Annotated in this window: 51 protein-coding genes, 2 pseudogenes and 3 riboswitches (1 of these 56 only partly in view); of the genes and pseudogenes, 42 read left to right on the top strand and 11 right to left on the bottom strand. The window is 41.6% G+C overall.

The window, feature by feature from the left end:
* The 9 genes from E2R31_RS01505 to E2R31_RS01465 all read left to right on the top strand — a co-directional run.
* Positions 1-176, top strand: partial view of an alpha-galactosidase gene (locus E2R31_RS01505; protein WP_125450591.1) — the end only. The gene continues 1,987 nt to the left of window position 1, outside the view; only the last 176 of its 2,163 coding nucleotides appear in the window; its start codon lies off the left edge, out of view; its stop codon occupies positions 174-176.
* 34 nt (positions 177-210) lie between these two features.
* Positions 211-1,461 carry an extracellular solute-binding protein gene (locus E2R31_RS01500; protein WP_132972492.1) on the top strand — a complete coding sequence of 417 codons (1,251 nt, stop codon included), beginning with the start codon at positions 211-213 and terminating at the stop codon, positions 1,459-1,461.
* A gap of 18 nt (positions 1,462-1,479) precedes the next feature.
* A complete protein-coding gene (locus E2R31_RS01495) occupies positions 1,480-2,352 on the top strand; it encodes a carbohydrate ABC transporter permease (protein ID WP_132972490.1) in 873 nt (290 codons plus the stop codon).
* A gap of 16 nt (positions 2,353-2,368) precedes the next feature.
* Positions 2,369-3,202: a carbohydrate ABC transporter permease gene (locus E2R31_RS01490; protein WP_132972488.1), complete on the top strand. Its 834-nt coding sequence runs from the start codon at positions 2,369-2,371 to the stop codon at positions 3,200-3,202.
* A 201-nt stretch (positions 3,203-3,403) separates the two neighbouring features.
* On the top strand, positions 3,404-4,846 hold the full coding sequence (gene gtfA / locus E2R31_RS01485) for a sucrose phosphorylase (RefSeq protein ID WP_132972486.1): 1,443 nt from the start codon (positions 3,404-3,406) through the stop codon (positions 4,844-4,846).
* A gap of 132 nt (positions 4,847-4,978) precedes the next feature.
* The gene (locus tag E2R31_RS01480; RefSeq protein WP_008289123.1) at positions 4,979-6,172 is read left to right on the top strand and encodes an O-antigen ligase family protein; all 1,194 of its coding nucleotides are present in this window, start codon (positions 4,979-4,981) and stop codon (positions 6,170-6,172) included.
* 144 nt (positions 6,173-6,316) lie between these two features.
* Entirely contained in the window at positions 6,317-6,760 is a 444-nt protein-coding gene (locus E2R31_RS01475; protein WP_132972484.1) for a MarR family winged helix-turn-helix transcriptional regulator, read from the top strand.
* Positions 6,761-6,833: 73 nt separating this feature from the next.
* On the top strand, positions 6,834-7,562 hold the full coding sequence (locus E2R31_RS01470; RefSeq protein ID WP_132972482.1) for an ATP-binding cassette domain-containing protein: 729 nt from the start codon (positions 6,834-6,836) through the stop codon (positions 7,560-7,562).
* Positions 7,555-9,075 (top strand): ABC transporter permease/substrate-binding protein, encoded by a 1,521-nt coding sequence (locus tag E2R31_RS01465; protein ID WP_132972480.1) that lies wholly within the window; start codon positions 7,555-7,557, stop codon positions 9,073-9,075. The genes E2R31_RS01470 and E2R31_RS01465 overlap by 8 nt, the downstream gene beginning before the upstream one ends.
* Before the next feature lie 83 nt (positions 9,076-9,158).
* On the opposite strand, the gene E2R31_RS01460 is transcribed toward E2R31_RS01465, so the two are convergent.
* Together E2R31_RS01460 and E2R31_RS01455 are read right to left on the bottom strand one after the other, a co-directional pair.
* Complete coding sequence (locus E2R31_RS01460) at positions 9,159-9,491, bottom strand: glucuronide permease (protein WP_125399085.1); 333 nt, start codon at positions 9,489-9,491, stop codon at positions 9,159-9,161.
* A 26-nt stretch (positions 9,492-9,517) separates the two neighbouring features.
* Complete coding sequence (locus tag E2R31_RS01455) at positions 9,518-10,072, bottom strand: TetR/AcrR family transcriptional regulator (protein WP_084947193.1); 555 nt, start codon at positions 10,070-10,072, stop codon at positions 9,518-9,520.
* A 130-nt stretch (positions 10,073-10,202) separates the two neighbouring features.
* Here E2R31_RS01455 and E2R31_RS01450 point away from each other — a divergent pair, with 130 nt between their 5' ends.
* The 3 genes from E2R31_RS01450 (at position 10,203) to E2R31_RS01440 (ending at position 15,012) form a co-directional block, all read left to right on the top strand.
* Positions 10,203-11,102, top strand: a complete 900-nt coding sequence (locus E2R31_RS01450) for a cation diffusion facilitator family transporter (RefSeq protein WP_132972478.1) — start codon at positions 10,203-10,205, stop codon at positions 11,100-11,102.
* 109 nt (positions 11,103-11,211) lie between these two features.
* Entirely contained in the window at positions 11,212-13,737 is a 2,526-nt protein-coding gene (locus tag E2R31_RS01445) for an ABC transporter ATP-binding protein/permease (RefSeq protein WP_132972476.1), read from the top strand.
* A 237-nt stretch (positions 13,738-13,974) separates the two neighbouring features.
* A complete protein-coding gene (locus E2R31_RS01440; RefSeq protein WP_132972474.1) occupies positions 13,975-15,012 on the top strand; it encodes a zinc-binding dehydrogenase in 1,038 nt (345 codons plus the stop codon).
* Between the two features lie 67 nt (positions 15,013-15,079).
* Here the strand turns inward: E2R31_RS01440 and galR are convergent, their stop codons facing one another.
* Positions 15,080-16,081 (bottom strand): DNA-binding transcriptional regulator GalR, encoded by a 1,002-nt coding sequence (gene galR / locus E2R31_RS01435; RefSeq protein WP_132972472.1) that lies wholly within the window; start codon positions 16,079-16,081, stop codon positions 15,080-15,082.
* Between the two features lie 164 nt (positions 16,082-16,245).
* Between galR and E2R31_RS01430 the strand changes: the two genes are divergently transcribed.
* From E2R31_RS01430 to pyrE, 10 genes and pseudogenes are all read left to right on the top strand, one after another.
* The gene (locus E2R31_RS01430) at positions 16,246-17,424 is read left to right on the top strand and encodes a galactokinase (RefSeq protein WP_132972470.1); all 1,179 of its coding nucleotides are present in this window, start codon (positions 16,246-16,248) and stop codon (positions 17,422-17,424) included.
* Positions 17,425-17,435: 11 nt separating this feature from the next.
* Positions 17,436-18,095 carry an HAD family hydrolase gene (locus tag E2R31_RS01425; RefSeq protein ID WP_132972468.1) on the top strand — a complete coding sequence of 220 codons (660 nt, stop codon included), beginning with the start codon at positions 17,436-17,438 and terminating at the stop codon, positions 18,093-18,095.
* Complete coding sequence (locus tag E2R31_RS01420) at positions 18,092-19,579, top strand: UDP-glucose--hexose-1-phosphate uridylyltransferase (RefSeq protein ID WP_132972466.1); 1,488 nt, start codon at positions 18,092-18,094, stop codon at positions 19,577-19,579. Before E2R31_RS01425 ends, E2R31_RS01420 begins: the two co-directional genes overlap by 4 nt.
* Positions 19,580-19,648: 69 nt before the next feature.
* Positions 19,649-20,053: a PaaI family thioesterase gene (locus tag E2R31_RS01415; RefSeq protein WP_000651199.1), complete on the top strand. Its 405-nt coding sequence runs from the start codon at positions 19,649-19,651 to the stop codon at positions 20,051-20,053.
* Positions 20,054-20,122: 69 nt separating this feature from the next.
* Positions 20,123-20,296 (top strand): annotated as a pseudogene (locus E2R31_RS01410) (AAA family ATPase); the annotation flags it as partial.
* A 106-nt stretch (positions 20,297-20,402) separates the two neighbouring features.
* A complete protein-coding gene (murD, locus tag E2R31_RS01405) occupies positions 20,403-21,755 on the top strand; it encodes a UDP-N-acetylmuramoyl-L-alanine--D-glutamate ligase (protein WP_132972464.1) in 1,353 nt (450 codons plus the stop codon).
* A 1-nt stretch (position 21,756) separates the two neighbouring features.
* Complete coding sequence (locus tag E2R31_RS01400; protein WP_132972462.1) at positions 21,757-22,815, top strand: UDP-N-acetylglucosamine--N-acetylmuramyl-(pentapeptide) pyrophosphoryl-undecaprenol N-acetylglucosamine transferase; 1,059 nt, start codon at positions 21,757-21,759, stop codon at positions 22,813-22,815.
* 9 nt (positions 22,816-22,824) lie between these two features.
* Complete coding sequence (locus tag E2R31_RS01395; RefSeq protein ID WP_132972460.1) at positions 22,825-23,943, top strand: cell division protein FtsQ/DivIB; 1,119 nt, start codon at positions 22,825-22,827, stop codon at positions 23,941-23,943.
* 190 nt (positions 23,944-24,133) lie between these two features.
* The gene (gene pyrF / locus E2R31_RS01390; RefSeq protein WP_132972458.1) at positions 24,134-24,835 is read left to right on the top strand and encodes an orotidine-5'-phosphate decarboxylase; all 702 of its coding nucleotides are present in this window, start codon (positions 24,134-24,136) and stop codon (positions 24,833-24,835) included.
* A gap of 42 nt (positions 24,836-24,877) precedes the next feature.
* Positions 24,878-25,510, top strand: coding sequence for an orotate phosphoribosyltransferase (pyrE, locus tag E2R31_RS01385; protein WP_132972456.1), 633 nt, complete (start codon positions 24,878-24,880; stop codon positions 25,508-25,510).
* 61 nt (positions 25,511-25,571) lie between these two features.
* Here pyrE and E2R31_RS01380 read toward each other — a convergent pair whose 3' ends face one another.
* Genes E2R31_RS01380 through E2R31_RS01365 form a run of 4 tightly spaced genes read right to left on the bottom strand, consistent with a single transcriptional unit; the run spans position 25,572 to position 28,526 of the window.
* Complete coding sequence (locus tag E2R31_RS01380) at positions 25,572-26,438, bottom strand: cysteine ABC transporter substrate-binding protein (RefSeq protein WP_132972454.1); 867 nt, start codon at positions 26,436-26,438, stop codon at positions 25,572-25,574.
* An 11-nt stretch (positions 26,439-26,449) separates the two neighbouring features.
* Positions 26,450-27,208, bottom strand: coding sequence for an amino acid ABC transporter ATP-binding protein (locus tag E2R31_RS01375; protein WP_132972452.1), 759 nt, complete (start codon positions 27,206-27,208; stop codon positions 26,450-26,452).
* A complete protein-coding gene (locus E2R31_RS01370) occupies positions 27,209-27,886 on the bottom strand; it encodes an amino acid ABC transporter permease (protein ID WP_038805713.1) in 678 nt (225 codons plus the stop codon).
* Entirely contained in the window at positions 27,846-28,526 is a 681-nt protein-coding gene (locus E2R31_RS01365) for an amino acid ABC transporter permease (protein WP_132972450.1), read from the bottom strand. Before E2R31_RS01365 ends, E2R31_RS01370 begins: the two co-directional genes overlap by 41 nt.
* A gap of 209 nt (positions 28,527-28,735) precedes the next feature.
* Between E2R31_RS01365 and lctO the strand changes: the two genes are divergently transcribed.
* From lctO to thiE, 9 genes are all read left to right on the top strand, one after another.
* Complete coding sequence (lctO, locus tag E2R31_RS01360; RefSeq protein ID WP_000120738.1) at positions 28,736-29,872, top strand: L-lactate oxidase; 1,137 nt, start codon at positions 28,736-28,738, stop codon at positions 29,870-29,872.
* A 148-nt stretch (positions 29,873-30,020) separates the two neighbouring features.
* A riboswitch (TPP riboswitch) is annotated at positions 30,021-30,109 on the top strand.
* Between the two features lie 219 nt (positions 30,110-30,328).
* The gene (locus E2R31_RS01355) at positions 30,329-30,997 is read left to right on the top strand and encodes a TenA family protein (RefSeq protein WP_132972448.1); all 669 of its coding nucleotides are present in this window, start codon (positions 30,329-30,331) and stop codon (positions 30,995-30,997) included.
* A 123-nt stretch (positions 30,998-31,120) separates the two neighbouring features.
* Positions 31,121-31,209, top strand: a riboswitch (TPP riboswitch).
* Between the two features lie 159 nt (positions 31,210-31,368).
* A complete protein-coding gene (locus tag E2R31_RS01350; RefSeq protein ID WP_000915267.1) occupies positions 31,369-31,929 on the top strand; it encodes an ECF transporter S component in 561 nt (186 codons plus the stop codon).
* A complete protein-coding gene (locus tag E2R31_RS01345; RefSeq protein WP_132972446.1) occupies positions 31,930-33,315 on the top strand; it encodes an ATP-binding cassette domain-containing protein in 1,386 nt (461 codons plus the stop codon).
* Position 33,316: 1 nt separating this feature from the next.
* On the top strand, positions 33,317-33,967 hold the full coding sequence (locus E2R31_RS01340; RefSeq protein WP_132972444.1) for an energy-coupling factor transporter transmembrane component T: 651 nt from the start codon (positions 33,317-33,319) through the stop codon (positions 33,965-33,967).
* 10 nt (positions 33,968-33,977) lie between these two features.
* The gene (tenA, locus tag E2R31_RS01335; protein WP_132972442.1) at positions 33,978-34,670 is read left to right on the top strand and encodes a thiaminase II; all 693 of its coding nucleotides are present in this window, start codon (positions 33,978-33,980) and stop codon (positions 34,668-34,670) included.
* A gap of 3 nt (positions 34,671-34,673) precedes the next feature.
* Positions 34,674-35,198 (top strand): energy coupling factor transporter S component ThiW, encoded by a 525-nt coding sequence (gene thiW, locus E2R31_RS01330; RefSeq protein ID WP_132972440.1) that lies wholly within the window; start codon positions 34,674-34,676, stop codon positions 35,196-35,198.
* A complete protein-coding gene (gene thiM, locus E2R31_RS01325) occupies positions 35,198-36,001 on the top strand; it encodes a hydroxyethylthiazole kinase (RefSeq protein WP_132972438.1) in 804 nt (267 codons plus the stop codon). The genes thiW and thiM overlap by 1 nt, the downstream gene beginning before the upstream one ends.
* Positions 35,994-36,626: a thiamine phosphate synthase gene (thiE, locus tag E2R31_RS01320; protein WP_132972436.1), complete on the top strand. Its 633-nt coding sequence runs from the start codon at positions 35,994-35,996 to the stop codon at positions 36,624-36,626. Before thiM ends, thiE begins: the two co-directional genes overlap by 8 nt.
* 44 nt (positions 36,627-36,670) lie before the next feature.
* Here the strand turns inward: thiE and thiD are convergent, their stop codons facing one another.
* Complete coding sequence (gene thiD, locus E2R31_RS01315; RefSeq protein ID WP_000221726.1) at positions 36,671-37,462, bottom strand: bifunctional hydroxymethylpyrimidine kinase/phosphomethylpyrimidine kinase; 792 nt, start codon at positions 37,460-37,462, stop codon at positions 36,671-36,673.
* Between the two features lie 84 nt (positions 37,463-37,546).
* A riboswitch (TPP riboswitch) is annotated at positions 37,547-37,645 on the bottom strand.
* Positions 37,646-37,828: 183 nt separating this feature from the next.
* Here thiD and E2R31_RS01310 point away from each other — a divergent pair.
* The 5 genes and pseudogenes from E2R31_RS01310 to E2R31_RS01290 all read left to right on the top strand — a co-directional run bounded on the left by E2R31_RS01310 (position 37,829) and on the right by E2R31_RS01290 (position 43,250).
* Positions 37,829-38,224 carry a CopY/TcrY family copper transport repressor gene (locus tag E2R31_RS01310; RefSeq protein ID WP_038804416.1) on the top strand — a complete coding sequence of 132 codons (396 nt, stop codon included), beginning with the start codon at positions 37,829-37,831 and terminating at the stop codon, positions 38,222-38,224.
* A gap of 10 nt (positions 38,225-38,234) precedes the next feature.
* Positions 38,235-38,606 (top strand): cupredoxin domain-containing protein, encoded by a 372-nt coding sequence (locus E2R31_RS01305; protein WP_038804415.1) that lies wholly within the window; start codon positions 38,235-38,237, stop codon positions 38,604-38,606.
* A 9-nt stretch (positions 38,607-38,615) separates the two neighbouring features.
* Positions 38,616-40,859 (top strand): heavy metal translocating P-type ATPase, encoded by a 2,244-nt coding sequence (locus E2R31_RS01300; protein WP_132972434.1) that lies wholly within the window; start codon positions 38,616-38,618, stop codon positions 40,857-40,859.
* 210 nt (positions 40,860-41,069) lie between these two features.
* Positions 41,070-42,844, top strand: a pseudogene (spxB, locus tag E2R31_RS01295) (pyruvate oxidase).
* A 58-nt stretch (positions 42,845-42,902) separates the two neighbouring features.
* A complete protein-coding gene (locus E2R31_RS01290; RefSeq protein WP_132972432.1) occupies positions 42,903-43,250 on the top strand; it encodes a VOC family protein in 348 nt (115 codons plus the stop codon).
* A 165-nt stretch (positions 43,251-43,415) separates the two neighbouring features.
* On the opposite strand, the gene E2R31_RS01285 is transcribed toward E2R31_RS01290, so the two are convergent.
* Positions 43,416-43,760, bottom strand: a complete 345-nt coding sequence (locus tag E2R31_RS01285; RefSeq protein WP_000913393.1) for a lipopolysaccharide assembly protein LapA domain-containing protein — start codon at positions 43,758-43,760, stop codon at positions 43,416-43,418.
* A 326-nt stretch (positions 43,761-44,086) separates the two neighbouring features.
* Here E2R31_RS01285 and E2R31_RS01280 point away from each other — a divergent pair, with 326 nt between their 5' ends.
* On the top strand, positions 44,087-44,347 hold the full coding sequence (locus tag E2R31_RS01280) for a SemiSWEET family transporter (RefSeq protein WP_001291473.1): 261 nt from the start codon (positions 44,087-44,089) through the stop codon (positions 44,345-44,347).
* A 256-nt stretch (positions 44,348-44,603) separates the two neighbouring features.
* Positions 44,604-45,548, top strand: a complete 945-nt coding sequence (gene manA / locus E2R31_RS01275; protein ID WP_001294306.1) for a mannose-6-phosphate isomerase, class I — start codon at positions 44,604-44,606, stop codon at positions 45,546-45,548.
* Positions 45,549-45,590: 42 nt separating this feature from the next.
* Here manA and E2R31_RS01270 read toward each other — a convergent pair whose 3' ends face one another.
* Complete coding sequence (locus E2R31_RS01270; protein ID WP_132972430.1) at positions 45,591-46,931, bottom strand: sodium-dependent transporter; 1,341 nt, start codon at positions 46,929-46,931, stop codon at positions 45,591-45,593.
* Positions 46,932-47,182: 251 nt separating this feature from the next.
* Here E2R31_RS01270 and E2R31_RS01265 point away from each other — a divergent pair, with 251 nt between their 5' ends.
* From E2R31_RS01265 to pabB, 4 genes are all read left to right on the top strand, one after another.
* The gene (locus E2R31_RS01265) at positions 47,183-47,923 is read left to right on the top strand and encodes a MerR family transcriptional regulator (protein WP_132972429.1); all 741 of its coding nucleotides are present in this window, start codon (positions 47,183-47,185) and stop codon (positions 47,921-47,923) included.
* 242 nt (positions 47,924-48,165) lie between these two features.
* A complete protein-coding gene (locus tag E2R31_RS01260) occupies positions 48,166-48,729 on the top strand; it encodes a TIGR01440 family protein (protein ID WP_162284859.1) in 564 nt (187 codons plus the stop codon).
* Between the two features lie 2 nt (positions 48,730-48,731).
* On the top strand, positions 48,732-54,896 hold the full coding sequence (locus E2R31_RS01255; RefSeq protein ID WP_132972427.1) for a ZmpA/ZmpB/ZmpC family metallo-endopeptidase: 6,165 nt from the start codon (positions 48,732-48,734) through the stop codon (positions 54,894-54,896).
* A gap of 66 nt (positions 54,897-54,962) precedes the next feature.
* Entirely contained in the window at positions 54,963-56,678 is a 1,716-nt protein-coding gene (gene pabB / locus E2R31_RS01250; RefSeq protein ID WP_132972425.1) for an aminodeoxychorismate synthase component I, read from the top strand.
* A 248-nt stretch (positions 56,679-56,926) separates the two neighbouring features.
* Here pabB and E2R31_RS10130 read toward each other — a convergent pair.
* On the bottom strand, positions 56,927-57,671 hold a 745-nt coding region (locus E2R31_RS10130), incomplete at its 5' end, for a hypothetical protein (protein WP_425086043.1).

Genomic DNA, 57,671 nt, shown 5'->3' with positions numbered 1-57,671 from the left:
TTGTGGAAACAATGGAAACCACCTTGAAACTGAAAGACTTAGAAGTGGAAGGGCTTTATGAGCTGGAAGGGACAAACATTGTTTACTCGGGTGCAGAGCTCATGTATGCAGGTTTAACTGTTACCTTATCACCAGGAGATTTTTTGAGTAGACAGTATAAATTCAAGAGACTATAATAAAAGCGTATAAATTTATCAAGGAGGCATTCCAATGAAATGGTATAAGAAAGCAGGTTTTCTTTTAGTAGCTGGGGCAAGTTTACTAGGCCTAGTGGCTTGTAGTCAGAACAATCAATCAACTGATGGCAAGGTAACGATTGAGTTTTTTAATCAGAAGACCGAGATGGCGGATACCTTGCAAAGGATAGTGGATGATTTTGAAAAGGATCACCCTACTATTGATGTAAAACTGACGACTGTTCCCGCAGCTGGAATTGTTCTGAAGACTCGGATTTTATCAGGAGATGTTCCAGATATTATTAATATCTATCCTCAAAATATGGATTTTCAGGAGTGGGCAAAAGCAGGTTATTTTGCAGATATGACAGGGAAATCTTATCTTGAGAACATCAAGAACGACTATGCCGAAAAGTATGCAATCAATAACAAGGTTTATAGTGTGCCCTTAACAGCCAACCTTTATGGAATCTATTACAATAAAACGAAGTTTAAAGAATTAGGACTTGAGGAACCGAAGACTTTTAAAGAGTTTCAAGAGATTGTTAAAAAGATAAAAGATAGGGGGAATTCTCCATTTGCAGTTGCAGGCAATGAAGGCTGGACATTAAATGGTTACCACCAACTTTCTCTCATTACTATTACAGGTAGTGGAGATGCGGCTAATAACTATCTTCGCTTTTCAAAACCAAACGCTATCTCTGCAGATGATGCTATTTTAAAAGCCGATGCAGAACGACTCGATTTATTAGCAGATAATGCTCAAGATGGTTGGCGTGGTGCTTCTTATAATGATGCGGTGGTAGCATTTTCGAGTGAAACAGCTTTGATGATGCCACAAGGATCATGGGCATTAGCGGCAATTAATCAACAGGATCCAAAATTTGAGGTGGGGATGTTTGCCTTCCCAGGAGAAGAAGTAGGAAAAGAAGTTACTGTTGGTGCAGGGGACATGGCATTATCAACTTCGGCTACTACTAAACATCCGAAAGAAACCGAAGAATTTATCAGCTATATGACTAGTCCAAAAGCTATGCAGTCATATTATGATGTAGATGGATCACCAGTTGCTGTAAAAGGCATACAGGAAAAAGAAGACTCAGCGCTTGCAGATATTTCTAAACTGGCCTTTACTGACAAACATTATGTTTGGTTGGGCCAACACTGGAATTCTGAAGAAGATTTTTTTAATCTAAGTGCAGGTTACTTGATGGATAAAAATCTGAAAAATATGGCAAACAATCTCAATGCTTTCTTTAATCCAATGAAGGCAGATTTGGACTAGAATAGGAGTTAAGATGATATGGCTATTCGAAAATTTTTAAATAAATACTGGGGTTGGACTTTTTTGCTCATCCCGCTTGCTTTACAAGCTGTCTTCTTTTACTTTCCGATGGTGCAAGGTGCTTTCTATAGTTTGACTAACTGGACTGGATTGACCTATAATTATAAATTTGTTGGTTTGAATAACTACAAATTGCTTATGATTGATGGAAAATTCTTCACAGCGATTGCTTTTACTTTGATTTTAACTCTGGCATTGATTATTGGAGAGATTACGATTGGGATGGTTGTGGCACGAGCCTTAAATTCTAAGATGAAGGGACAGACCTTCTTTAGAGCTTGGTTCTTTTTCCCGGCTGTTTTGTCTGGTTTGACAGTTTCCTTGATTTTTAAACAATTCTTCAACTATGGTCTTCCAACGATTGGAAGAATTTTAGGGATTGGTTTTTTACAAGAGAGTCTATTGGGGACACCTGTCGGAGCGGTAGTGGCAACTATTTTTGTTCTTCTATGGCAAGGAGTAGCAATGCCAATCATTCTCTTTCTTGCGGGTCTTCAGAGTATCCCAACTGATATTTTAGAGGCGGCATCAATTGATGGTGCAACAAGCAAACAAACCTTTTGGAAGATTGAATTACCATATTTGCTACCAACGATTTCTATGGTTTTTATTCTGGCTCTTAAGTCCGGTTTGACAGCCTTTGACCAAATTTTTGCCTTGACGAGTGGTGGTCCAAATAATGCTACAACGTCTCTTGGACTTTTAGTCTACAACTATGCTTTCAAGAGTAATCAATATGGATATGCGAATGCAATTGCCTTGATTTTATTCTTAATTATTGGAATTGTTTCTCTTATCCAAATCAAGCTATCAAAGAAATTTGAAATCTAATAGAGGAGTCCTACACATGAAAAAAGAAGAAAAATTGAATCAGTTTTGGAAATATGTCCTCTTGATAGTCGGTGGTATTCTTATACTTGTTCCTTTATTGGTAACAGTATTTAGTTCTTTCAAAACAACTAAGGATATCATGAATCATTTCTTTAGTTTGCCCAATCCTTTTACCTTAAGTAATTACGAACGCTTAGTTTCGGATGGGATTGGAGGCTATTTCTGGAATTCAGCTGTTATTACGGTGTTATCATTGATTGTAGTAGCTTTCTTTATACCAGCTGCAGCTTATTCCATTGCTCGAAATATGTCCAAGAAAAAAGCCTTTGCAATTATGTATTCGCTCTTGATTTTAGGTATATTTGTTCCATTTCAGGTGATTATGATTCCTATCACAGTTATGATGAGTAAGCTCGGCCTGGCAAATATGTGGGGGCTAGTAATACTCTACCTAACTTATGCTATTCCACAGACTCTCTTCTTGTATGTTGGTTATATAAAAATCAGTGTACCAGATAGTTTGGATGAAGCTGCGGAAATCGATGGGGCTGATCGTTTTACAATTTATCGTCGAATCATTTTTCCAATGCTGAAACCCATGCATGCGACAACCTTGATTATCAATGCACTATGGTTCTGGAATGACTTTATGTTGCCACTGTTGATTCTGAATAAGGATTCCAAGATGTGGACTTTGCCTCTCTTCCAATACAACTACCAAGGTCAGTACTTCAATGACTATGGCCCAAGTTTTGCATCTTATATTGTGGGAATTGTAACGATAACCATTGTCTACCTCATCTTCCAAAAACATATCATTTCAGGAATGAGTAACGGAGCAGTGAAGTAAGAAAGTGCTTAGGGAATCTATAATTCCATACATAGACGAACGGTTCAGCTTGTTGACAATTCTATGTAGAAAACAAGAAAGTCGTACTTAGTTGCTTGCAGTTTAGTACGAGTTCAATGTGAACAAAAATCTAAAAATATCTTTCATTTACGAAGCCAGGTCATATGAGACTTGGCTTTCATCAGAAAAAGGAGAACATTTATGACCATTCAAAATAAAACTATGTTGATTACTTACTCAGATAGTCTTGGAAATAACCTTAAAGACTTGTATGAGAATTTGGAAGAACATTTTGGAGATGCTATTGGGGGAGTTCACCTTCTACCATTTTTCCCATCAACAGGTGATCGTGGATTTGCGCCAGTTGACTATGATGAAGTGGATTCAGCTTTTGGTGATTGGGAGGACGTTAAGCGTTTAGGCGAGAAATATTATCTTATGTTTGACTTTATGATTAACCATATTTCTCGTCAATCTAAGTACTATAAGGACTATCAAGAAAAACATGAAGCCAGTGAATTTAAAGATCTCTTTTTAAACTGGGATAAGTTTTGGCCAGAAAATCGTCCGACACAAGCTGATGTAGATTTAATTTACAAGCGTAAGGATCGTGCACCAAAGCAAGAGATTCTTTTTGCAGATGGTTCAGTAGAACATTTGTGGAATACTTTTGGTGAGGAGCAGATTGATCTTGATGTGACCAAAGAAGTAACGATGGCATTCATCCGTAAGACGATTCAACATCTAGCAAGTAACGGGTGTGATTTGATTCGTCTAGATGCCTTTGCTTATGCAGTGAAGAAATTGGATACCAATGATTTCTTTGTGGAACCAGATATTTGGAATTTATTGGACAAAGTTCGAGATATCGCTGCTGAGTATGGGACAGAGCTCTTACCTGAGATTCATGAACACTATTCGATTCAGTTTAAAATAGCGGACCATGATTACTATGTTTATGATTTTGCCCTTCCAATGGTGACCCTTTATACTCTTTACAGTTCCAGAACAGAGCGTTTGGCTAAGTGGTTAAAGATGAGCCCGATGAAGCAATTTACGACACTAGATACCCATGATGGAATTGGAGTGGTGGATGTCAAAGATATCCTGACCGATGAGGAAATTGACTATGCTTCAAATGAGCTCTATAAGGTTGGAGCGAATGTCAAACGGAAGTACTCTAGTGCCGAGTATAACAATTTAGATATCTACCAAATCAATTCAACCTACTATTCTGCGCTTGGAGATGATGATGTCAAGTATTTCCTAGCTCGTCTGATTCAAGCTTTTGCTCCAGGCATTCCTCAGGTTTACTATGTGGGTCTATTAGCAGGAAAAAATGACTTGAAATTGTTAGAAGAAACCAAAGAAGGTCGAAATATTAATCGTCATTACTATAGCAATGAGGAAATAGCAGAAGAAGTTCAACGTCCTGTGGTGAAGGCCCTTCTCAATCTATTTTCTTTCCGTAATCGGTCAGAGGCCTTTGATCTAGAAGGGACTATTGACGTTGAAACACCAACAGCTCACAGCATTGTAATCAAACGTCAAAATAAAGACAAGTCCGTAACAGCAGTAGCAGAAATTGATTTACAAAGTCAGACCTATCAAGTAGTGGAAAACGGCAGAAAAATTCAGTTCTAGTGCTATATTAATGAAAGAGTTTTTTTGTTGTGAAAACGTGTTCATTGTTCCCAAATGACGGAAAAAATGGTAGAATATAAAGATAGTTTAGCATTTATCTTCTGGAGAAATCCAGAACAGAAAGGATCCGTTTTGAAATCAATTGGATTACTGGATAAGATAAGAGGGCTTTCGAAAAAAGATTTCTTTTTGTATTTGATGATCATAAGTATCTTTTTACCTTTTTATTTGTTCTTAGCCCTCTTTGCTTTATATTTGATAGGTTTACTTGTTACTGGGGAGATGAAGGGAATTATCAAAGGATTAGCCAAACATCCTGTACTTCTCTTTTTTATTGCCTACAGTAGTATCATCTCTATCGTCGCTAAGAACTGGCTTGGATTGGTTGCATCTTTACTGATGTTTCTCTTCCTCATTTTCTTTAGTTTCTACCAGAAACGTCTGACACATGCTTTCTTTCGACTGATACTGCAGACAATCTTGTTTGGTAGTGTGCTCTCTGCGGCTTTTGCTACTTTGGAGCATTTCCAAATTGTAAAGAAATTTAACTATGCCTTTCTTTCGCCCAATATGCAGGTATGGCATCAGAATCGGGCAGAAGTGACCTTTTTTAATCCTAATTACTATGGAATTATTTGTTGTTTCTGTATCATGATTGCCTTCTATCTCTTTACAACGACCAAGTTGAATTGGTTGAAGGTATTCTGTGTGATTGCAGGCTTTGTTAATCTCTTTGGATTGAACTTTACTCAAAATCGAACTGCCTTTCCTGCTATTATCGCTGGAGCCATCATTTATCTCTTTACAACCATTAAAAACTGGAAGGCCTTTTGGCTTAGTATCGGGGTCTTTGCGATTGGCTTGAGTTTCCTTTTTTCTAGTGATTTGGGAGTTCGGATGGGGACTTTAGATTCCTCTATGGAAGAACGCATTTCTATCTGGGATGCTGGGATGGCCTTGTTTAAGCAAAATCCTTTTTGGGGGGAGGGGCCATTGACCTATATGCACTCTTATCCTCGGATAAATGCTCCTTATCATGAACATGCTCACAGCCTTTATATTGATACGATTCTGAGTTACGGAATTGTGGGAACCATTTTATTAGCTTTGTCTTCTGTTGCTCCTGTTCGTTTGATGATGGATATGAGTCAGGAGTCGGGGAAACGTCCAATTATCGGTCTTTATCTATCTTTCCTTACAGTGGTTGCTGTGCATGGAATCTTTGACTTGGCCCTTTTCTGGATTCAGTCAGGTTTCATTTTCTTGTTAGTTATGTGCAGTATTCCATTGGAGCGTCGAACCTTGGTATCAGACATGACGGATTAAGTTTATAAGATTGAAATCTTCTACCTTGAGTAGGAGATTTTTTACTGAGAAAAATTAGTTCTAAATCGAAATAGTTGACAATTGGAATAATAAGTATTATAATGTTTTTTATTCGTATCGATATAGAAATAAATTGGAGGTTTCATGAAATATTGTCATTTGGTAGCCCATCATATTCGTTTGTTGAATGGGCGGCTTTTTCAAAAGTTACTGAATCAGGATCCTGAGGCTCTTTATCGGAGTGAACAGGGCAAGATTCTCACTGTTTTATGGAATAGTGAGACAGGATGTGCTACGGCAACAGATATTGCACTTGCGACAGGTTTGGCCAATAATACGCTCACAACCATGATTAAGAAACTTGAGGAGCAAAACCTGATCATCATCAGTCCATGTGGAATAGATAAGAGAAAGAAATATGTCAAGTTGACAGAGCAGGGTTGGTCTCAGAAAGAAGTTGGCCATCGTGTCAGTCAGAAATTAGATGCGATTTTCTATAAAGGCTTCTCAGAGGAAGAAATTCGGCAGTTTGAAGCCTTTCAAGAAAGAATTTTGGCTAATCTGAAAGAGAATGGAAATGAGGCTTAGAATGGGGTAAATTAGTTATTAAAAGTTTGGTAACTTGACCAAACCGAGGAAAGTTTTAAAATGAGGACTGAGAATGATTGAATACAAAAATGTGGCGCTACGCTATACAGATAAAGATGTTTTGAGAGATGTCAATTTACGGATTGAGAATGGGGAATTTATGGTTTTAGTTGGGCCTTCTGGGTCAGGTAAGACGACCATGATTAAGATGATTAACCGTCTCTTGGAACCAACTGATGGAAATATTTATATGGATGGCAAGCGCATCAAGGACTATGATGAACGCCAACTCCGCCTTTCTACTGGCTATGTCTTACAAGCTATTGCCCTCTTTCCCAATCTAACTGTGGCGGAAAATATTGCCCTAATTCCTGAGATGAAGGGCTGGACTAAGGAAGAAATTGCTCAGAAAACAGAAGAGCTTTTGGCTAAAGTTGGCTTGCCAGCAGCTGACTATGGGCATCGACTTCCAAGTGAATTATCTGGTGGGGAGCAGCAACGGGTGGGCATTGTCCGAGCTATGATTGGTCAACCTAAGATTCTACTCATGGATGAGCCTTTTTCAGCCTTGGATGCTATTTCGAGAAAACAGTTGCAGGTTTTGACTAAAGAATTGCATAAAGAGTTTGGGATGACAACGATTTTTGTGACCCATGATACGGATGAAGCTTTGAAATTGGCGGACCGTATTGCTGTTCTGCAGGACGGAGAGATTCGTCAGGTGGCAGTTCCTGAAATGATACTGAATGCGCCTGCCACAGACTTCGTAGCAGATTTATTTGGAGGCGTTCAACATGGCTAATTTGTTTTCTACTTTTCAGGAGCGTTTTGGTGATTGGTTGACAGCCCTATCTCAACATTTGCAGTTATCACTTTTGACCTTGTTACTAGCTATTTTTATTGCGATTCCCTTGGCTGTTTATCTTCGCTATCATGAAAAGTTGGCGGATTGGGTCTTGCAGATTGCTGGAATTTTCCAGACCATTCCGTCTCTGGCTTTATTGGGACTTTTTATCCCCTTGATGGGAATTGGGACCTTACCGGCCTTGACAGCTCTAGTGATTTATGCGATTTTCCCGATTTTGCAAAATACCATCACTGGGCTGAAGGGAATTGATCCGAGTCTGCAAGAGGCTGGGATTGCCTTTGGGATGACCAGATGGGAACGTCTCAAGAAATTCGAAATTCCCCTTGCCATGCCTGTTATGATGTCTGGGATTCGGACGGCAGCGGTCTTGATTATCGGTACGGCGACCTTGGCGGCCTTGATTGGTGCAGGGGGGCTGGGTTCCTTTATTCTTCTAGGAATCGACCGTAATAATACCAGTCTGATTTTGATTGGGGCACTTTCTTCTGCAGTGCTGGCTATTGCCTTTAACTTCCTACTAAAAGTGATGGAAAAAGCAAAATTGAGAACGATTTTCTCTGGTTTTGCCTTGGTGACCATATTGCTCGGTCTGTCTTATAGTCCAGCCCTCTTAGCTCAAAAAGAGAAAGAAAACTTGGTGATTGCTGGGAAATTGGGGCCTGAACCAGAAATCTTAGCTAATATGTATAAATTGTTGATTGAAGAAAATACCAGTATGACTGCGACTGTTAAGCCGAATTTTGGGAAAACAAGCTTCCTCTATGAAGCTCTGAAAAAAGGGGATATTGACATCTATCCTGAATTTACTGGTACGGTGACTGAAAGTTTACTTCAACCATCACCTAAAGTAGGTCATGAGCCAGATCAGGTTTATCAAGTGGCGCGTGATGGCATTGCCAAACAGGATCATCTGGCTTATCTCAAACCTATGTCTTATCAAAATACCTACGCTGTAGCTGTTCCGAAAAGGATTGCTCAAGAATATGGCTTGAAGACCATTTCGGACTTGAAAAAAGTGGAAGGACAGTTGAAGGCCGGCTTTACTCTTGAATTTAATGACCGAGAGGATGGAAATAAGGGCTTGCAATCAATGTATGGTCTCAAGCTTAATGTAGCAACCATGGAGCCAGCCCTTCGCTATCAGGCGATTCAGTCGGGCGATATTCAAATTACGGATGCCTATTCGACAGATGCAGAATTGGCGCGTTATGATTTGCAGGTCTTGGAAGATGACAAGCAACTCTTCCCCCCTTATCAAGGGGCACCACTTATGAAAGAAGCTCTTCTCAAGAAACATCCTGAGTTGGAGACAGTTCTCAATAAATTGGCTGGTAAAATCACGGAAAGCCAGATGAGCCAGCTCAACTACCAAGTGGGTGTCGAAGGCAAGTCAGCAGAACAAGTAGCCAAGGAGTTTCTACAAGAACAAGGTTTGTTGAAGAAATAAATGGAGAGGAAAGTCAGGAGGAGCCACTTTCTTCAGTAAACAAAATCCCATCTCGTCTAAAGTTCGAGATGGGATTTTTAGTGTTAGAGTAAGATAAACAAGAGAGCAATCAAAGCTGCTAGTGTGCCCCTTATAATGTGGTGCGATATATGTTGACTTTCTTGCTGTCGCCCATTCCAGTAAGCACCGTAGCAGATGATGCTAGAGCCCACTATCCATAAGATGATCGTTGCTAGTGGAACGAAGAAAAAGATAGCAAGAGCTAGTGAAGTGAGACAACTGCCGACCAAGATGCACGTGTTTCCCAGACTGTAGTTCTTTTCTTTCATGGCTGCGAAAGCTGCCGCGAGATGAAGGAGGGAGAAAATAAGAGCCAATACAATCGTTAGAATTCCTAGGATAATAGAATTTAACATAGTTGATTCCTTTCTTCGTGATAGGATTAAATTTCGAGTGATTTTGTAGAAGTCATCTCAATCACATCTAAGTAAAATTTCACTACTTGGTCTTCAGTATAAGATTTTCCTTTTTTTAGCCACCAGGTCAGTGTTTCGATAAAGTTTGTTACTACAAAATGTTTGAGGTAGGAAGCCGGAATGTTTGGATAGGACTCTTGCAAATCATCCGCCACCATGGGATAGACGTGGTGTTCGAGCTCCTTGTGTAGTTGGCGGAGGAAGTAGTCGTTTTTGGAAAAAAGAAGACTGGTGACATGGTCTTGATTTTTTTGAAAATGCAAAAAAATATGTGCGAGGTAGTCCTCGGTAGTAAAGTGTCCTTCCCTTTCAAAGAGATGATGAAAGAGGTAGCGACAGAGTTCATCTAAAAGCAGTTCCTTGCTTTCATAGTGACAGTAAAAAGTAGAACGCCCAACATCTGCCAAGTCAATGATATCTTGGACAGTAGTAGCATCATAGCCCTTGTCGTTCAAAACTTGTAGAAAAGCTTGATAGATGGCTCTTTTAGTCTTACTGACTCGACGGTCTCTTTTTGGCATATAGACACTTGAGACAAACTGTTCAGAACTGAACATGGCTGACAGTTTGCTTCTATCCTTTCTTTGGATTTTATTAGATAATACAAATGAAAGAAGTATATATACCTATTATACCAAAGGAGGGAGAGAAATGAGTTCTAAAACATCTATCTGGCTAGCCTTTTTCTTGAATCTATCATTTTCTGTTGTCGAATTTATTTTTGGAGGCATCTTCAATTCAAGTGCTGTATTAGCGGATGCGGTTCATGATTTGGGCGATGCCCTTGCCATAGGCTTATCAGCTTGTTTGGAAACTATTTCCAATCGTCAGGAAGACAAACGTTACACTCTTGGCTACAAACGCTTCAGTTTGCTAGGTGCCATGCTGACTGCTTTGATCCTTTTGACAGGATCTTTCATGGTGCTCTTGGAGAATATCCCTCGTCTCCTATCCCCTCAGCCTGTCAACTACCAAGGGATGCTGTGGTTGGGAGTTATTGCGATTCTTATCAATCTCTTGGCTAGTCTAATCGTTCGTAAGGGTCAGACCAAGAACGAAGCTATCCTGACCTTGCATTTTCTAGAAGATATTCTAGGTTGGATAGCGGTCATTCTGGTTGCTGGTGTTTTGTATGTGACTGACTGGTACTTTCTCGATCCACTCTTGTCTCTTTTAATTTCTAGTTTTATCCTCTGGAAAGCCATTCCTCGTTTTTGGTCAACACTCAAGATTTTCTTAGATGCTGTGCCTGAAGGGATCGAGACTGCTAAGCTAGAGAAAGAGTTAGCAGCGCTAGATAATGTTAAAAGTGTTAATCAACTCAGTATTTGGTCCATGGATGGTCTGGAAAATGACGCCATTGTTCATGTTTGCCTAGAAGAGATTGAACATATGGAGTATTGTAAAGAATCCATTCGTAATTTACTCAAAGATTATGGTTTTCAAAATGTTACCATTGAAGTTGATGCAAACCTAGCAAGTCACCAAACCCATAAGCGAAAAATTGAGGAGTTGGAAGTAGGTCAAAGTCATGGACATTATCATTCATAAGAAGTCGATTTTCTATTTGTTGATTATTTTTGATGAATTGTAAATGTAACATATTTACTCCATTATGAAATTGTGATAGACTACATATATCACTGAAAGGAGATAGACGATGTTACAGCTACAACACATTTCAAAAGTCTATCATACGGGCGATCAAGAGTTCCACGCGCTAAAGGATATCTCGATTCGCTTCCGTGAGAATGAGTTTGTCTCCATTCTTGGGCAATCGGGTTCTGGGAAAACCACTCTATTAAATATCATCGGGGGACTCGACCAATACACATCTGGTGATTTACTCATCCAAGGAAAATCAACAAAGCAATTTAAAGACCGCGATTGGGATAGCTACAGAAACCACACCATCGGTTTCATCTTTCAGTCTTATAATCTCATCGGGCACCAAACTGCACTCTCTAACGTAGAAATTGCAATGACTCTTTCGGGTGTTTCAAAAGCAGAACGTAAGAAACGTGCTATCGAAGTGCTCGAACGCGTAGGCCTAAAAGACCATTTATATAAGAAACCAAGTCAAATGTCTGGGGGACAAATGCAACGAATCGCGATTGCGCGTGCTCTTGTTAATGATCCAAAAGTCGTTTTAGCCGACGAACCGACAGGAGCGCTCGATTCTGAGACTTCTGTTCAAATCATGAATTTATTAAAAGACATTGCCAAGGAACGTTTGGTTATCATGGTGACGCATAACCCAGAGCTGGCACAGAAGTACTCCACACGTATCGTACAAGTATTAGATGGAAACATCTTGAGCGACTCAAACCCATGCGAACCAACAGAGGAGACAAAGCAAGTCGACATCCAGTTCACGAAGACGAAGATGAGCTTTATAACCGCCCTTGTACTTTCCTTTAATAACCTATTGACAAAGAAAGGTCGTACCTTACTAACAGCTTTTGCGGGTTCTATCGGGATTATCGGGATTGCTCTTATCTTAGCCCTTTCCAATGGTGTGAGTGACTACGTTAAAAAGGTGCAGGAAGATACCCTCGTCTCTCTTCCACTGACGATTAGCGAGCAGAACCAGAGCAACTTGTTGGCGACCTCTCCAGATTTGAGCGAGAAGCCTTACAAGGATAATCATGAGCTCGGTATCAATACGGTTTTAACGAATTTATTGAAAAAACAAATCGGAAAGAACGACCTAGCTTCCTTCAAGACTTACTTGGAGGAACACGCTTCGAAGGTCGAATCTCTCACAAAAGACATTCGTTACCGATACAATTTACAACCGTTTATCTATGCAAGTGATACTTCCAACGGACCCAAAAGTATTCTACCTTCAACCTTAGCTGATGAAGTAGAAACAGCGAACCAAACGATGAAGGGATACTTACAAAACCTCAACTACTGGAGTGAACTTTCTAGTGATTCTTCAATGCTAGAAAGCAAGTACGACGTGTTGGAAGGACGCTTCCCACAAGATAAGTCCGAGCTCGTCCTTATCGTAGATGAAAACAATCAAATTAGCGATTTGTTGCTCTATAGTTTGCGTTTCAAAGATCCCAGTGAATTGAACGATACGAAGAAGCTCGACGAACTCTCTTCTCAAACGTATCAATATAGTGATTTTATCGGAAAAACTTTCAAAGCAGTTGTCAATACAAACCGTTTTGTGAAAGAAAATAACTTATGGCTCAATAAGATTGATAATGCTTCTTATATGAAAACTCAAATCGAGAATGGGCTCCAACTTAAAATTGTGGGTGTCCTTCGCCAAAAAGACGGCACAAGTTCAGGCGTGAATACTCCTTCAGGAGGAATCGCCTACACAAGCGCCCTTATTGATTACACTTCCGAATACATTCAAAATAGTGATATCGTTAAGGAACAGGAAGCCAATCAAAATCTAAATGTATTTACGGGTAAAGACTTTGCCAAAGATCCTAAACCATTCAGTTCGGAGAATTTAACCGAAGAAGAAAAAATTCAGTTGGCTAAAATGACGCCTGAAGAACAGGCGCAGTATGTCCAACAATATAACGACAATTCGGCTTCAACTTACGAGGAAAACCTCGCAAAAATGGGCGTCATCAACAAATCCAAACCAGCTGCCATTGAGCTCTACACCTCTTCGTTCCAACAAAAACAAGACTTAAAAGAGTTCATAAACGCCTATAACACAGCGAAAAAAGAAGCTGGAGAAGACGATAAAGTACTCGCTTATTCAGATGATATCCAATCTATCATGTCTTCAATTACGACATTGGTTGGCGTAGTGACAACAGTACTCGTTGGCTTTGTGGCCATCTCACTCATTGTATCTTCTATAATGATTTCGATTATCACGTACATTTCAGTTCTCGAACGTACAAAAGAAATCGGAATCCTACGTGCAATGGGGGCTTCGAAGAAAGATATTCGTCGTATCTTCACTGCTGAAACAGCCATTGAAGGATTGATCTCTGGGGTGCTCGGTATCACGATTACCTTTCTTGCGACATTCCCAATCAATGCGATTGTTGCGAAAATGACAAATGTGGGAAATGTAGCGCAATTACCAATAGAAGTAGCTCTAATCCTTATCGGTATTTCGATTGTCCTTACCATGTTAGCTGGTCTAATCCCTTCACGCATCGCTGCTAAGAAAGACCCAGTCGAATCGCTTCGTAGCGAATAACAACTAAACCACAAAAAGGTGGATAAAGGAATATTTCTTTATTCACTTTTTCTATTGGCTGGAAACTATTAAAAACGTAATCGAAAAATCTCTCCTTATAAAACTTAAATCTCAAGAAGAAAAGACTATATTGGACTAAACTAGTGCCTTATCGCCGTTAATAATGATTGATACGAGCGAAAGCTTGACAAAAAGTGTATAATGAAAGTAAGAAACCAATAGAAAAGGAGTGGTTCTATGAAGAAAACAGTTTATATAAAAGCTGGTCAGGTTGGTCTTATTGAAGTGGAGCATCCGCAAATCATTGAGGCAGATGATGCCATTATTCGGATCGTTCGGACCTGTGTTTGTGGCTCTGATCTGTGGAGCTATCGCAATCCAGATATTGAAACGGGCCATCAGAATAGCGGGCACGAAGCGATTGGTATCGTTGAGGCAATTGGTGATGCAGTGACGACTGTTAAACCTGGCGATTTTGTTATTGCACCTTTCACCCATGGCTGTGGGGAGTGTGATGCCTGTAGCGCTGGCTATGATGGGACTTGTGACCGCCATATTGGCACCAATTGGTCTAATGGGGTGCAAGCGGAGTACATTCGCTTCGAATATGCCAACTGGGCTCTTGTCAAAATTCCGGGTCAGCCCTCTGATTATACAGAAGGCATGCTCAAATCCCTCTTGACACTGGCTGATGTCATGCCGACCGGCTATCATGCTGCGCGTGTTGCTAATGTTCAAAAAGGGGATAAGGTTGTCGTTATCGGTGACGGGGCTGTTGGTCAATGTGCTGTTATCGCAGCTAAAATGCGTGGGGCATCTCAAATTGTTCTCATGAGTCATCACGAAGACCGTCAACAAATGGCTTTGGAGTCAGGGGCGACAGCTGTTGTGGCTGAACGTGGCGAAGAAGGAATTGCCAAGGTGCGAGAAATTCTTGGTGGAGGAGCAGATGCAGCACTTGAGTGTGTCGGTACTGAGGCAGCGGTTGATCAAGCCCTTGGGGTGCTTCACAATGGTGGACGTTTAGGCTTCGTTGGTGTTCCTCATTATAATAACCGTGCCCTTGGTTCAACTTTTGCTCAAAATATTACGGTAGCAGGCGGAGCAGCCTCTGTAACGACTTACAACAAACAGTTCTTACTGAAGGCTGTCCTTGATGGTGATATCAATCCAGGCCGTGTCTTTACTTCAAGTTATAAATTAGAAGAGATTGACCAAGCATACAAAGACATGGATGATCGCAAAACTATTAAGTCTATGATTGTGATGGATTAACAATGAAAATCCTAATGGAGATTTGAGAATTTCTATTAGGATTTTTTGCGTTGGTATATTTGTTGAGTTATGGCAGCGTACTCTCTCTCAAAGTCAGTCTGGTGCCCAGCATGGTTAGGCTAGGGATCTTGCGACCATGGAGAACTTCCTTATTAAGAATATCCATACCGACTCGGCCCATCTCCTCAGTATAGACTGTGATACTAGATAGGGGAGGATAGACCTGCTTGGTCAGGCTAGTATCGTTAAAAGAAATGAGACTAACACGGTCTGGCAAGCTAATTCCAGCTTCTTGAAGGGCACGGAGGGCACCGATGGCTAAACTATCGCTGGCTGCGAAAAATGCTGGAGGGAGCTGATCCCCCAACTTGTGAATAGACTCCTTCATCAAGTCATATCCAGACTGGGCAGTAAAACTACCTTGAAAGACCAGTTTATCATTGTAGATACCTTTTGATAGAGAGTAGTTTTTAAAATGTTCTAGACGTTTATCCTGGATGATTTCTTCTTGGTCGGTTGTTTCCTCAAGACCTGTGAGAATTCCGATACGGTTCATACCTTGACTGAGGAAATGGTCTACAACTTGTTTTACAGCAGTGTAAAAGTCAGTGATAATACAGGTATGACCTAGTGAGAGGGTGTCACTGTCTATAAAGACTAAAGGTTTTTGGTATTCTTCAAAGGCAGAAATCTGAGCTCGGCTGAACTTTCCGATGCAGAGAATGCCAATCACTTCCTCGCTCAGTGTAAAAGGATGGTCATTAAAATAGCGCAAGATGTCATAGTCCAACTCTTGGGCTCTTTTTTCAATACCGAGACGAATCTGATAGTAGTAGAGGTCGTCCAGCTCCCCTTGTTCGCTGACCCATTGGATAATGGCAATCTTTTGCTTGGGTTTGTGGGATTCGCCTGTCTTGAGGTGCTTAGTATAGCCCAGCTCTTCAGCAACGGTTAATATACGGTGTCTGGTTTCTTCTGTAACAGATAGACTCTGGTCGCGATTGAGGACACGAGATACGGTCGCGATAGAGACAGAGGCTAGCTGTGCGATGTCTTTTAAGGTAGCCATAAATCCTCCTTCTTTTAGGTTAGTATATCATATTTTTCTGTTTTTTACTGATAGTTTAGTAAAAGTTTAGTAAAAAGGATTGACCTTGGTAAATCCCTTGGATACAATAGAAGAAAACGATTACACGTTAAGGTGACTTAACGGACAGTCAAAGGAGAATTTATATGACACAAGATCTTACTACTGAAGCCCTTCGCAAAGACTTTCTTGCCGTTTTTGGTCAAGAAGCAGACCAAACTTTCTTTTCACCAGGCCGCATCAATTTGATTGGTGAACACACGGACTACAATGGCGGGCACGTTTTTCCAGCTGCTATTTCTTTGGGAACTTATGGTGCAGCTCGCAAGCGTGACGACCAAGTCTTGCGTTTCTACTCAGCCAACTTTGAGGACAATGGTATCATCGAAGTGCCTCTTGCTGACCTCAAATTTGAAAAAGAGCACAGCTGGACCAACTATCCAAAAGGGGTTCTTCATTTCTTGCAAGAAGCTGGACATGTGATTGACAAAGGGTTTGATTTTTATGTTTATGGGAATATCCCAAATGGTGCTGGCTTGTCATCATCAGCATCCTTGGAACTTTTGACGGGGGTTGTGGTAGAGCATCTCTTTGGTTTAAAACTAGACCGTTTGGATTTGGTTAAAATCGGAAAACAAACAGAAAATAACTTTATCGGAGTCAACTCTGGTATTATGGACCAGTTTGCTATCGGTATGGGAGCTGACCAACGGGCCATTTACCTAGATACCAACACCTTGGAGTATGACTTGGTGCCACTTGACTTGAAGGACAATGTTGTTGTCATCATGAACACCAACAAACGCCGTGAACTTGCGGACTCTAAGTACAATGAACGCCGTGCTGAGTGTGAGAAAGCTGTGGAAGAATTGCAAGCTGCCATAGATATTCAGACCTTGGGTGAATTGGATGAGTGGACCTTTGACCAATATAGCTATCTGATTAAAGACGAAAATCGTTTAAAACGTGCTCGTCATGCTGTGCTTGAAAACCAACGTACTCTTAAAGCTCAAGCAGCCCTTCAAGCAGGTGATTTGGAAACCTTTGGTCGTTTGATGAATGCTTCTCACGTTTCTCTAGAGCATGACTACGAAGTAACTGGCTTGGAATTGGATACCCTAGTTCACACAGCTTGGGCTCAAGCAGGTGTTCTGGGTGCTCGTATGACAGGGGCAGGATTTGGTGGCTGTGCCATTGCCTTGGTGCAAAAAGATGCTGTTGAGACCTTTAAAGCAGCTGTTGGCAAACACTACGAGGAAGTCGTTGGATATGCTCCAAGCTTCTATATCGCTGAAGTTGCAGGCGGCACTCGAGTTTTAGACTAGGAGAGAAGTAAATGGAAGCTGTAATATTTGATTTAGATGGCTTATTAGCTGATACTGAGATCATTTCTCTAAAAGTTTATCAAGAATTGCTTGAAGATTTTGGAATTCCTTTCACAGAAGAAACATATTCTAGAGAATACAGTGGACATAGGGAAGAGGAGAATGTTCAACGATTTTTGGATACCTATGATTTACCTTGGAACTTTGATCAAACCTTGGAAAAAGTTTATGAACTGGAAGCTCGAATATTAACCAAAGGTGTAAATTTAAAAAAAGGTGCTAAAAATTTGCTTGCTTTTTTGCAAAGAGAAGGTATTCCAATCGCTCTAGCAACTTCAAGTGTTGAATCTAGAGCTAGAATGATTTTGGATAGTAATGGGATACTGTCCCTATTTGACCATCTAGTTTTTGCAAAAGATGTAAAGCGAAGCAAACCTTACCCTGATATATTTTTAAAGGCCTGTAGTGATTTGAATGTTTTACCAGAGAATTGCTTAGTATTAGAGGATAGTGAAGCAGGGATTGAAGCAGCGTATAGAGCTGGGATACCAGTTATTTGTATTCCAGACTTGAAAATGCCAGCACAGTCTTTCTTAAATAAAACAGAACAAGTTTTTCAGGATTTAGATGATGTCAGAGACTATTTAGAAAGTAAGAAGGAGAATCAATGAGTCAGGGAGTTCTAGATGCATTCATCACGGAAGTCATTGCTGAAAGTTCATTTGAGGAAATGGATCGAATCTACCTAACCAATCGTGTCTTGGCACGAGTGGGGGAAGGTGTTTTGGAAGTTGAGACGGATCAGGATGACTTGATTGACCTCAAGGACCAGCTTGTCGAGGAGGCCGTTCGATTAGAGACGATTGAGGATAGTCAGACTGCGCGTGAAATCCTTGGTGCTGAACTGATGGACTTGGTAACCCCTTGTCCAAGTCAGGTCAATCGTGACTTCTGGGCAACCTATGCCCAATCTCCTGAGCAGGCAATTGCGGACTTCTATCAACTTAGCCAGAAAAACGACTACATCAAGCTCAAGGCTATTGCTAAAAATATTGCTTATCGTGTACCATCTAACTACGGTGAACTGGAGATTACTATCAATCTGTCTAAACCTGAAAAGGATCCAAAGGAGATTGCGGCGGCCAAGTTGGTGCAAGCTAGCAATTATCCCCAGTGTCAGCTTTGTCTAGAGAACGAAGGTTACCATGGTCGAGTTAACCACCCAGCTCGCAGCAATCACCGCATTATCCGTTTCGAAATGGCGGGTCAGGAGTGGGGCTTCCAGTATTCGCCCTATGCTTATTTTAATGAGCACTGTATTTTCTTAGACGGCCAGCACCGTCCCATGGCCATTAGTCGTCAGAGTTTTGAGCGCCTGCTGGCGATTGTAGAGCAATTTCCAGGCTATTTTGCAGGTTCGAATGCCGACCTTCCAATCGTGGGAGGCTCTATTCTGACTCATGATCACTATCAGGGAGGCCGTCATGTATTTCCTATGGAATTGGCTCCCTTGCAAAAGACTTTCTCTTTTACTGGTTTTGAACAAGTCAAGGCTGGGATTGTCAAGTGGCCTATGTCAGTTTTGCGTTTGACTTCGGATTTCAAAGAAGATTTGATCAACTTGGCTGACAAGATTTTACAGGAATGGCGCCAGTATTCAGATCCTGCAGTGCAGATTTTGGCAGAGACAGACGGGACACCGCATCACACCATCACACCGATTGCTCGTAAACGCGACGGTCAGTTTGAGTTGGACTTGGTCTTGCGGGACAATCAGACATCGCCAGAGCATCCTGATGGCATTTATCATCCCCACAAGGATGTCCAACATATCAAGAAGGAAAATATCGGCTTGATTGAGGTCATGGGCTTGGCTATCTTGCCACCTCGTTTGAAAGCAGAAGTGGAGCAAGTCGCCAGCTACCTCGTGGGAGAAGAAGTCTCAGTTTCCGACTATCATCAGGAATGGGCAGACCAGCTCAAAGCCCAACATCCGGACCTAGCAGATAAAGAAAAAGCCCTTGAAATCGTCAAGGAATCTGTGGGTGCTATTTTTGCACGTGTTTTGGAGGACGCAGGGGTTTACAAGCAGACGGAACAAGGACAGGCAGCCTTTATGCGCTTTGTAGAGCAGGTCGGAATTTTGCCAGACTAGGAGCTTTCTCCTTGCACAGTCCTATAAAAAGTAGTATCATAGTGTCGTTTGAACTATCAGGAGGAAACGATGAAAGATTTTCATTTTGACGCTATATCTGCCTTTGAAAATTACGAAATAGAAAAAATGAGAGATGGTCATGTTGTGGTGACGACGAAAGTGGTGGACTCGTCGCTCAACTACTATGGCAATGCCCATGGTGGCTATCTTTTTACCCTTTGTGACCAAATCAGTGGTTTGGTGGTTATCTCGCTGGGGCTTGATGGAGTGACGCTTCAGTCCTCTATCAACTACCTCAAGGCAGGAAAACTCGACGATGTGCTGACCATTAAAGGAGAATGTGTCCATCAAGGTCGCACAACCTGTGTGGTAGATGTCGATATCACCAATCAAGAGGGCAGAAATGTCTGCAAAGCAACTTTTACCATGTTTGTCACAGGACAAAGGTCAGAAGAAAGACAGGTAAGGATATAAAGTACTGAGAGTTGACCTGCACTCTAAGGGTTAAATATTTTTGTCGAACTTTTGGAGTGCAGGTTAGTTTTGATTCTCGCAGATGAACCAACTGCTTCGCTAGACCCCAAAAACTCTGAGGAATTACTTTCTATCCTGGAATCTTTAAAAAATCCGAATCGGACCATTATTATTGCGACCCACAATCCTCTTATCTGGGAGCAAGTGGATCAAGTCATTCGAGTTACCGATTTATCTCATTGATGATAAGAGAACATTAAGTTAGAAGAAAGAGTCACAAATACACTTTGTGGCTTTTTTATTTCCGTAAAAATGGTAAAATAGTAGGAGTAGAAATGGAGTTTGAGACATGAAAGTAATCGATCAATTTAAAAATAAGAAAGTCCTTGTTTTAGGTTTGGCCAAGTCTGGTGAGTCTGCGGCTCGTTTATTGGACAAGCTGGGTGCTATTGTCACTGTTAATGACGGCAAGCCTTTCGAGGAAAATCCTGCTGCGCAAAGTTTGCTAGAAGAGGGAATCAAGGTTGTTACTGGTGGCCATCCTTTGGAGCTCTTGGATGAAGATTTTGCTCTGATGGTGAAAAATCCAGGTATCCCTTATAGCAATCCCATGATTGAAAAGGCTTTGGCAAAGGGTATTCCAGTCTTGACTGAGGTGGAGTTGGCTTACTTGATCTCAGAAGCGCCAATTATCGGTATCACTGGTTCAAATGGGAAAACAACCACAACGACCATGATTGGGGAAGTTTTAACTGCTGCCGGTCAACATGGTCTATTGTCAGGGAACATCGGCTATCCTGCTAGTCAAGTGGCTCAAACTGCGACAGCCAAGGACACGCTTGTCATGGAACTTTCTTCTTTCCAACTGATGGGCATTCAAGAATTCCATCCAGAGATTGCGGTCATTACCAACCTCATGCCCACTCATATCGACTACCATGGCTCTTTTGAGGCCTATGTGGCAGCCAAGTGGAATATCCAAAATAATATGACAGCAGCTGATTTCCTTGTCTTGAACTTTAACCAAGACGTGGCAAAAGAATTGGCCACTAAAACACAAGCTACTGTTGTACCATTTTCAACACTTGCAAAGGTTGATGGAGCTTACCTGGAAGATGGTCGACTTTACTTCCGTGGTGAAGTGGTCATGGCAGCTGCTGAAATCGGAGTTCCAGGTAGCCACAATGTGGAGAATGCCCTTGCGACCATTGCAGTAGCCAAGCTCCGTGGTGTGGATAACCAAACCATCAAGGAAACTCTTTCAGCCTTTGGTGGTGTCAAACACCGTCTCCAATTTGTGGATGAAATTCAGGGTGTCAAATTCTATAATGATAGCAAATCAACCAATATCTTGGCTACTCAAAAAGCCTTGTCAGGATTTGACAACAGCAAGGTCATCTTAATTGCAGGTGGTTTGGACCGCGGCAATGAGTTTGACGAATTGGTGCCAGATATCACTGGCCTCAAGAAGATGGTCATCCTCGGTCAGTCTGCAGAACGTGTCAAACGGGCAGCAGATAAGGCTGGTGTGGCTTATGTAGATGCGATAGATATTGCAGATGCGACCCGCAAGGCCTACGAGCTTGCGACTCAAGGAGACGTGGTTCTCCTCAGTCCTGCCAATGCCAGCTGGGATATGTATGCTAACTTTGAAGTACGTGGCGACCTCTTTATCGACACAGTAGCGGAGTTAAAGGAATAATATGAAAAAAATTGTCTTTACAGGTGGGGGGACAGTTGGACACGTCACCCTCAACCTTTTGTTAATGCCTAAGTTCATCGAAGACGGCTGGGAAGTTCACTACATTGGTGATAAAAACGGAATCGAACACCAAGAAATCCTCAAGTCAGGCTTGAATGTGACCTTCCACTCCATTGCGACTGGGAAGTTGCGTCGCTATTTCTCTTGGCAAAATATGCTGGATGTCTTTAAGGTTGGTTGGGGAATTGTCCAATCGCTCTTTATCATGTTACGACTGCGTCCACAGGCCCTTTTTTCAAAGGGTGGCTTTGTCTCTGTACCGCCGGTTATCGCAGCGCGAGTTTCCAGAGTTCCTGTCTTTATCCACGAATCGGACCTATCTATGGGCTTGGCCAATAAAATTGCCTATAAATTTGCGACCAAGATGTATTCAACATTTGAGCAGCCTGCTGGTCTTGCAAAAGTCGAGCATGTTGGAGCAGTGACCAAGGTTTCAGACCAAAAAACTTCAGAACCAGATGAATTGGTGGATATCCAAACCCACTTTGATCCAAAATTGCCTACAGTATTGTTTGTCGGTGGTTCTGCAGGAGCTCGTGTCTTTAACCAATTGGTGACAGATCATAAAAAAGAACTGACCGAGCGCTATAATATTATCAACCTCACTGGAGATTCTAGCCTCAATGAGTTGAGTCAAAATCTCTTTCGTGTTGATTATGTGACGGATCTCTATCAACCCTTGATGGAGATGGCAGATGTGGTGGTGACGCGTGGTGGTGCCAATACGATTTTCGAGCTCTTGGCCATGGCGAAACTCCATCTCATCGTACCATTGGGTCGTGAAGCAAGTCGAGGAGACCAGATTGAAAATGCTGCCTACTTTGTTAAGAAAGGCTATGCAGAAGAACTTCAAGAAAGCGACTTGACCTTGGAAAGCTTGGAGGAGAAACTCAGTCACTTGCTTAGTCACAAGGATCAGTACCAAGCTAGCATGAAAGCTTCAACTGAATTGAAATCTCTTGCGGATTTTTACGATCTATTAAGAAAAGACCTATCATAAGGAATATCAATGTCAAAGGATAAGAACAAAGAATCAAACCCCAAGAAAGAATTGTCTGAATGGCAGAAACGAAACCAGGAATACCTGAAGAAGAAGGCTGAGGAAGAAGCTGCCCTAGCTGCGGAGAAGGAAAAGGAAAAACAAGCTCGAATGGAGGAAAACTCTAAGATGTTAGAGGAGGCCAAGAAATCCTCGAGTGAGTCAGACGAGGAAGCAACAAGCCCAAGCAAGGAACCTTCCGAGAAAGCTGAGAAAACTCAAAAGGAAGACACAAAAGTTAAAAAAGAGAAAGAAAAAAAGAAAAAAGAAAAACTAGAAAAACCTGCCAAACCTAAAATTGCGCCTGTTCATATTTGGCGGGCAGTTAGTATCTTGGTGCCGAGTGTTCTGGTTCTCCTCCTTTCTATCTATCTCTTGACTCCTCTTTCGACTATCAAGCATATCGAGGTTAAGGGAAATGTCCAGACCCAAGCGGATGACATTAAACAAGTTTCTGGCATTCAGGATAGTGACTATACCTTGTCTTTGTTGTTGAACAAGGAGAAGCACGCTGAGCAGATCAAGTCTAATCACTGGATAGAGTCAGCAAAGATTGACTACAAATTTCCGACAAACTTTACGATTGAAGTCAAAGAGTTTGAGATTGTTGGCTACTATGTGACAGGTGAAGACCACTATCCAATCCTATCTAGTGGTACAGTAGAGTCGAGCCCTGTCAACCTTTTGAACCTGCCTGAGACCTACCTAACAGTCACCTTTAACGATGAGCAGCAGGTGAAGGATTTGATAACGGGATTGTCTACCATCAGTGAGGATATCAAGAGTCAAATCCAGAAAATCGAATTAGCGCCGAGCAAGGCAACAGCAGATCTTTTAAAAATTACCATGCTGGATACAGATGAGATTTTGGTTCCCCTATCAGAATTGAGCAAGAAATTGCCTTATTACAGCAAAATCAAGCCACAGTTAACAGAACCGAGCTTCATCGATATGGAGGCAGGAATTTATAGCACTAGCCTGGCTGATAAACGTTTAGAAGAAGCTGAGGAAAAGGATAAACAAGAAGCTAAAGAAGCAGAGAAGAAAAAACAGGAAGAAAAAAAAGCTGAAGAAAAGAAACAAGAATAAGAATCTTCAGTTTTTACTTGACAAGTGTCGTTATAAATAATAGAATAGTAGAAAACTTTTAAAGCAGTCCAGAGAGGCAGCTAAGGTTAGACAGTGAAAGGGTGGAGACTACCCGTTTTTCGTGGAACCTAGCTGCTAGCAGGTTCCTTTTTTTGAGCAATGGACTGTTAGCAAAGAATAGGAGAAAAGAATGCGTGAGAGTCGCCCGGTCATTGCTCTGGATTTTCCAAGTTTCGAGGAAGCCAAAGAATTTTTAGCCCTTTTTCCAGCAGAGGAAAAACTCTATGTCAAGGTAGGAATGGAAATCTACTATGCAGTAGGTCCCGAAGTTGTGAGTTATTTGAAATCATTGGGACATAGTGTTTTTTTGGATCTCAAGTTGCATGATATTCCAAATACGGTTAAATCAACTATGAAAATCTTGTCAAGCCTTGGGGTGGATATGACTAATGTTCAGGCTGCAGGTGGACTTGAAATGATGCAGGCTGCGCGTGAAGGCCTTGGTGATCAAGGGATTCTTATCGCGGTGACTCAATTAACCTCAACATCTGAAGAACAGATGCAAGACTGTCAAAATATCCAAACTAGTCTGCAGGAATCAGTGATTCACTATGCTAAGAAAACAGCTGAAGCTGGATTGGATGGAGTGGTTTGCTCAGCCCAAGAGGCACAGCTCATCAAGGAAGCTACAAACGAAGATTTTATCTGCTTGACACCAGGTATTCGACCAGCAGGTACTGAAGCAGGGGATCAAAAACGAGTAGTGACCCCTGGTCAAGCCTACCAAATCGGTAGTGACTACATTGTAGTAGGCCGTCCAATCACACAGGCAGCAGACCCTGTAGCAGCCTACCATGCTATCAAGGAAGAATGGACACGCGACTGGGTCTAAAGCGTATTTGACTATAGATTTAAGGATAAGAAGGAGTATACCATGACACTTGCTAGAGACATTGCTAGCCATCTATTGAAAATTCAAGCGGTTTATCTCAAACCAGAAGAGCCTTTCACTTGGGCATCTGGGATCAAGTCACCGATCTATACGGATAATCGTGTGACCCTAGCTTACCCGGAAACTAGAACTTTGATTGAAAATGGTTTTGTGGATGCTATCAAAACAGCCTTTCCAGAAGTAGAAGTCATTGCTGGTACAGCGACAGCAGGGATTCCACACGGAGCTATCATCGCGGACAAGATGAACCTACCATTTGCTTATATCCGTAGCAAGCCAAAAGACCATGGAGCCGGAAACCAAATCGAAGGCCGTGTAGCCCAGGGGCAAAAAATGGTAATTGTAGAAGACCTGATCTCAACTGGTGGTTCAGTTCTCGAAGCGGTAGCAGCTGCCAAGCGTGAAGGAGCAGATGTTCTCGGTGTAGTAGCCATTTTTAGCTATCAATTAGCAAAAGCAGATAAGAACTTTGCAAACGCAGGCGTGAAACTGGTGACTCTCTCAAACTACAGCGAGCTCATCCACCTAGCTCAGGAAGAAGGCTACATCACACCAGAGGGATTGGATCTCTTAAAACGATTTAAAGAAGACCAAGAAAATTGGCAAAATGTTTAAGATATAGAAAAAATCAGGTAATTTCTAGGATTACCTGATTTCTTTTTGTTTTCGGAAAGTATTAGTCTACTTTTCCGCCTTCAACAACAAGGTCATCTGCCTTAGCAGCGTTACCGTAGGTTGGGTGAAGTGTCTTTTCATAAGCCTTGTGGAAGAAGTTTTCTTTACCTAATTTTTCAATTTCTTGGTTGATGTAGTCAAGAAGTTCTTGATTACCCTTTTGAACTGCTGATGCGATGGTATCTGGATCACCGAGGGAAGTAATTCCTACTTCAAATCCTTTATTTTCGAGAGCCCACGCTAGGACTTCCGTATTGTCAGTCGAGAAGGCATCTCCACGTCCGTCCAGAAGAGCTTGATAAGCATCACTGTATTGGTCGTATTTTTGAAGTTTGACTTCTGGGTGATTTTTCTCAAAGTAGGTTTCAGCAGTGGTTCCTTTTGTGACAATCAAGGTTTTGCCTTCTAATTCTTTAACGTCTTTGATGATTTTATCTTTTGGTGACACAACACCGAGTGATACTTTCATGTAAGGAAGGGCAAAATCGACTTGTTTCTTACGTTCGTCGGTAACTGTGAAGTTGGCAAGGGTGATATCAACCTTGTTTGAAATCAAATATTCAGCACGGTTGGCAGCATCGACTGAAACGTATTTAACCTTAACACCCAGGTCTTGAGCTAGTTGATTTCCCAATTCGATATCGTAACCTTGGTAAGAACCGTCGTTGTCAACATAACCAAATGGTTTTTTGTCTCCAAATACGGCGATTCGAAGCTCACCGCTTTTTTTGATTTCGTCGATAGTGCGGGCTTTGGCGGTTGTTTTTCCTGATGAAGCATCAGAGCTTCCACCTGAGCTACAAGCTGTGACAAAGATAAGCGCAAATGCTAGAGCAAAAACAGTTAGAATTGGTTTGAGTAGTTTCATAAAAATCTCCTTTATAGATATGAGCCGAACTGGCTAAAGTCAAATACGTTTAAAAATTCCTGTGCTCGTTTGGTTTGAGGATTAGTGAAGAATTCTTGAGCAGTTCCTTCTTCAGCAATCTTCCCTTGGTCAAGAAAGATAATGCGGTCCGCAATGGCTTGGGCAAACTGCATTTCATGGGTTACCAGTATCATGGTACGCCCTTCTTGAGCCAAGTCATTGATAAGTTCCAGAACCTCACGCACCATTTCTGGGTCCAGTGAAGCCGTTACTTCATCAAAGAGGATAATTTCTGGATGCATGAGAAGGGCACGGACAATCGCCACTCGTTGTTTCTGTCCACCAGATAATTGTCGAGCGAAACCGTGTTTTTTATCAAGCAAACCCACACGTTCCAGTAATTGCAGTGCTTCTTCAGTTACTTCTTTCTTGTCCCGTCCTTGTGCCTTGATAGGACCTAAGATAAGGTTCTGCAGAACGTCCAGATGGGGAAAGAGTTCATAACTTTGAAAGACCATCCCAATCTTTTGGCGAACCAAGTGAAAGTCTTTCTGGTTTCCAATAATGGACTGGCCATCCAGAAGAATATCTCCACCTTGAATGGTTTCTAAGCCATTGAGACAGCGAAGTAGGGTACTTTTCCCGCAACCAGATGGTCCTAGAATGACGACAACTTCCCCCTTTTTGATATCCAGGGAAAGCCCTTGGAGGATGGGATTATCTCCGAAGGATTTTTTCAGATCCTTGATTTCTAAAATAGTTTCAGACATTTAGTTCCTCCAATGTTTTTCTAAGTGAGTGGATAGTTTGGAAATAGGAAAACAGACTGCGAAATACAAGACCAGAATGGTTCCGTAGATCCAAAAGGAAGTAGTTGGGATGGTCAAGCGATTGCTATCAATGATCTGCTGTCCCACTTTTGTGACTTCAACGACCCCAATCAAGACAACTAAGGAAGTCGTTTTGATCATCCGAGTGACAAGGTTGATGGCTTGTGGCAGCAGTCTTCTCAAGACCTGCGGGATGATGATGTGGTAGTAAAGTTGGAAGGTCGTCAACCCCAGCGCCTGTCCACTTTCAAACTGATGTTTGGGAAGGGAAGTGATGGCTCCACGTACCAAGTCCCCCATCTCAGCTGTTCCCCAGAGTGTAAAAACGATAACGGCAGAAGTCTCTCCAGAAATGTTGATATTAAAATTTCGAGCCAAACCAAAGTAAACAATGAAGAGCAGAACCAGTTGAGGCATGATACGGATAAATTCTAGATAAAAACGTGTTAAAAAACGAACGACTCTAGAATGGGAGGTCATGATGATTCCCATAACCGTACCGAAAATCATGGATAAGAGGACAGAGAGGATGGAAATCCCAATCGTGACTCCCAATCCTTGTAAAATCCGCAAGAGATTATTTCCCTGAAAGAGTACTTGTATTCCCGAATCCTGCATGGCGGAGCCTCCTTTCTATCCAGCTAAAGACCAGTGAGATGGGGAGAAGCATCATCAGATAAGCAACTACCAACATAGCTAGCGCAATGTCTGTCTCATAGTAGAGCCCAATCAAGTCCTTGGCGACGTACATGAGGTCGGCCAAAGCCACTGCTGAGAAAACAGAGGTTTCCTTGATGAGGAAAATGACATTGGCACTAAAAGACGGTAGAGCAATCGCTGTTGCTTGTGGCAGAACCACATAGCGAAAGACCTGTAGAGGTGTCAGACCGATGGCAAATCCAATCTCCTGCTGGGTTTGACTGACAGCTTCCAGCCCACTTCGGAAAGACTCTGCCATGTAGGAGCCTCCTAAAAAGACCAGTCCTAAAGTGGCACAGACTTCTGAAGATAGGACAATCCCAATTCGGGGAAGACCGAAGTAGAGAAAGAAGAGTTGAATCAAAAGGGGCGTATTACGCGACAATTCGATGTAGGCTGTTGCTAGCTGTGAAAAGATAGGAACGCGATAATGCCGAATGACACTAACGATTAGACCAACAAGAAAAGAACCCAAAATTCCCCAAACTGCGATATGCAGGGTCAGAAAAAAAGCCTTTTGATAGAGTGGTAAATATTGTTCAACAATGGACCAATCCAAAATAGAACCTCCCATCTAGGAATAATATAGCTATTGTAGCACTAAAGGGCATATTTGGATAATATGAATTTTTTATCACAATGATAGAAAATATTTATCATGTCTGTGATTTGAAATCTCCAGACAAAATTTTTGAAAGGATTCTGAAAAAGAGGTAAGATAGTTTATGTAAGAAAAAGTAAACGCTTACTTAATAAGGAGGACACTTTATGTCATATAAAACAAGCAATGCAGAAGGACCTGTAGATTTTATTAACACTTATGATTTGGAGCCAATGGCGCAACAAGTCATTCCTAAAGCTGCCTTTGGTTATATCGCTAGTGGAGCAGAGGATACTTTCACTCTACGCGAGAACATCCGTGCCTTTAACCACAAACTTATTGTTCCTCATACGCTTTGTGATGTTGAAAATCCAAGTACAGAGATTGAATTTGCAGGTGAAAAATTATCTTCACCAATTATTATGGCGCCTGTTGCGGCTCATAAATTGGCAAATGAGCAGGGGGAAGTAGCTACTGCGCGTGGTGTGCATGAATTTGGTTCTCTTTATACAACCAGCTCTTATTCTACTGTTGACCTTCCAGAAATTACGGAAGCTCTTCAAGGGACACCTCATTGGTTCCAATTTTACTTTAGTAAAGATGATGGGATCAACCGCCACATCATGGACCGTGTGAAGGCTGAAGGCTACAAAGCGATTGTCTTGACGGCAGATGCAACTGTTGGGGGCAATCGTGAGGTCGACAAACGCAATGGATTCGTCTTCCCAGTTGGCATGCCGATTGTTGAAGAATACCTTCCAGAAGGTGCTGGTAAATCAATGGACTTTGTTTACAAGTCAGCCAAACAACGCTTGTCTCCACGTGATGTAGAATTTATCGCTGCTTACTCAGGTCTTCCTGTCTATGTCAAGGGGCCTCAATGCCGTGAGGACGTTGAACGTTCGCTTGCCGCTGGTGCTTCTGGTATCTGGGTAACCAACCACGGTGGCCGCCAAATCGACGGTGGACCAGCATCCTTTGACTCACTTCAGGAAGTCGCTGAAGCAGTTGATAAACGTGTGCCAATTGTCTTTGACTCTGGTGTTCGTCGTGGTCAGCACGTCTTTAAAGCCTTGGCTTCAGGAGCAGACTTGGTAGCTATTGGCCGCCCTGTGATCTATGGCTTGGCTCTCGGCGGTAGTGTTGGTGTGCGTCAAGTCTTCGAGCACTTAAATGCAGAATTGAAGACAGTCATGCAGTTATCTGGAACTCAGACTATTGAAGATGTCAAACACTTCAAGCTCCGTCATAACCCATACAACCCAACCTTCCCAGTTGACCCTCGTGACTTAAAATTGTATTGATAAAGAAGACGGCCTACACCTGATGTGGGGGTTTTTCTCCGTGTATAAAAAGATTAAATCGTTATCAAAAACTATATAAATATATTTTTCGGTCAAATATCTTGCTAGGGCTTTCAAATTCTGTTATACTGGTCCAGTAATTAAATAATAAAGACATTTGGGATGCTTTAGGCTGAGATGATACCCATTGAACCTGATACAGTTAATACTGGCGAAGGGAAATGTGAAAAGGTTTTTTTCGTATGTCGAAAGAAACTGTCTAATCTTGTAAGCTAAACTCTAATTCTCGATTGTAATTGGAGTTTTTTTGTTTATCAAAAGAGGACAGGCTTGACGGCAAGTCTTTCGGTAGCTCTCCACCTTGAATGCCCCACTTTTCTTTAAAAAGGTCAAGTAAAACTAGGATTTTCTTGGTATTTTGTTGATTACGAACGAGTAAAGAGAGGAGAAGTAAATATGGAAACACAAGACTATGCATTTCAGCCAGGTTTGACCGTTGGAGAATTATTAAAAAGCAGTCAGAAGGATTGGCAGGCTGCAATCAATCATCGTTTTGTTAAGGAACTTTTTGCGGGGACAATTGAGAATAAGGTCTTAAAAGACTACCTGATTCAAGATTATCATTTCTTTGATGCCTTCTTATCCATGCTGGGAGCTTGTGTAGCTCACGCAGACCAGCTTGAATCCAAGCTTCGTTTTGCTAAGCAACTAGGCTCTCTTGAAGCAGATGAAGATGGTTATTTCCAAAAGGCTTTCAAAGAGTTAAAGGTAGCAGAGAATGACTATCTAGAAGTGAACTTGCACCCTGTAACAAAAGCGTTTCAGGAGCTAATGTATTCTGCTGTGGCTTCATCAGACTATGCTCATCTTTTGGTCATGCTGGTCATTGCAGAAGGTCTCTATTTAGACTGGGGTTCTAAAGATTTGGCACTACCTGAAGCCTATATTCATTCGGAATGGATCAATCTCCACAGAGGTCCTTTCTTTACAGAGTGGGTTCAATTTCTAGTTGATGAACTTAATCGTGTCGGGAAAAATCGAGAAGATTTGACAGAACTTCAGGAACGCTGGAATCAAGCAGTTGCTTTAGAATTAGCCTTTTTTGATATTGGTTATGAATTATAGGACAGATGCAATCCTTTGATGTAGATTAAAAGAATGAACAAACAAACTATATAAATATATTTTTCGGTCAAATATCTTGCTAGGGCTTTCAATTTCTGTTATACTGGTCCAGTAATTAAATAATAAAGACATTTGGGGTGCTTTAGGCTGAGATGATACCCATTGAACCTGATACAGTTAATACTGGCGAAGGGAAATGTGAAAAGGTTTTTTTTCGTATGTCGAAAAGAACTGTCTAATCTTGTAAGGTAAACTCTAATTCTCGTTTGTAATTGGAGTTTTTTTGTTTATCAAAAGAGGATAGGCTTGACCGCAAGCCTTTTGGTATCTCTCCTTGAATGCCCCACTTTTCTTTAAAAAAGGAGTTTTTTATGTTGAAAAAATGGCAGTTAAAAGATGTTATCTTACTTGCTTTCTTATCTATCTTTTTTGGTGGTGTTTTTGTGGGTTCAGGCTATCTGTTTGATATCCTAACCCTGATCTTGGCCCCTCTTGGTTTGCAGGCCTTTGCCAATGAGATCCTCTTTGGTCTCTGGTGTATGGCTGCGCCCATTGCGGCCATCTTTGTTCCAAGAGTCGGAAGTGCAACGATTGGAGAAGTACTCGCTGCGCTTGCTGAAGTCCTTTATGGTAGCCAATTCGGTCTAGGTGCTCTTTTGTCCGGCTTGGTTCAAGGCTTGGGAAGTGAATTTGGTTTTATTGTAACCAAAAATCGTTATGAAAGTTGGCTCTCTCTAACTGCTAATAGTATTGGAATTACCCTTTTTAGCTTTGTCTATGAATACATTAAATTAGGTTACTATGCCTTCTCCCTTCCTTTTGTCCTTTCCTTGCTGGTGGTGCGTTTTATTTCCGTCTTTTTCTTCTGTACCATCTTGGTTCGTGCCATTGTAAAACTCTACCATCAGTTTGCTGCTGGAGGCAAGGCGTAGATGGGGCTGGAACTACGGGGGATTCAGTCCCCAATCTTCTTTGAACCGATTGATTTTACTTTTCATGCGCAAGCTTTTATCTTGTTAGTTGGGAGCAGTGGTTCAGGAAAATCCAGTCTCTTTCAAATCATTGCTCAAGTCAGTTCCTTGCCCTATAGTGGTCAAGTCCTGATAGATGGAAGCCAAGTCAGTCAGCTTTCTATCGTTGAACGTGTTCAGACGGTTGGCATTCTCTTTCAAAATCCCAATCACCAATTTACCATGGAGAACTTATTTGAGGAGCTGATTTTTACCTTGGAGAATATCGGGCATCCCCTCCAAGAGATTGATGCTAAAATAGCTGAGGTGGTCCAGCAATGTCGCTGTAAGGCAATCTTGAACCGTCCCATCCATCACTTATCAGGTGGGGAAAAGCAAAAAGCTGCTTTGGCTGTTCTCTTTGCCATGAATCCTAGGGTCTATCTCTTGGATGAGCCCTTCGCTTCCATTGATCGAAAGAGTAGGCTGGAGATATTGGAGATTCTAAAAGAGTTGGCCTCTAATGGGAAGACAGTTATTTTGTGTGACCATGATTTAACGGACTATGGAGCCTACATCGACCATATGGTGGAGCTGAGAGACGGACAACTAAGAGAAGTGTTTCAAATCCCTTGCTCTGAGATGACACAGGTTGCTTCAAAGGAAGTTGCTTCTAGTTCAAAACTATTCCATATGGATCGTGTGACTTGTGAGTTGGGTAATCGCCTCCTCTTTTCCATTTCTGATTTTACATTTTACCAAGGGATTTCCTGTATCCTGGGTGACAATGGTGTCGGGAAATCAACCCTCTTTCGCTCCATTCTTCAATTTCAAAAGTATAAGGGGCGCATTACCTGGAAGGGGACAGTTCTGAAAAAGAAAAAGAGTTTGTATCGTGATCTGACCGGTGTAGTTCAGGAAGCTGAGAAGCAGTTTATCCGAGTCAGTCTGAGAGAGGAACTGCAACTAGATAGTCCAGACTCGGAAAGAAATCAGCAGATTCTCCAAGCTTTACGATATTTTAATTTGGAGCAGGCATTCGATAAGAGTCCTTATCAATTAAGTGGTGGTCAGCAAAAGATTCTTCAGCTATTGACTATCTTGACCAGCAAGGCGTCTGTGATTTTGCTAGATGAACCTTTTGCAGGTTTGGATGATAGAGCTTGTCATTATTTTTGCCAGTGGATTTTGGAGGAGAGCAATCAAGGAAGAAGTTTTTTGATCGTTAGTCATCGTTTAGATCCCTTAATCTCTGTGGTTGATTATTGGATCGAGATGACTAGTGAGGGTCTCATTCATGTAAAAGAAGTGACAATCACTAACCCCCTCACATCTCGGAGTATCAATGCTCAAGGGGAGGTGAAGTAGTATGGTCAAAGTAGCAACTCAGACACCGATTATCAGTCTTTTCTTGCTGATTTTATCCTTAGAGACATCTTTCATTCCTTCGATTGCTCTTAATCTTTCAGTAGTCGCATTTTGCATTCTCTTCATGCTCTACAACCGTCGATTTAAGATGTTGGCTTGGATGCTTATGCTCGCCATTTTACCATCATTGGCCAACTACTGGGCAGTTCAGTTACATGGGGATGCTTCGCAGGCAGTCATGCTTGGAACGAGGGCCTTTGTGACAGTTTGTATCGGTCTTGTCTTTGTTTCTAGTATTTCCCTAAAAGAGCTTCTCTTGTACTTGGCTCAAAAGGGGTTATCGCGTTCTTGGGCCTATGCCTTAATTGTAGTATTCAATTCCTTTCCCCTCATTCAGCAAGAAATCAGGTCTCTAAAAGAAGCTTGCTTATTGCGTGGTCAAAAATTGCATGTTTGGTCGCCCTTGATTTACAGTAAGGTTCTGATGACGGTCTTTAGATGGCGCCATCTCTACTTGAGGGCCCTGTCTGCGCACGGATATGACGAACATGCACAGTTGGAGAATAGCTATCGGACTTTTTATATTTCTAAAAAAACAAAATTAATCTACCTGCTGTTCTTTTTATTACTTCAAACCAGTTTATTTCTATAAAGGAGTTATTATGGAATTTACAGATATTGCGATGGAATTATCCAGGGAAGCTTGGCAGGCTTCCTTTCAGCATCCCTTTGTTCTACAGTTACAAGAGGGAACGTTAGAACCTTCCATCTTTCGCTATTACCTGATTCAGGATGCCTACTATCTGAAGTCTTTTTCAGAAGCCTATCACCTCTTGGCTGATAAGACTTCAAACCAAGAGATGAAAAGACTCTTGAAGCAAAATGCCCAGAGTCTAGTGGAGGGTGAGTTGTTTATCCGCCAACAATTTTTCAAGGAATTAGGAATCAGCGACCAGGAAATGGACGAACAACCAATTGCTCCAACCTGTTATCATTACATTTCTCATATTTATCGTCAATTTGCAGAGCCAAACTTGGGCATTGCTTTTGCTAGTTTGCTCCCATGTCCTTGGTTATACCATGATTTGGGCAAGGAACTTAATCGAAAACCATCCCCGAATCCTCTTTATCAACAGTGGATTGAAACCTATATCACCGATGAGTTAGAACAGCAGATTAAAGAGGAAAAAGCCCTAGTTAATCAGCTCTATCGCGAAAGCAACGAGACAGACAAACAAAAAATGCTAGAGGCCTTCCACCGAAGTGTCCACATGGAAGCTAAGTTTTGGGAGATGGCTTACCAACATCAAACCTGGACGAGTGATTTGCAGTCCTTAGAAAAAGAGAAGAAATAGAAAATGAGAAACCACCAACTACAAGTTCACAAAATAACCATTTTATCCATGATGATTGCCCTTGACATAGTTCTTACACCCATTTTTCGAATTGAAGGAATGGCACCAATGTCTAGTGTAGTCAATATTCTTGCAGGGATATTGATGGGGCCTGTTTATGCTTTAGCTATGGCTACAGTCACAGCCTTTATCCGTATGACGACTCAAGGGATTCCGCCTTTAGCTCTTACAGGAGCGACTTTTGGAGCCCTCCTTGCAGGTCTCTTTTATAAGTACGGTCGGAAATTTCACTTTTCTGCCCTAGGAGAAATCTTGGGAACAGGCCTAATCGGTTCTATTGTTTCCTATCCTGTTATGGTTCTCTTTACAGGATCTGCGGCCAAGCTTAGCTGGTTTATCTACACTCCTCGATTTTTTGGAGCAACCTTGATCGGTACAGCCATAGCTTTTCTTGCCTTTCGATTTTTAATCAAGCAGGAATTCTTTAAAAAAGTACAAGGATATTTCTTTGGTGAAAGGATAGATTGATGCAGGAATTTACAAATCCCTTTCCTCTAACCTCCAGCTCCTTAATTCACTGCATCACCAATGAGATTTCCTGTGAGATGCTGGCCAATGGCATTTTGGCTCTGGGATCTAAACCTGTCATGGCAGATGACCCTCGTGAGGTTCTTGATTTTACCAAACAAAGCCAAGCTCTCTTTATCAATCTGGGGCATTTGTCAGCTGAGAAGGAGAAAGCAATCCGTATGGCAGCTTCTTATGCAAACCAAGCTTCTATCCCAATGGTAGTAGATGCGGTTGGTGTAACGGCTTCAGCCATTCGTAAGAATCTAGTTAGAGATCTTTTAGAATACAAGCCCACGGTACTTAAAGGAAATATGTCGGAAATCCGCAGTCTTGTTGGTTTAAAACACCACGGAGTTGGGGTCGATGCTAGTGCCAAAGATCAAGAAACTGAGGATTTGCTTCAAGTCTTGAAAGACTGGTGTCGGATTTATCCTGGTATATCATTCTTAGTCACTGGACCCAAGGACCTCATCGTTTCAGAAAATCAAGTTGCTGTATTGAGGAATGGCTGTGCAGAATTGGACTGGATAACAGGGACAGGAGACTTAGTTGGAGCCTTGACAGCCGTTTTTCTCAGCCAAGGAAAGACTGCCTTTGAAGCTTCGTGCTTAGCGGTTTCTTATCTCAATATCTCTGCTGAGAGAATAGTTGTCCAAGGAATGGGATTGGAAGAATTTCGTTATCAAGTTCTCAATCAGCTCTCTCTCCTAAAAAGAGACGAAAATTGGCTAGATGAAATCAAAGGAGATATTTATGAATAGAGAAGCACTTAGACTATATCTGGTTACCAATCGCTACCAAGATTCCTTGGAAAGCTTTCTTGAAAAAGTGGAGACGGCCTGCCGTTCAGGTGTTACCATCATCCAACTACGAGAAAAAAATCTCACTACCAATCAATACTATCAACTGGCCAAACAAGTCAAGGAAATAACAGATACATATCAAGTTCCCTTGATTATCGATGATCGTTTGGATGTTTGTCTTGCGGTTGATGCTGCTGGTCTGCATATTGGAGATGATGAGCTACCAGTTTCGGTTGCCCGCCAAGTCTTGGGACCTGACAAAATCCTCGGTGTTACAGCTAAAACAGTTAAAAGAGCCCTCGAAGCAGAAACATCGGGTGCGGATTACTTGGGAACAGGAGCCATTTTCCCAACCACCACCAAGGAGAATGCACCTATCACCCTGATTTCAACCTTGAAAACAATTTGCCAAACGGTCTCCATTCCAGTAGTTGCTATTGGAGGCTTGACATCAGAGAATATTGACCAGCTTATTGGCACTGGAATAGCTGGAGTAGCCGTTGTCCGTGATTTGATGCAGGCAGAAGACATTGAGGCAAAAACCCAAGCCTTTTTAACAAAGTTGGATGACATTATTTCCTAATCAAAAACTCTCTAATTCCCTTAAAGCGGGAACTAGAGAGTTTTTTAATCTTTAAAACTTGTATGGTTGACTGGGCCAGAACCATGACCGAGTTGAGGGGCGTCTTGGATGGCTTTTGTAATAAAGGCCTTGGCCTTATCTACTGCCTGATAGAGGGTCTTCCCCTTGGCTAGTTCAGCCGTGATCACTGCAGCAAAGGTACATCCAGTACCATGGGTGTGACAGGTTTGAATTCGTGGACTTTCCCAGACAAATTGCTCCTCCTTAGTAAAGAGGAAATCCTTGGCACCACCTTCAAGATGACCACCTTTGATAACCACAGACTGAGGACCAAATTCTTTTAAAATCAGGCGCCCAGCACGTTGCATATCTTCTGGATTATGAATTGAGAAACCAACAATTTCTTCTGCCTCAGGAAGATTGGGTGTAATAATAGTCGCAAGGGGAAGCAGGTTTGTTTTTAGGTAGCTTCTCGCACTAGTATCTATCAGGGTATCACCGCTTGTTGCGACCATAACAGGGTCCAGCACGTAGGGGCAGTCCAGTTTTTTAAGATAGGGTTGGATAATCTCCATGATTTCAGTAGTTGCTAACATACCAGTTTTTACAGCCTGGGGCTTGATATCCGAAAAGACACTCTCCAATTGAGCTTCCAACATTTGGTTGGAGACGTGCTCGATTAATTGAACGCCTCTGGTATTTTGAGCGACAAGGCTGGTCACAACGGCCATTCCATAAACATCTCTCGCTTGGAATGACTTTAAGTCAGCCATAATGCCAGCACCGCCACTAGGGTCAGTTCCAGCAATGGTCAGAGCAACGGGTAAATAAGTCATCTAAAACCTCCCAACCAACTGAAGTTTGTATTCTTAAGAACAAGTAAGTCTGTTTGAGGAAAGCAATAGAAGACTGGGTAGTCGACATTATCATTTCCACTTCCATCAGCTAGCATTACCTAGATTGAGTCAAAGGGATCTAACAGTCGTTAATCTCAGCTTTACGCACCCCTAGTGGTTGTTTTCTTTTTTCTACAGTATAGCATATTTTTATAGTTTATATAGTAAAATTTGACTGCAAATCTCTCGTTACATGATTAGAATTCTATTTTTCGAAAAAATAATAAAAATTATAGTTGACAAATGTAGATTTTCGGAGTATACTAATAACTGTAATCGACAAATGTAGATTTAGAAGGTGTGATTATGCAGATTTCAGATGCAGAATGGCAGGTTATGAAGATCATTTGGATGCAGGGCGAGCAGACCAGTAGCGATTTGATCAGGGTTTTAGCGGAACGGTTCGACTGGTCCAAGTCGACCATTCAAACTCTTTTGGCTCGTTTGGTTGAGAAAGAGTGTCTGACAAGGAAAAAAGAAGGCAAGTTCTTTGTCTATTCAGCCCTTTTAACTTTGGACCAAAGTCGGGATTTACTTGTCCAAGATATCAAGGACAAGGTTTGTTCTCGTAGGATTAAGAACTTGTTGGCTGATTTGATTGCTGAATGTGATTTTACTCAGGCTGACTTGGAAGATTTGGAAGCTGTGATTTCTAAGAAAAAAGCTAGCGCAGTTGCGGAAGTAAAATGTAATTGTATGTAAAGGAGACGTCATGTTAAATAGTATTGTAACCATTATTTGTATTGCCCTTATCGCGTTTATCTTGTTTTGGTTTTTCAAAAAGCCTGAAAAATCTGAACAAAAGGCCCAGCAAAAAAAGGGCTACCAAGAGATTCGAGTGGAAGTCAAAGGGGGCTATACGCCTGAGTTGATTATTCTTAAGAAATCAGTGCCAGCCCGTATCGTCTTTGACCGCAAGGACCCTTCACCCTGCCTAGATCAGATTGTTTTCCCAGATTTTGGAGTGCATGCGGACTTGCCTATGGGTGAAGAGTATGTAGTGGAAATCACACCTGAACAGGCTGGAGAGTATGGTTTCTCTTGTGGCATGAATATGATGCACGGTAAGATGATTGTAGAATAGGAGAATGATATGACTGAAATCGTAAAAGCAAGTCTTGAAAATGGTGTTCAAAAAATCCGTATCACGGCAGACAAAGGCTACCATCCAGCCCACATTCAACTGCAAAAAGGAGTTCCTGCTGAGATCACCTTTCACCGTGTGACACCTTCAAACTGTTATAAGGAAATTCTGTTTGAAGAAGAAGGCATCTTGGAACCAATCAGCGTAGATGAAGAGAAGACAATTCGTTTTACACCTCAAGAGTTGGGTGAGCATGCATTCTCTTGTGGTATGAAGATGCAAAAGGGGAGTTATACCGTAGTTGAGAAGACTCGAAAATCTCTATCACTTTTACAGCGTTTTTGGATTACTAGTATCTTTACTGTGCCTCTTGTGATTCTCATGATTGGTATGTCGACAGGAGGAATTAGTCACCAAGTCATGCGTTGGGGAACCTTTTTAGCCACAACACCGATTATGCTAGTAGCAGGTGGTCCTTATATCCAAAGTGCTTGGGCTAGTTTTAAAAAGCACAATGCCAACATGGATACCTTGGTTGCTCTGGGAACCCTAGTGGCCTATTTCTATAGCTTAGTTGCCCTCTTCGCTGGTCTCCCCGTTTACTTTGAAAGTGCTGCATTTATCTTCTTCTTCGTTCTTATGGGAGCCGTTTTTGAGGAGAAAATGCGGAAAAATACTTCCCAAGCTGTGGAGAAATTACTTGACTTGCAGGCTAAAACTGCAGAAGTCTTGCGTGAGGATAACTATGTTCAAGTCCCCTTGGAGCAAGTCAAGGTAGGTGACCTGATTCGAGTGCGTCCCGGTGAAAAGATTGCGGTTGATGGTATCGTAGTGGAAGGTGTCTCTAGTATTGATGAGTCTATGGTGACAGGTGAGAGTCTGCCTGTGGACAAGACAGTTGGAGATACCGTCATTGGTTCAACCATCAATAATAGTGGAACACTTGTTTTTAGAGCAGAAAAAGTTGGTTCAGAGACTGTTTTGGCTCAGATTGTGGATTTTGTGAAGAAAGCTCAGACAAGTCGTGCGCCGATTCAGGACTTGACGGATAAAATTTCAGGGATTTTTGTCCCAGCAGTTGTCATTTTAGGGATTGTGACCTTTTGGGTTTGGTTCGTCTTGCTCAGGGATAGTGTAGTTGTGCTTGGAGCGAGCTTTGTGTCTTCGCTTCTCTATGGAGTAGCAGTTCTGATTATTGCCTGCCCTTGTGCATTGGGACTTGCAACACCGACAGCCCTTATGGTGGGGACAGGTCGCAGTGCCAAGATGGGAGTTCTCCTCAAAAATGGAACGGTTCTACAGGAAATCCAGAAAGTCCAAACTATTGTTTTTGATAAGACAGGAACTTTGACGGAAGGGAAACCTGTGGTCACAGATATCATCGGCGACGAAGTAGAAGTGCTTGGATTGGCAGCTTCCTTGGAAGAAGCTTCTCAACACCCACTGGCTGAGGCCATTGTCAAGCGAGCGACTGAAACTGGACTTGAGCTTCACACTGTGGAAAATTTCCAAGCCTTGCACGGAAAAGGTGTTTCAGGGCAAATCAATGGAAAACAAGTTTTGCTTGGAAATGCTAAAATGCTGGATGGCATGGATATTTCTAGCATTTATCAAGAAAAACTAGAAGAACTAGAAAAAGAAGCTAAGACAGTTGTGTTCTTGGCTGTTGACAATGAAATCAAAGGCTTGCTTGCTCTGCAAGATATTCCTAAGGAAAATGCTAAGCTTGCCATCAGTCAGTTGAAAAAACGAGGTCTTAAAACAGTCATGCTGACAGGGGATAATGCTGGCGTGGCGCGTGCTATTGCCGATCAGATTGGAATCGAAGAGGTCATTGCAGGTGTCTTGCCAGAAGAAAAAGCCCATGAAATCCATAAACTACAATCAGCTGGAAAAGTAGCCTTTGTTGGTGATGGTATCAATGACGCTCCTGCCCTCAGTGTAGCAGATGTGGGGATTGCTATGGGAGCTGGAACAGATATTGCCATCGAGTCAGCAGATTTGGTGTTGACAACTAATAACCTCCTAGGAGTCGTTCGTGCCTTTGACATGAGCAAGAAAACCTTCAATCGAATTCTGCTCAATCTTTTCTGGGCCTTTATCTACAATGTCGCCGGAATTCCGATTGCAGCAGGAGTCTTTTCAGGAATTGGATTAGCCCTCAATCCAGAACTGGCTGGTCTAGCTATGGCCTTTAGTTCTGTATCTGTTTTGACCAGTTCACTCATGCTAAACTTTAGTAAAATAGACTAAAAGCGAGCTTGCTCGCTTTTTTATTATAAAACAGTTTTCTGAAGCGTTTTCAATCTGTACTGTAATAGAGAATAAAAACTTCTGAGCACATTCTTAGGAGACCAAAAACAAATGTGGTAAAGTAGTAGAGTAAAAATTTGCTGAAACGTTTCCAATTAGTATATGAAAACGGATGAATCAAATTTTAAAAATATTTGAAGGAGAGTTATAATGACTCAAGGGAAAATTACTGCATCAGCAGCAATGCTCAACGTATTGAAAACATGGGGCGTAGACACAATCTACGGTATCCCATCAGGAACACTCAGCTCATTGATGGATGCTTTGGCTGAAGACAAAGATATCCGCTTCTTGCAAGTTCGCCACGAAGAAACAGGTGCTCTTGCAGCGGTCATGCAAGCTAAATTCGGCGGCTCAATCGGGGTTGCAGTTGGTTCAGGTGGTCCAGGTGCGACTCACTTGATTAACGGTGTTTACGATGCAGCTATGGATAACACTCCATTCCTTGCTATCCTTGGATCACGTCCTGTTAATGAATTGAACATGGATGCCTTCCAAGAATTGAACCAAAACCCAATGTACAACGGTATCGCTGTCTACAACAAACGTGTCGCTTACGCTGAGCAATTGCCAAAAGTAATCGACGAAGCTTGTCGTGCTGCAGTTTCTAAAAAGGTCCAGCTGTTGTTGAAATCCCAGTAAACTTCGGTTTCCAAGAAATCGACGAAAACTCATACTATGGATCAGGTTCTTACGAGCGTTCATTCATCGCTCCTGCCTTGAACGAAGTTGAAATCGACAAAGCTGTTGAAATCTTAAACAATGCTGAACGTCCAGTTATTTACGCTGGTTACGGTGGTGTCAAAGCTGGTGAAGTGATTACTGAATTGTCACGTAAAATCAAAGCACCAATCATCACAACTGGTAAAAACTTTGAAGCTTTTGAATGGAACTATGAAGGTTTGACAGGCTCTGCTTACCGTGTTGGTTGGAAACCAGCCAACGAAGTGGTCTTTGAAGCAGACACCGTTCTTTTCCTTGGTTCAAACTTCCCATTTGCTGAAGTTTACGAAGCCTTCAAGAACACTGAGAAATTCATTCAAGTCGATATCGACCCTTACAAACTTGGTAAACGTCATGCCCTTGATGCTTCTATCCTTGGTGATGCAGGTCAAGCAGCGAAAGCAATCCTTGACAAAGTGAATCCAGTTGAATCTACTCCATGGTGGCGTGCAAACGTTAAGAACAACCAAAACTGGCGTGATTACATGAACAAACTCGAAGGTAAAACTGAGGGTGAATTGCAATTGTATCAAGTTTACAATGCAATCAACAAACATGCTGATCAAGACGCTATCTACTCAATCGACGTAGGTGACACTACTCAAACATCTACTCGTCACCTTCACATGACACCTAAGAACATGTGGCGTACATCTCCACTCTTTGCGACAATGGGTATTGCCCTTCCTGGTGGTATCGCTGCTAAGAAAGACAATCCAGATCGCCAAGTATGGAACATCATGGGTGACGGTGCATTCAACATGTGCTACCCAGACGTTATCACAAACGTTCAATACGACCTTCCAGTTATCAACGTTGTCTTCTCAAATGGTAAATATGCCTTCATCAAGGACAAATACGAAGACACAAACAAACACTTGTTTGGTTGTGACTTCCCTAATGCTGACTATGCGAAAATCGCTGAAGCTCAAGGTGCTGTAGGATTTACAGTTGACCGTATCGAAGACATCGATGCAGTTGTTGCAGAAGCTGTTAAACTCAACAAAGAAGGTAAAACTGTTGTGATCGATGCTCGCATCACTCCACACCGTCCACTTCCAGTAGAAGTACTTGAATTGGATCCAAAACTTCACTCAGAAGAAGCAATCAAAGACTTCAAGGAAAAATACGAAGCAGAAGAACTCGTACCATTCCGCCTCTTCTTGGAAGAAGAAGGATTGCAATCACGCGCAATTAAATAATTCCTTCGTGGAACTTAAAAAGATCGGAGCAATCCGGTCTTTTTATGGAGGATAGTAAATGAATTTAAATCAATTAGATATTATCGTTTCAGATGTTCCCCAAGTCTGTGCTGACTTGGAGCGTATTTTGGATAAAAAGCCCGATTATGTTGATGACAGTTTTGCTCAGTTTACGATTGGCAGTCACTGTCTGATGTTGTCCCAAAATCATTTGATTCCTTTGGAAGATTTTCAGTCAGGAATCATTCTTCATATTGAGATTGAGGATGTAGACCAGAATTACCAACGGTTAAAAGAGATCGGTGTCGAGATTTTACACGGTCTTTGTGAAACGGATTGGGGAACAGAGTCCTTATTAGTTAAAGGGCCTGCTGGTCTAGTGATTGATTTTTATCGTATGAAGTAGGTAATTCTATTATCAAATTTTTTATCTAAACATTCTTGGAGTGAAACTTAAAAAGATCGGAGCAATTCGATCTTTTTTGTATTTATGCGACTTTCAGTCCGTCTCGCTCCGTTAGGTGCGAGACAAAAAACCACCCGTTTTCACGGGTGGTTATGATTTCTACACTTATTGTTTGGCTTCCTGTTTTAATTGTTGCACCTGTTCCTCGTACTGGACAAGCTCCCTGTCTTTTATATTGATAGTCGCTTCTGCTTCAGCAATGCGGCTTCTCAGATCTTGAGTCTTGTTATGGTGATAGCTAATACCAATAGCACTACCAGCAATGATCCCGATTACTAGACAAGTAAAAATCACCAAAATCAAGGGAGCAGATAGTTGTGTAAAGACAAGACTGACAGTTACTGTTTGACGATTGAGTAGACCAAATGAGATCACAATGACTAATAAGCTCAAACCGCCAATTAGATAAGCCTTATCTTTCAGTGACAATTCATTAAATTTTTTTAGCATAAGTTCCTTTTCTCCTGACTATGTTGATAGAAAACTACACACCATTTAGGTATTAACAAAATTCATTTTACTAGAAAATTTCGATACTGTCAATAATTTCTAACGGCTTATTTACCATCAATCAATCGATTCATTGAAAAGGAGTATTCATTTTCTAATATTTGATTGAGTAAACAGAACGGAGCAATTCGGTCTTTTTTCTGTTCCCTCTTTCTTATAACAAGATTGTGATAGTTTATATCTTTATAACAAAAGTTTTAAAGACTTGATTGTTTTGAAAGAATATTTTAAAATAAGATTCAGTAAAAATGAAAGAGGTTTTGAAAATGTCTGAAAAACAAATGAAAATTTTAGGTTGGGTAGCGACCTTTATGTCTGTTATGATGTATGTGTCTTACTTCCCACAAATTATGAACAACCTGGCTGGTCAAAAAGGGAACTTTATCCAGCCCTTGGTTGCAGCCATCAACTGTAGTCTCTGGGTTTACTACGGTCTTTTCAAGAAAGAAAGAGATATTCCCCTTGCGGCTGCTAATGCACCAGGTATCGTTTTTGGCCTAGTAACGGCTATCACAGCTTTGATTTAAAAAGAAGACTGGTTTCAGTCTTTTTTGTACATAAAAATAGATTCTCAAGTAAAGAAAGTCTAATGAGAGTTGAGGAGAATAGCCGTTGACAGCGAGCTTTCTGATTGCTGCTTTAGGGGTTCCTCCATCAAGTAAGAGATTGTTTCGTTACTATTTTTACAAAATCTTCTCCCTACTTTATAAAATAGAAAAAAGAGTTCAATTCGAACTCTTTTTTTGCTATAATGAGGGGAGAAAAATCAGACAGGAGATCGACATGTCAGAACCATTATTTTTACAATCAGTTATGCAAGAAAAAATCTGGGGTGGGACCAAGCTACGTGATGAGTTTGGTTACGACATTCCAAGTGAAAAAATCGGGGAATACTGGGCTATCTCAGCCCACCCAAATGGAGTTTCTAAGGTAGCCAATGGACGCTACGAGGGAACAGACCTTGCTACTTTGTATGCGGAACACCGTGAGTTGTTTGGCAACCGTCCAGAACCAGTATTTCCTCTCTTAACTAAAATTCTCGATGCCAACGACTGGCTTAGCGTCCAAGTTCACCCAGACGATGCCTATGGACTAGAACACGAAGGCGAACTTGGAAAAACAGAATGCTGGTATATCATCGCAGCGGATGAGGGATCAGAGATTATCTATGGTCACAATGCCAAGTCAAAAGAAGAACTCCGCCAGCAAATTGAGGACAAGAACTGGGATGCCTTACTGACAAAAGTGCCAGTTAAGGCTGGAGATTTCTTCTATGTGCCAAGTGGTACCATGCACGCTATCGGTGCAGGTATCTTGATTCTTGAAACCCAGCAGTCTAGTGACACTACCTACCGTGTCTATGACTTTGACCGCAAGGATGACAAGGGCAACTTGCGTGAACTTCATCTTGAAAAATCCATCGATGTTTTAAACATTGGAGAACCTGCCAATAGCCGACCTGTCACTGTCAAAGCAGATGATCTACGTTCCACTCTCCTTGTATCCAATGATTTCTTCGCAGTTTACAAATGGGAAATTACTGGAAAAGTTAACTTTGAAAAGACAGCTGACTACAGCTTGTTGAGTGTCTTGGCTGGTCAAGGTCAACTAACTGTTGACGGGAAAAACTATCCAATCCAAAAAGGGAGCCACTTTATCCTACCAAGTGATGTTGAAGCTTGGACTCTGGAAGGGCAAGGTTTGGAATTGATTGTCAGTCATCCATAAAAAGAAAAGACTTGAGAGATATTCTCAAGTCCTTTTTTGTATTTACATAAATTGGGCGATAAAGACCACGATGATGATGATAGGAATGATAAAACGAAGAAGGAAAAGCCAGACTTGGAAAAGTCCCTGTTTCCATGCTGTTTCATCAAGGTGTAGTTCCTCCATTGCAAGAGCCTTTTTAAAGACATAGCCAGTAAAAAGTGACAGACAGAGAGCTCCAAATGGCATGAGGAGATTGGAAACCAAGAAGTCCATAGCATCAAAGAAGGTCTTTCCAAAGATGTGAACATCCGCCATGACCCCATAGGATAGAGCTGAAGGAATTCCAAAGACAAAGGTCAAGATTCCTAAAATAGCACTCCATTTAGCACGCTTGCGATTGTCCTGATTGGTGATATTGCCCACATTGATTTCCAGCATAACGACAGAGGAAGTGACTGTCGCAAAGAGGAAAAGCAAGAGGAAAAGGATGTAGAAAATGGTACCAAAAGGCATCTTGTCAAAGAGTTGAGGCAAGACGATAAAGAGCAGGCTTGGTCCTCCTTCAGACTGGATATTGAAAGCTGACATGGCTGGGAAAATGGCTAGACCTGCCATGATGGATACCGAGATGTTCATGGCTACAATGGAAATCCCTGATTGGACCAAATTAGTTTTTTTGTCCAAGTAGGACGCATAGGTCAGCATGGCTGTAACCCCTAGTGAGAGAGCAAAGAAAGATTGTCCCAGAGCATAGAGGAGACCAGCGCTAGTTAGTTTTGAAAAATCTGGTTTGAGGAAGTAGAGAACGCCTTCCATGGCATTTGGCAAGCTGAGAGAGCGACCGATGATAACAACAAAGATGATAAAGAGCAGAGGCATCATGACTTTTGAGGCTCTTTCAATTCCTTTTTGAACCCCACGTGATACAATAAAGATATTCAATAAGATAAAGACTGCTTGAGCTCCTAGGGCAATGGCTGGATTTGAGATGATTGAAGTAAATAACTGATCATAATCACTCGTTCCACCAAGCTGGAACAATTTCCCAAACTCAATGCCCAGATAGACTAAAATCCAACCTCCAATAACACTGTAAAAAGATAATAGGATAAAGAGGGCAAAGGCACCAATCCAACCGATAAAATTGTATTTGCTATTGTTGCCAAGTTTTCCAAAGGTTTTGATAGCGGAAACGCCAGCACTACGGCCAAGGGCAAACTCAGCAAGCAAGAGCGGGAAACCGATTAAAATGGTAGAAATAAGAAAGACCAGTAAAAAGCCTCCACCGCCATTTGCAGCAGTCATGTAGGGAAATTTCCAAACGGCTCCAAGTCCGATAGCTGAACCAGCAGATGCTAGAATAAAGCCTAGTTTTGAACCCCATTGCGATTTTTCTGACATAGTTGAAACTCCAATCTCGTTTTTTAAATAAGAGAAGGCTACTTGAGTTGTCAAATAGCCTTCTCTCCATGGCTCTTTATGAGCCTTCTGTTTGATTGATAGACTTGACTATCCTACCATGTTTTCTAAGGTCTGTCAAGAAAACCATTTTCAAGTTTTCACACCTTTCTCAAATAGTTAAAAAAATTTCGCAAAAACACTTGACTCTGACCTAAGGGGAGGGGTTATACTATTCTTGTAAGGAGGAAATCATGTACCATATAAAAGAAGCTGCGCAGCTTTCAGGTGTCTCTGTCAAGACTCTGCACCACTACGATAAGATAGGACTCTTGGTTCCCTTAAAGTCGGAAAACGGCTATCGAACCTACAGTCAAGAGGATTTGGAACGCCTTCAAGTCATTCTTTACTACAAATATCTAGGCTTTTCTTTAGAAAAAATAGCAGAGCTGTTAAAGGGAGAAAGGACAGATTTATTGCCTCATTTGACCAGGCAGTTGGACTATTTGACCCAAGAAAGGCAACATCTGGATACCTTGATTTCCACCTTGCAAAAAACCATTCAAGAACAAAAAGGAGAAAGAAAAATGACGATTGAGGAAAAATTCACTGGATTTAGCTATCAAGACAATCAAAAATACCACCAAGAGGCGGTAGAGAAGTATGGACAGGAAGTCATGGATCAGGCTCTCAAGCGCCAAAAAGGTCACGAAGACGAGGCCACGGTCGCCTTTAACCAAGTTTTTCAAGCCTTGGCACAAAACCTTCAAAATGGACTAGCTGCAACAGCAGCCGAAAACCAAGAAGAGGCAGCTAAGCTCTTGCAAGCCATCCGTACTTATGGATTTGATTGCCCTATTGAAGTCTTCGGCCATATCGGTAAAGGCTACGTCTATAACCCAGAGTTTAAGGAAAATATTGACAAATTTGGAGCTGGAACAGCTCAATACACATCAGATGTCATTGCCCACTATGTTCAAACTCAGATAAAATAAGCATCGCTGGAGATTTGTCCTGCTCCGCTAAAAAAGCTAAATCTTCTGTTTAACTTTTTAGGGAGCAGGTCATTTTAGTTGTTATCTTTTTGGAAAGCATTCTGGTCCCAGACTCTTTACTTTGTTACTAAAAGAAAATTCATTTTTAAAGTTTTTGCATTGTCAACTCTGAGTGATTAGTTCGCCTTGATAAAATCATTAAAAAAAGATATGATAGTAGGAGAAAAATGAGGTTAAAAGTGATGGACAAAAGTAGAATTAAAACAGAAACACAGCAGGTAATTGAAGATGTTTTGGAAAAGGCTGGATTGCGTGAAGGAAGCCTCTTTGTCCTAGGTTTATCCTCTAGTGAAGTTTTAGGCGGCCATATTGGCAAGGAATCCAGCCAAGAAATTGGCGAAATCATTGTGAAGACGATTCTGTATATCCTGGAGGAAAGAGGGATTCACCTAGCTGTTCAAGGTTGTGAGCATGTCAATCGGGCCCTCGTTGTTGAGCGTCAAGTGGCGGAGCAGTTTGGTCTGGAAATCGTCAGTGTCCTTCCGACTCTTCATGCAGGAGGTTCGGGTCAGTTGGCGGCCTTCAAGTTTATGCAGGATCCAGTGGAGGTTGAATTTATCAAGGCTCATGCGGGATTGGATATTGGAGATACCGCAATTGGTATGCATGTCAAGCATGTGCAGGTTCCGATTCGACCAGTTTTGCGAGAGATTGGCCATGCCCATGTAACAGCTCTAGCTAGTCGTCCAAAGCTAATCGGGGGTGCGCGTGCGCAGTATCCACAAGATTCTATTAGAAAGATGTGAGAATGAAAAAAAGAAAAGAACAGTTTCAAAAAAACCTAAAGTATTCTATTCGTAAATTGACTGTTGGAGTTGGTCCTGTAGCAATCGGGGCCTTTCTTGTTGGTGCCAGCTTGTTATTAACTGGTAAAGTCCAAGCAGATGAATTAGCTGAAGTGAATTCAGTCCATTATCGATATTTGACGGAGCAAGAATTAACCGAGTCTGAAAAAGCTTTGATTCATCATGAAGTTCCTACAGAATTTCAAGATGAAGATATTATTTATGTTGTTTATCGTAAGAAAGCAACTAACAGTCAACAACTTCCCTATACAGGAAGTAAAGAATTTGCTTTAGCAGGTCTTGGTCTTGCAACAGCATCTTTAGCTGTTTTTTTGGTGTCCAAAAAACAGCGTCAGAAAGTTCTTGGAGTGCTTTTGATTGGTTCTCTTGGTGTCAGCAACTTCATTCCTTTTGCTACTTTTGCCTTTGAGAATAAAGAATTACTTTCTTACAATCAAACGATCTCGGCCTCCTCAAATGAAGAACTAGCGAAAGGTGTGATCGATATTGGAGGATATGAGTATATTGGTTATTTTAAAGGAACTGACATAAAAGTAGCTAGTTTTTCTAAAAAAGGGAAATCTCTAGTCCAAGACAATGCCCCAGATTATACTGGGAAACTTGAAAGCAAAGGCACTCAGGAAGTAGGTAAAGAAGGCGAATCCCTTGTCCAAGGTAGTTTGCCAGCCTATACTGAAAAACTTGAAAGCAAAGGCACTCAGGAAACTGGTAAAGAAGGCGAATCCCTCGTTCAAGGCAATTCCCCAACGTATACTGGGAAACTTGAGAGCAAGGGTACTCAGGAATCTGGTAAGGAAGGCGAATCCCTCGTTCAAGATAGTTTGCCAGCGTATACTGGAAAACTTGAGAGCAAAGGTACTCAGGAATCCGGCAAAGAGGGTGAATCCTTAGTTCAAGAGTCTCGGGCAGAATATACTGGAAAGGTTGAGGCAAAAGGCACTCAAGAGTCTGGTAAAGAAGGTGACTCCCTTGTTCAAGACAATTCCCCAGCCTATACTGGAAAACTTGAAAGCAAGGGCACTCAAGAGTCTGGTAAAGAAGGTGACTCCCTTGTTCAAGATAGTTTGCCAACGTATACTGAAAAACTTGAAAGCAAGGGTACTCAGGAATCCGGCAAAGAGGGTGAATCCTTAGTTCAAGATAGTTTGCCAGCGTATACTGAAAAACTTGAAAGCAAGGGCACTCAGGAAACTGGTAAGGAAGGTGACTCCCTTGTTCAAGAGCCTCAGGCAGAATATACTGGAAAACTTGAAAATAAGGGCACCCAAGAGGTAGGCCAAGAAGGTGATTCCCTTGTCCAAGATAGTTTACCAGCGTATAGTGGAAAGCTTGAGAGCAAAGGTACTCAGGAAGCTGGCAAAGAGGGTGACTCCCTTGTTCAAGATAGTTTGCCAGCGTATACTGAAAAGCTTGAAAGTAAAGGCACTCAGGAAACTGGTAAGGAAGGTCACTCCCTTATTCAAGAGGACCTTCCAGAATATACAGTAACTGAAGGAACAATTACTAAAGACACAATCGCAGAGATTGACTACCAGACGGAAATCATTGATGATCCTACAAAATACACTGACGAAGAAACAGTGGTTCAAAACGGTGAAAAAGGGATCCAAGTTACCAAAACGACTTATAAAACTGTCGAAGGTGTTGAGACTGACCAAGTTTTAAATACAACAACCACTGTCATCAAAAAACCAGTCACTAAAAAAATAAGTCGTGGTACGAAACCAATAGAAGGAACTCTTGTAGAAGAAAGTCTTGAAAAAATTCCGTTTAAAGAGATAGTCGAAGAAGACACGCAACTGAAAAAGGGCGATAAAGTTACGGTCCAAGAAGGAAAAGACGGTCAGAAAAAGGTTATCAAAACCTACAAGACCATCAAAGGAATCAAGACGCAGGAAGCTCCTGAAATTCTTGAACAGGTCATCGAGTTAGCCCAAGATCGTATTGTTAAACTAGGTACCAAAAACTTCGAAAAGCCAGTGTTGACTTTTTCAAGGATTGATATTCAGGATTTGAAACGCTCATCTCAGATTTACTATAATCTGGAAAATCCAAGTAAGGCAGCGATTAAATCGATCACTTTAACCCTGAAAAAAGGCAACGAAGTTGTCAAAACCATGACGGTTTCACCGGATAACTTGACTGCAACTCTAACAGATTTGCAATATTACAAGGATTATAAACTCGAAACAAAAATGGTTTATGATCGTGGTGAAGGAAACGAGGAAGAAATTCTCAAAGAAGAACCACTGAGAATTGATTTAAAAAAAGTCGAAGTTAAAAATATAAAAGAAACAAGCCTCATAAGTGTTGACGACAATGGCGTGGAAACGGATAGTAGCTTCTTAACCTCTGTTCCAAGTGATGTAAGGCCTTACTATCTAAAAATTGCTACACGTGATAATAAGGTGACGCGTCTTGCGATTGACAAAATTGAAGAAGTGACAGTTGATGGGAAAACACTTTATAAGGTCACTGCCAAAGCGCCTGACCTCGTTCAGCATACAGATGGTAACCAGCTCAGTGAGGAATACATCCATTACTTTGCCAAACCAAAAACTCATGAAGAGAATGTCTACTACGATTTCAATGAACTTGTAAAAGCTATGCAGGCCAATCCATCTGGCGAATTTAAAATTGGTGCGGACTTGAATGCGGTTAATGTTCCTGCAGCTGGTAAATCATATGTAACGACGAAGTTCCGAGGCAAGCTATCAAGTGTGGACGGTCAACAGTATACGATTCATAACATGGAACGTCCACTATTAGGTGATACCGAAGGCGCCCACATCCATGACCTTAACCTTGGTAAGGTAAACATTCATATGCCATGGGCAAATAGAGTTGCTCCCTTGGCTGCTGTTATAAAAAACACAACGATCAATAATGTGAAAGTAACGGGTACAGTTGTTGGAAATAATGACGTATCAGGTTTGATCAATAAAATTGATAATAACGGCAGATTAACAAATGTGGCATTCATTGGTAAGCTTCATGCTGGTGGGAATCAAGGCACCTTTCTTGCTGGAATTGTTGGAGAAAACTGGAAAGGTTCTGTTGAGAAGGCCTATGTTGATGCACAGATAACAGGTAATAAAGCGAAAGTTGCGGGCATCGTCTATTGGTCACAAAATGGTGGGGACAACAATGCGGTTTATCGGGACGGAGCCATTAAAAAATCTGTAGCTAAAGGTACTATCGATGTCAGAGAACCGATTAGCGCGGGCGGTGTTGTAGGCAGTACAAATGCCTTGGGCTCCGTTGAAGATACTGTTTCAATGATGAAAGTTAAGAGCGGTGAGATTTTCTATGGCTCATCTGATATTGATGATGATCCATATTGGACAGGTGACCGCTTAAACCGAAACTTTGTTGTTACTGGTGTGAGTGAAGGAAAATCTTCATATAGATATTCTAAACAACAGCATCGTATTAAGCCTATTTCGCAAGAAGAAGCAGACAAGAAAATTGCTGCTCTGGGAATCACAGCGCATGAGTATGAAATCAATGAGCCTGTTGTAGATAAATTAAACCGTTTGACACACCGTGAAGACGAGTACAAGGCCATTCAAGACTACAGAGCTGACCGCGAACTTGCCTATCGCAATATTGAAAAATTACAACCATTCTATAATAAGGAGTGGATTGTCAATCAAGCTAATAAACTAGATGCTAGCTCAAACTTGGTGACCAAAGAAGTCCTTTCTGTTACTGGTTTGAAAAATGGGCAGTTTGTAACAGACTTGTCAGCTATTGATCAGATCATGATTCACTATGCTGATGGTACCAAAGAAGAATTGGCCGTTACTGCCAAAGCTGACTCTGATGTAAAACAAGTCAAAGAGTACGAAGTGACCAACCAGAATATCGTTTATACGCCAAATATGCTAGTGAAAGATCGTGCTGGTTTGATTGCAAAGGCAAAAGAAACATTATACAGTGTAGAGTTGATTTCTCCTGAAGTGCGCGCTCTTATGGATAAGCGGAACAAACCACAAGAAAACACGGATGAACGAAAAAATGGTTACATTCGCGATTTATTCTTAGAAGAAAGTTTTGCTGAAGTAAAACAAAATCTTGGAAACTTGGTGAAACAAATTGTTGAAAATGAAGATCATCAACTAAATGATGATGAAGCAGCTCAACGTGCTTTCATTAAGAAAGTTGAAGACAATAAGGCCAACATTATGATGGGGCTTGCTTATTTGAACCAATACTATGGCATTAAATATGATGGATTGTCGATCAAAGATATTATGATGTTTAAACCAGATTTTTATGGTAAGAACGTGAATGTCTTAGATCGCTTGATCACTATCGGCTCAAAAGAGAACAATCTTAAGGGCGACCAATCCCAAGATGCGTATAGTCGAGTGATTGCAGGTGCTACAGGTAAAGGAAGCCTTCATGAGTTTCTAACATATAACATGAAATTGTTTACAAAAGAAACCGATATGAATGTTTGGTTTAAAAAGGCAATTGAAAAGAATGCTTATGTGATAGAACAGCCATCATTGAACCCCGATTTTGCTCATAAGAAGTATCGTCTGTATGAAGGGATTAATAATGGCGTGCATGGTCGGATGATTTTACCACTATTAAACTTGAAGAACTCGCATCTCTTCATGATTTCGACCTATAATACCATTTCTTTTAGTGCTTTTGAAAAATATGGTAAAAATACTGAGGAGGCTCGTGAAGCCTTCAAGAGTGAAATCAATAAGAGAGCAAAAGAGCAGGTGAACTACTTAGACTTTTGGTCAAAATTAGCTGCTGATAATGTACGTAATAAGCTCCTCAAGAGTGAAAATAGTGTTCCAACACCTGTTTGGGACAATCATGATGCGCCGGGTATCGGTTGGGCAAACCGATATGGTCATAAGGATGGGAAACCAGATTATGCTCCGATTCGAGAGTTTTTTGGACGGATTCATAAATATCATGGCTATCAGTATGGATATGGTGCTTACGCATATATCTTTGCCGCTCCAAATCAGCAAGATGCTGTTTACTTTGTTATGACAGAGTTGATAAGTGATTTTGGTACATCGGCCTTTACGCATGAAACGACTCATGTGAATGATCGTATGGCTTACTATGGCGGTTGGTATCATCGTGAAGGGACGGACTTAGAGTCCTTTGCGCAAGGTATGCTCCAGTCACCATCGTTGACAAATCCAAATGGTGAATACGGTGCCTTAGGTTTGAACATGGCTTATGAACGTCAAAATGATGGCAATCAAATCTACAATTATGATCCAAATAAGTTAAAAAACCGTGAAGAAATTGATCACTATATGAAGAACTATAACGAGGCTCTGATGATGCTGGACCATCTAGAAGCAGATGCAGTTATTGGAAAACACTTGGACGACAACAGTAAGTGGTTCAAGAAGATGGACCGAGAATGGCGTACGAACGCTGACCGAAACAATCTGAAAGGCGAGCCACATCAATGGGATAAGTTACGTGATTTAACGGATAATGAGAAGAAATTGACGATTACGAACATCGATCAATTGGTTGATCATAACTTCGTTACAAAACATGGTATGCCAGGGAATGGACGTTATCGTTCGGAAGGTTTTGACAGTGCTTACCAAACCGTAAATATGATGTCGGGTATCTTTGGTGGTAATACTAGCAAGAGTACAGTTGGTTCGATTTCATTCAAACATAATGCTTTCCGTATGTGGGGATACTATGGTTATCTTAACGGATTTATTGGTTACGTTTCAAACAAATATAAGGCGGAAGCTAGCAAGGAAAACAAAGGGTTGTTGGGTGATGACTTCATTATCAAGAAAGTCTCTAATGGCCAATTTGATACTCTTGAAGCATGGAAGAAACATTGGTATAAGGAAGTCTATGACAAAGCTCAAAACGGCTTCACTACAATCGAAATCAATGGCAGATCTATCTCTACTTATGCTGAGTTGAAGTCCTTATTTGATGAAGCTGTTCAAAAAGACCTAGATAGCATGGAAAATCCAAATATAAAGAATCATTATAAAAATACTGAAGACCTTAAATGGAAGGTTTACAAACAGCTCCTTCAAAAATCAGATGGATTCTCTGGAGATTTATTCGCCAAAACATCGTTATAAAGTCGAAATGACTAAAAAGGTGGATCAGCTTAAGCTGCATCTGCCTTTTTGTGCTATACTTAAGATATGCATAGAAAAACAGTGATTGATTTTAGGGCTTTGGGGGAGAGATACACCTTTACCCAGCCGATCAAAGAGTTAAAAACGAGAGATTTAGCAGAAGTGGCGGACTTGCTGGCACAAGTGGAACGCTACCAAGAGCAAGGCTATTATGTCGTGGGCTATGTCAGTTACGAGGCTGCACCTGCATTTGAGGAGAAATTAGCAGTTCACAAGGCTCCTCTACTGGGCGAGTACTTGCTTTACTTTACCGTTCATGATGGGGTAGAAACATCCCCTATTCCTCTGACTTATGAAGAAGTAGATCTGCCTTCAAATTGGCAGGAAGTAACGTCAGCAGAGGACTATGAAAAGGCTATTGCCCTGATTCACCATCATTTGCGGCAGGGTGACACCTATCAGGTCAATTACACCGTCCAACTCAAGCAAAACTTAAGTGCCAATCCTTTTGCAATCTACAATCGCATGGTGGTAGAACAGGAGGCGGGCTACAATGCCTATGTGGAACATGATGAGATGGCAGTGATTTCCATGAGCCCAGAGCTCTTTTTTGAGCAAAATGATCGAGAATTAACGACTCGTCCAATGAAGGGAACAACCCAGCGGGGAGTGACTGACCAAGAAGACCTTGCCCAAGCTAGCTGGTTGGAGCAGGATCCTAAAAATCGCTCTGAAAATATGATGATTGTGGATCTCTTGCGAAACGATATGAACCGTATTTCTGAAGTTGGAAGTGAGCATGTGGAGCGTCTGTGCCAAGTGGAGCAGTATTCGACTGTTTGGCAGATGACTTCGACCATCAAGAGTCGGTTACGAGAGGATGTGGACTTGGTTGCCATTTTTCGTTCTCTCTTTCCTTGTGGTTCCATAACGGGTGCACCCAAAATTGCGACCATGGAAATCATCAAGGACTTGGAGCCACAACCCAGAGGAGTTTACTGTGGAACGATTGGTCTCTTGCTTCCAAATGGGCGACGGATTTTTAATGTTGCCATTCGGACCATTCAACTCTACAAAGGGCAAGCTATTTATGGAGTTGGCGGAGGGATTACTTGGGATAGCACCTGGGAATCTGAATACCGTGAAGTTCATCAAAAGGCGGCTGTTCTCTATCGTAAACAAGCACGTTTCCAATTGATTACAACTGGGAAAATCAGCCAGAAGAGTTTGTTGTTTGAAGGTCAACATCTGGAAAGACTGACAAAGGCGAGTCGTTATTTTGCTTATCCTTTTGATCCAGAAGAACTGAGACAAAAGATAGAGGAAGAGTGCCAAGTTTGTGATGTTAATCAAGACTACCGTTTGCGAATTAGTCTCAGCAAATCTGGAGAGATGAAACTCAGTCGCCAAATCTTAACACCCCTCAGTCCAAGTTTCTGCAAAGCCAAACTTTGTCTGCAAGAAGCAGATTTGAATCAATCATTTACCTACTTTAAAACAACTCATAGACCACATTTAAGCCTAGGAGAGCAAGAGAAGATTTACCACAATAAGTCAGGAGAACTACTTGAGACCTCTATTGGAAATCTGGTCTTAAAAATTAATGGTAAATTCTACACACCACCTACCAGTCAAGGAATTTTGCCAGGAATCTACCGCCAGCATTTGTTGGAAACAGGACAGGTAGAGGAAAAATTCTTGACTGTGGCAGACTTGAACCAAGCGGAAACTATCTATGGCTGTAATGCAGTCAGAGGTTTGTATGAGTTGGAAGTGATATAACTATGGATTTTTCAATTAAGTTTTAGATTTATTTCTGAATATTTAATATTTGATTCGAAAGCAAAATAAAGTATATGGTATACTATAGGTATAAATCATTAAAACAATGGAGATTTTTATGAAAAAATCAAAAAAATTTTTAGTAACCAGCTTAGCAACTGCAACACTGGGACTCATTTCACTTACAGATACAACTGGAGCCTTTCCTTTTTCGGCTCAGCATGTTTCTGCTCAAGAAAAGGATGTATCTAAAAATAGTAAGGTTGTAAAAGAGAATACAACTTCGGCGCCAAATCAAGCTGAGAAACCGAAAACACCAGCGCCGAAATCAGCTCCGAAACCAGAGCCAAAACCAGCACCGAAACCAGAACCAAAATCAGCCCCGAAATCAGAGCCAAAACCAGCTGAGAAACCAAAAACACCAGCACCAAAACCCGCGCCGAAGCCGGCACCAAAACCCGCACCGAAGCCGGCACCAAAACCCGCGCCGAAGCCGGCACCAAAACCCGCGCCGAAGCCAGCACCAAAACCCGCGCCGAATCCGGCACCAAAACCCGCGCCGAATCCGGCACCAAAACCCGCGCCGAAGCCGGCACTAAAACCCGCGCCGAAGCCGGCACCAAAACCCGCACCGAATCCGGCACCGAAACCCGCGCCGAAGCCGGCACCAAAACCCGCGCCGAAGCCGGCACCAAAACCCGCACCGAATCCGGCACCGAAACCCGCGCCGAAGCCAGCACCAAAACCAGCTGAGAAACCGAAAACGCCAGCACCGAAACCCGCTGAGAAACCGAAAACGCCAGCTCAAAAACCTGCTGAGAAACCAAAAACACCAGCACAAAAACCTGCTGAGAAACCAAAAACACCAGCACCAAAACCAGCTGAGAAACCGAAAACGCCAGCTCAAAAACCAGCTGAGAAACCGAAAACGCCAGCACCAAAACCAGCTGAGAAACCGAAAACGCCAGCTCAAAAACCTGCTGAGAAACCGAA

It is taken from the genome of Streptococcus downii (assembly GCF_004353325.1).
In the GTDB taxonomy this organism is placed as follows: Bacteria; Bacillota; Bacilli; order Lactobacillales; family Streptococcaceae; genus Streptococcus; species Streptococcus downii.
This window is presented reverse-complemented; position numbering and strand designations above follow the sequence as displayed.

Coding starts and splice junctions, on each gene's coding strand:
- E2R31_RS01500 (WP_132972492.1), top strand. CDS start 211: ATGAAATGGTATAAGAAAGCAGGTTTTCTTTTAGTAGCTGGGGCAAGT.
- E2R31_RS01495 (WP_132972490.1), top strand. CDS start 1,480: ATGGCTATTCGAAAATTTTTAAATAAATACTGGGGTTGGACTTTTTTG.
- E2R31_RS01490 (WP_132972488.1), top strand. CDS start 2,369: ATGAAAAAAGAAGAAAAATTGAATCAGTTTTGGAAATATGTCCTCTTG.
- gtfA (WP_132972486.1), top strand. CDS start 3,404: ATGACCATTCAAAATAAAACTATGTTGATTACTTACTCAGATAGTCTT.
- E2R31_RS01475 (WP_132972484.1), top strand. CDS start 6,317: ATGAAATATTGTCATTTGGTAGCCCATCATATTCGTTTGTTGAATGGG.
- E2R31_RS01470 (WP_132972482.1), top strand. CDS start 6,834: ATGATTGAATACAAAAATGTGGCGCTACGCTATACAGATAAAGATGTT.
- E2R31_RS01465 (WP_132972480.1), top strand. CDS start 7,555: ATGGCTAATTTGTTTTCTACTTTTCAGGAGCGTTTTGGTGATTGGTTG.
- E2R31_RS01460 (WP_125399085.1), bottom strand. CDS start 9,491: ATGTTAAATTCTATTATCCTAGGAATTCTAACGATTGTATTGGCTCTT.
- E2R31_RS01455 (WP_084947193.1), bottom strand. CDS start 10,072: ATGCCAAAAAGAGACCGTCGAGTCAGTAAGACTAAAAGAGCCATCTAT.
- E2R31_RS01450 (WP_132972478.1), top strand. CDS start 10,203: ATGAGTTCTAAAACATCTATCTGGCTAGCCTTTTTCTTGAATCTATCA.
- E2R31_RS01445 (WP_132972476.1), top strand. CDS start 11,212: ATGTTACAGCTACAACACATTTCAAAAGTCTATCATACGGGCGATCAA.
- E2R31_RS01440 (WP_132972474.1), top strand. CDS start 13,975: ATGAAGAAAACAGTTTATATAAAAGCTGGTCAGGTTGGTCTTATTGAA.
- galR (WP_132972472.1), bottom strand. CDS start 16,081: ATGGCTACCTTAAAAGACATCGCACAGCTAGCCTCTGTCTCTATCGCG.
- E2R31_RS01430 (WP_132972470.1), top strand. CDS start 16,246: ATGACACAAGATCTTACTACTGAAGCCCTTCGCAAAGACTTTCTTGCC.
- E2R31_RS01425 (WP_132972468.1), top strand. CDS start 17,436: ATGGAAGCTGTAATATTTGATTTAGATGGCTTATTAGCTGATACTGAG.
- E2R31_RS01420 (WP_132972466.1), top strand. CDS start 18,092: ATGAGTCAGGGAGTTCTAGATGCATTCATCACGGAAGTCATTGCTGAA.
- E2R31_RS01415 (WP_000651199.1), top strand. CDS start 19,649: ATGAAAGATTTTCATTTTGACGCTATATCTGCCTTTGAAAATTACGAA.
- murD (WP_132972464.1), top strand. CDS start 20,403: ATGAAAGTAATCGATCAATTTAAAAATAAGAAAGTCCTTGTTTTAGGT.
- E2R31_RS01400 (WP_132972462.1), top strand. CDS start 21,757: ATGAAAAAAATTGTCTTTACAGGTGGGGGGACAGTTGGACACGTCACC.
- E2R31_RS01395 (WP_132972460.1), top strand. CDS start 22,825: ATGTCAAAGGATAAGAACAAAGAATCAAACCCCAAGAAAGAATTGTCT.
- pyrF (WP_132972458.1), top strand. CDS start 24,134: ATGCGTGAGAGTCGCCCGGTCATTGCTCTGGATTTTCCAAGTTTCGAG.
- pyrE (WP_132972456.1), top strand. CDS start 24,878: ATGACACTTGCTAGAGACATTGCTAGCCATCTATTGAAAATTCAAGCG.
- E2R31_RS01380 (WP_132972454.1), bottom strand. CDS start 26,438: ATGAAACTACTCAAACCAATTCTAACTGTTTTTGCTCTAGCATTTGCG.
- E2R31_RS01375 (WP_132972452.1), bottom strand. CDS start 27,208: ATGTCTGAAACTATTTTAGAAATCAAGGATCTGAAAAAATCCTTCGGA.
- E2R31_RS01370 (WP_038805713.1), bottom strand. CDS start 27,886: ATGCAGGATTCGGGAATACAAGTACTCTTTCAGGGAAATAATCTCTTG.
- lctO (WP_000120738.1), top strand. CDS start 28,736: ATGTCATATAAAACAAGCAATGCAGAAGGACCTGTAGATTTTATTAAC.
- E2R31_RS01355 (WP_132972448.1), top strand. CDS start 30,329: ATGGAAACACAAGACTATGCATTTCAGCCAGGTTTGACCGTTGGAGAA.
- E2R31_RS01350 (WP_000915267.1), top strand. CDS start 31,369: ATGTTGAAAAAATGGCAGTTAAAAGATGTTATCTTACTTGCTTTCTTA.
- E2R31_RS01345 (WP_132972446.1), top strand. CDS start 31,930: ATGGGGCTGGAACTACGGGGGATTCAGTCCCCAATCTTCTTTGAACCG.
- E2R31_RS01340 (WP_132972444.1), top strand. CDS start 33,317: ATGGTCAAAGTAGCAACTCAGACACCGATTATCAGTCTTTTCTTGCTG.
- tenA (WP_132972442.1), top strand. CDS start 33,978: ATGGAATTTACAGATATTGCGATGGAATTATCCAGGGAAGCTTGGCAG.
- thiW (WP_132972440.1), top strand. CDS start 34,674: ATGAGAAACCACCAACTACAAGTTCACAAAATAACCATTTTATCCATG.
- thiM (WP_132972438.1), top strand. CDS start 35,198: ATGCAGGAATTTACAAATCCCTTTCCTCTAACCTCCAGCTCCTTAATT.
- thiE (WP_132972436.1), top strand. CDS start 35,994: ATGAATAGAGAAGCACTTAGACTATATCTGGTTACCAATCGCTACCAA.
- thiD (WP_000221726.1), bottom strand. CDS start 37,462: ATGACTTATTTACCCGTTGCTCTGACCATTGCTGGAACTGACCCTAGT.
- E2R31_RS01310 (WP_038804416.1), top strand. CDS start 37,829: ATGCAGATTTCAGATGCAGAATGGCAGGTTATGAAGATCATTTGGATG.
- E2R31_RS01305 (WP_038804415.1), top strand. CDS start 38,235: ATGTTAAATAGTATTGTAACCATTATTTGTATTGCCCTTATCGCGTTT.
- E2R31_RS01300 (WP_132972434.1), top strand. CDS start 38,616: ATGACTGAAATCGTAAAAGCAAGTCTTGAAAATGGTGTTCAAAAAATC.
- E2R31_RS01290 (WP_132972432.1), top strand. CDS start 42,903: ATGAATTTAAATCAATTAGATATTATCGTTTCAGATGTTCCCCAAGTC.
- E2R31_RS01285 (WP_000913393.1), bottom strand. CDS start 43,760: ATGCTAAAAAAATTTAATGAATTGTCACTGAAAGATAAGGCTTATCTA.
- E2R31_RS01280 (WP_001291473.1), top strand. CDS start 44,087: ATGTCTGAAAAACAAATGAAAATTTTAGGTTGGGTAGCGACCTTTATG.
- manA (WP_001294306.1), top strand. CDS start 44,604: ATGTCAGAACCATTATTTTTACAATCAGTTATGCAAGAAAAAATCTGG.
- E2R31_RS01270 (WP_132972430.1), bottom strand. CDS start 46,931: ATGTCAGAAAAATCGCAATGGGGTTCAAAACTAGGCTTTATTCTAGCA.
- E2R31_RS01265 (WP_132972429.1), top strand. CDS start 47,183: ATGTACCATATAAAAGAAGCTGCGCAGCTTTCAGGTGTCTCTGTCAAG.
- E2R31_RS01260 (WP_162284859.1), top strand. CDS start 48,166: ATGGACAAAAGTAGAATTAAAACAGAAACACAGCAGGTAATTGAAGAT.
- E2R31_RS01255 (WP_132972427.1), top strand. CDS start 48,732: ATGAAAAAAAGAAAAGAACAGTTTCAAAAAAACCTAAAGTATTCTATT.
- pabB (WP_132972425.1), top strand. CDS start 54,963: ATGCATAGAAAAACAGTGATTGATTTTAGGGCTTTGGGGGAGAGATAC.